General features: G+C 43.0%; 56 protein-coding genes and 4 tRNA genes (2 of these 60 cut by a window edge). 31 read left to right on the top strand and 29 right to left on the bottom strand.

Going from position 1 to position 57,671, the window contains the following annotated elements; genetic code table 11:
• From BFN00_RS11915 to BFN00_RS11950, 8 genes are all read right to left on the bottom strand, one after another.
• Positions 1 to 264: the 5' end (the start) of a diaminopimelate dehydrogenase gene (locus tag BFN00_RS11915; RefSeq protein ID WP_004279649.1), read on the bottom strand. 726 nt of this gene lie to the left of the window's left edge; the window shows 264 of its 990 coding nt (coding positions 1-264); its start codon is at positions 262 to 264; its stop codon lies off the left edge, out of view.
• A gap of 316 nt (positions 265 to 580) precedes the next feature.
• Positions 581 to 1,024 (bottom strand): DUF2726 domain-containing protein, encoded by a 444-nt coding sequence (locus BFN00_RS11920; RefSeq protein WP_004279650.1) that lies wholly within the window; start codon positions 1,022 to 1,024, stop codon positions 581 to 583.
• A 61-nt stretch (positions 1,025 to 1,085) separates the two neighbouring features.
• Positions 1,086 to 1,161, bottom strand: a tRNA-Asn gene (locus tag BFN00_RS11925).
• A gap of 6 nt (positions 1,162 to 1,167) precedes the next feature.
• Positions 1,168 to 1,243: transfer RNA gene (locus BFN00_RS11930), tRNA-Asn, on the bottom strand.
• Between the two features lie 290 nt (positions 1,244 to 1,533).
• Positions 1,534 to 1,609: transfer RNA gene (locus BFN00_RS11935), tRNA-Asn, on the bottom strand.
• A 5-nt stretch (positions 1,610 to 1,614) separates the two neighbouring features.
• Positions 1,615 to 1,690, bottom strand: a tRNA-Asn gene (locus tag BFN00_RS11940).
• A gap of 148 nt (positions 1,691 to 1,838) precedes the next feature.
• Positions 1,839 to 2,465: a superoxide dismutase SodB gene (gene sodB / locus BFN00_RS11945; RefSeq protein ID WP_004646486.1), complete on the bottom strand. Its 627-nt coding sequence runs from the start codon at positions 2,463 to 2,465 to the stop codon at positions 1,839 to 1,841.
• A 153-nt stretch (positions 2,466 to 2,618) separates the two neighbouring features.
• Positions 2,619 to 3,377, bottom strand: coding sequence for a Nif3-like dinuclear metal center hexameric protein (locus BFN00_RS11950; protein ID WP_071851875.1), 759 nt, complete (start codon positions 3,375 to 3,377; stop codon positions 2,619 to 2,621).
• Between the two features lie 170 nt (positions 3,378 to 3,547).
• Between BFN00_RS11950 and BFN00_RS11955 the strand changes: the two genes are divergently transcribed.
• From BFN00_RS11955 to BFN00_RS11995, 9 genes are all read left to right on the top strand, one after another.
• Positions 3,548 to 4,729: a S1C family serine protease gene (locus BFN00_RS11955; protein ID WP_071851877.1), complete on the top strand. Its 1,182-nt coding sequence runs from the start codon at positions 3,548 to 3,550 to the stop codon at positions 4,727 to 4,729.
• 135 nt (positions 4,730 to 4,864) lie between these two features.
• Complete coding sequence (locus BFN00_RS11960; protein WP_071851879.1) at positions 4,865 to 5,122, top strand: hypothetical protein; 258 nt, start codon at positions 4,865 to 4,867, stop codon at positions 5,120 to 5,122.
• 80 nt (positions 5,123 to 5,202) lie between these two features.
• Positions 5,203 to 5,994, top strand: coding sequence for a pyrimidine utilization protein D (gene rutD, locus BFN00_RS11965; RefSeq protein ID WP_071851881.1), 792 nt, complete (start codon positions 5,203 to 5,205; stop codon positions 5,992 to 5,994).
• Positions 5,995 to 6,330: 336 nt separating this feature from the next.
• The gene (gene rutA / locus BFN00_RS11970; protein ID WP_004646490.1) at positions 6,331 to 7,437 is read left to right on the top strand and encodes a pyrimidine utilization protein A; all 1,107 of its coding nucleotides are present in this window, start codon (positions 6,331 to 6,333) and stop codon (positions 7,435 to 7,437) included.
• Entirely contained in the window at positions 7,434 to 8,195 is a 762-nt protein-coding gene (gene rutB / locus BFN00_RS11975) for a pyrimidine utilization protein B (protein ID WP_004646492.1), read from the top strand. Before rutA ends, rutB begins: the two co-directional genes overlap by 4 nt.
• Before the next feature lie 33 nt (positions 8,196 to 8,228).
• A complete protein-coding gene (gene rutC / locus BFN00_RS11980; protein WP_004646493.1) occupies positions 8,229 to 8,609 on the top strand; it encodes a pyrimidine utilization protein C in 381 nt (126 codons plus the stop codon).
• Positions 8,610 to 8,754: 145 nt separating this feature from the next.
• Complete coding sequence (gene rutF, locus BFN00_RS11985) at positions 8,755 to 9,270, top strand: NADH-dependent FMN reductase RutF (protein WP_370940775.1); 516 nt, start codon at positions 8,755 to 8,757, stop codon at positions 9,268 to 9,270.
• A gap of 33 nt (positions 9,271 to 9,303) precedes the next feature.
• A complete protein-coding gene (gene rutG / locus BFN00_RS11990) occupies positions 9,304 to 10,665 on the top strand; it encodes a pyrimidine utilization transport protein G (protein ID WP_071851883.1) in 1,362 nt (453 codons plus the stop codon).
• Positions 10,666 to 10,716: 51 nt separating this feature from the next.
• Positions 10,717 to 11,556, top strand: coding sequence for an NAD(P)-dependent oxidoreductase (locus BFN00_RS11995; protein ID WP_249449799.1), 840 nt, complete (start codon positions 10,717 to 10,719; stop codon positions 11,554 to 11,556).
• 134 nt (positions 11,557 to 11,690) lie between these two features.
• Here the strand turns inward: BFN00_RS11995 and BFN00_RS12000 are convergent, their stop codons facing one another.
• The 3 genes from BFN00_RS12000 to lipA form a co-directional block, all read right to left on the bottom strand.
• A complete protein-coding gene (locus tag BFN00_RS12000) occupies positions 11,691 to 12,083 on the bottom strand; it encodes a carboxymuconolactone decarboxylase family protein (RefSeq protein ID WP_071851887.1) in 393 nt (130 codons plus the stop codon).
• A gap of 168 nt (positions 12,084 to 12,251) precedes the next feature.
• Complete coding sequence (locus tag BFN00_RS12005) at positions 12,252 to 14,756, bottom strand: acyl-CoA dehydrogenase (RefSeq protein ID WP_071851889.1); 2,505 nt, start codon at positions 14,754 to 14,756, stop codon at positions 12,252 to 12,254.
• Between the two features lie 354 nt (positions 14,757 to 15,110).
• Positions 15,111 to 16,124 carry a lipoyl synthase gene (gene lipA / locus BFN00_RS12010; protein WP_005246834.1) on the bottom strand — a complete coding sequence of 338 codons (1,014 nt, stop codon included), beginning with the start codon at positions 16,122 to 16,124 and terminating at the stop codon, positions 15,111 to 15,113.
• 213 nt (positions 16,125 to 16,337) lie between these two features.
• Here lipA and sthA point away from each other — a divergent pair, with 213 nt between their 5' ends.
• Entirely contained in the window at positions 16,338 to 17,753 is a 1,416-nt protein-coding gene (gene sthA, locus BFN00_RS12015) for a Si-specific NAD(P)(+) transhydrogenase (RefSeq protein WP_004646501.1), read from the top strand.
• 96 nt (positions 17,754 to 17,849) lie between these two features.
• Here the strand turns inward: sthA and BFN00_RS12020 are convergent, their stop codons facing one another.
• The 5 genes from BFN00_RS12020 to BFN00_RS12035 all read right to left on the bottom strand — a co-directional run bounded on the left by BFN00_RS12020 (position 17,850) and on the right by BFN00_RS12035 (position 22,186).
• Positions 17,850 to 18,179, bottom strand: a complete 330-nt coding sequence (locus BFN00_RS12020; RefSeq protein ID WP_071851891.1) for a four-helix bundle copper-binding protein — start codon at positions 18,177 to 18,179, stop codon at positions 17,850 to 17,852.
• Positions 18,180 to 18,457: 278 nt separating this feature from the next.
• Positions 18,458 to 19,423, bottom strand: a complete 966-nt coding sequence (locus BFN00_RS12025) for a TauD/TfdA dioxygenase family protein (RefSeq protein WP_071851893.1) — start codon at positions 19,421 to 19,423, stop codon at positions 18,458 to 18,460.
• Positions 19,424 to 19,601: 178 nt separating this feature from the next.
• Positions 19,602 to 19,730, bottom strand: coding sequence for a hypothetical protein (locus BFN00_RS16270; protein ID WP_278356921.1), 129 nt, complete (start codon positions 19,728 to 19,730; stop codon positions 19,602 to 19,604).
• The gene (locus BFN00_RS12030; protein ID WP_071851895.1) at positions 19,723 to 20,937 is read right to left on the bottom strand and encodes an MFS transporter; all 1,215 of its coding nucleotides are present in this window, start codon (positions 20,935 to 20,937) and stop codon (positions 19,723 to 19,725) included. The genes BFN00_RS16270 and BFN00_RS12030 overlap by 8 nt, the downstream gene beginning before the upstream one ends.
• A gap of 154 nt (positions 20,938 to 21,091) precedes the next feature.
• The gene (locus BFN00_RS12035) at positions 21,092 to 22,186 is read right to left on the bottom strand and encodes an OmpW/AlkL family protein (RefSeq protein ID WP_071851897.1); all 1,095 of its coding nucleotides are present in this window, start codon (positions 22,184 to 22,186) and stop codon (positions 21,092 to 21,094) included.
• Positions 22,187 to 22,636: 450 nt separating this feature from the next.
• Between BFN00_RS12035 and BFN00_RS12040 the strand changes: the two genes are divergently transcribed.
• The gene (locus BFN00_RS12040; protein WP_005246830.1) at positions 22,637 to 22,816 is read left to right on the top strand and encodes a hypothetical protein; all 180 of its coding nucleotides are present in this window, start codon (positions 22,637 to 22,639) and stop codon (positions 22,814 to 22,816) included.
• A gap of 287 nt (positions 22,817 to 23,103) precedes the next feature.
• Here the strand turns inward: BFN00_RS12040 and BFN00_RS12045 are convergent, their stop codons facing one another.
• The gene (locus tag BFN00_RS12045) at positions 23,104 to 23,892 is read right to left on the bottom strand and encodes an A1S_2505 family phage non-structural protein (protein ID WP_071851899.1); all 789 of its coding nucleotides are present in this window, start codon (positions 23,890 to 23,892) and stop codon (positions 23,104 to 23,106) included.
• A gap of 362 nt (positions 23,893 to 24,254) precedes the next feature.
• Between BFN00_RS12045 and uvrB the strand changes: the two genes are divergently transcribed.
• From uvrB to proB, 8 genes are all read left to right on the top strand, one after another.
• A complete protein-coding gene (gene uvrB, locus BFN00_RS12050; RefSeq protein WP_071851901.1) occupies positions 24,255 to 26,276 on the top strand; it encodes an excinuclease ABC subunit UvrB in 2,022 nt (673 codons plus the stop codon).
• Between the two features lie 143 nt (positions 26,277 to 26,419).
• Positions 26,420 to 27,007, top strand: a complete 588-nt coding sequence (locus tag BFN00_RS12055; RefSeq protein ID WP_044112882.1) for a lipocalin family protein — start codon at positions 26,420 to 26,422, stop codon at positions 27,005 to 27,007.
• A gap of 162 nt (positions 27,008 to 27,169) precedes the next feature.
• Positions 27,170 to 28,108 carry an EamA family transporter RarD gene (gene rarD, locus BFN00_RS12060; protein ID WP_071851903.1) on the top strand — a complete coding sequence of 313 codons (939 nt, stop codon included), beginning with the start codon at positions 27,170 to 27,172 and terminating at the stop codon, positions 28,106 to 28,108.
• Between the two features lie 109 nt (positions 28,109 to 28,217).
• Positions 28,218 to 29,984: a hypothetical protein gene (locus tag BFN00_RS12065; protein ID WP_071851905.1), complete on the top strand. Its 1,767-nt coding sequence runs from the start codon at positions 28,218 to 28,220 to the stop codon at positions 29,982 to 29,984.
• Between the two features lie 240 nt (positions 29,985 to 30,224).
• Complete coding sequence (locus BFN00_RS12070) at positions 30,225 to 31,682, top strand: glyceraldehyde-3-phosphate dehydrogenase (RefSeq protein ID WP_071851907.1); 1,458 nt, start codon at positions 30,225 to 30,227, stop codon at positions 31,680 to 31,682.
• Between the two features lie 183 nt (positions 31,683 to 31,865).
• Positions 31,866 to 32,240 carry a winged helix-turn-helix transcriptional regulator gene (locus BFN00_RS12075; protein WP_071851909.1) on the top strand — a complete coding sequence of 125 codons (375 nt, stop codon included), beginning with the start codon at positions 31,866 to 31,868 and terminating at the stop codon, positions 32,238 to 32,240.
• Between the two features lie 407 nt (positions 32,241 to 32,647).
• The gene (cgtA, locus tag BFN00_RS12080; protein ID WP_004646519.1) at positions 32,648 to 33,865 is read left to right on the top strand and encodes an Obg family GTPase CgtA; all 1,218 of its coding nucleotides are present in this window, start codon (positions 32,648 to 32,650) and stop codon (positions 33,863 to 33,865) included.
• Between the two features lie 27 nt (positions 33,866 to 33,892).
• On the top strand, positions 33,893 to 35,026 hold the full coding sequence (proB, locus tag BFN00_RS12085; RefSeq protein ID WP_004279682.1) for a glutamate 5-kinase: 1,134 nt from the start codon (positions 33,893 to 33,895) through the stop codon (positions 35,024 to 35,026).
• Between the two features lie 74 nt (positions 35,027 to 35,100).
• Here the strand turns inward: proB and BFN00_RS12090 are convergent, their stop codons facing one another.
• Together BFN00_RS12090 and BFN00_RS12095 are read right to left on the bottom strand one after the other, a co-directional pair.
• A complete protein-coding gene (locus tag BFN00_RS12090; protein WP_071851911.1) occupies positions 35,101 to 35,697 on the bottom strand; it encodes a phosphatase PAP2 family protein in 597 nt (198 codons plus the stop codon).
• Positions 35,698 to 35,861: 164 nt separating this feature from the next.
• Positions 35,862 to 36,566: an SIMPL domain-containing protein gene (locus tag BFN00_RS12095; RefSeq protein ID WP_004279706.1), complete on the bottom strand. Its 705-nt coding sequence runs from the start codon at positions 36,564 to 36,566 to the stop codon at positions 35,862 to 35,864.
• 475 nt (positions 36,567 to 37,041) lie between these two features.
• On the opposite strand from BFN00_RS12095, the gene BFN00_RS12100 reads away from it, so the two are divergent.
• The 9 genes from BFN00_RS12100 (at position 37,042) to BFN00_RS12140 (ending at position 47,172) form a co-directional block, all read left to right on the top strand.
• The gene (locus tag BFN00_RS12100; protein WP_004279708.1) at positions 37,042 to 38,415 is read left to right on the top strand and encodes a diaminobutyrate--2-oxoglutarate transaminase; all 1,374 of its coding nucleotides are present in this window, start codon (positions 37,042 to 37,044) and stop codon (positions 38,413 to 38,415) included.
• 3 nt (positions 38,416 to 38,418) lie between these two features.
• Positions 38,419 to 39,951 (top strand): pyridoxal phosphate-dependent decarboxylase family protein, encoded by a 1,533-nt coding sequence (locus tag BFN00_RS12105; RefSeq protein ID WP_004279709.1) that lies wholly within the window; start codon positions 38,419 to 38,421, stop codon positions 39,949 to 39,951.
• A gap of 434 nt (positions 39,952 to 40,385) precedes the next feature.
• Positions 40,386 to 41,417, top strand: a complete 1,032-nt coding sequence (locus BFN00_RS12110; protein ID WP_004279710.1) for a substrate-binding domain-containing protein — start codon at positions 40,386 to 40,388, stop codon at positions 41,415 to 41,417.
• A gap of 104 nt (positions 41,418 to 41,521) precedes the next feature.
• The gene (gene pstC / locus BFN00_RS12115) at positions 41,522 to 42,901 is read left to right on the top strand and encodes a phosphate ABC transporter permease subunit PstC (RefSeq protein ID WP_005107378.1); all 1,380 of its coding nucleotides are present in this window, start codon (positions 41,522 to 41,524) and stop codon (positions 42,899 to 42,901) included.
• Entirely contained in the window at positions 42,901 to 44,292 is a 1,392-nt protein-coding gene (pstA, locus tag BFN00_RS12120; RefSeq protein ID WP_004646526.1) for a phosphate ABC transporter permease PstA, read from the top strand. Before pstC ends, pstA begins: the two co-directional genes overlap by 1 nt.
• Before the next feature lie 13 nt (positions 44,293 to 44,305).
• Positions 44,306 to 45,220: a phosphate ABC transporter ATP-binding protein PstB gene (pstB, locus tag BFN00_RS12125; RefSeq protein ID WP_005262140.1), complete on the top strand. Its 915-nt coding sequence runs from the start codon at positions 44,306 to 44,308 to the stop codon at positions 45,218 to 45,220.
• A 151-nt stretch (positions 45,221 to 45,371) separates the two neighbouring features.
• A complete protein-coding gene (sohB, locus tag BFN00_RS12130; protein WP_071851913.1) occupies positions 45,372 to 46,334 on the top strand; it encodes a protease SohB in 963 nt (320 codons plus the stop codon).
• Positions 46,335 to 46,443: 109 nt separating this feature from the next.
• Positions 46,444 to 46,875, top strand: a complete 432-nt coding sequence (locus BFN00_RS12135; RefSeq protein WP_004279718.1) for a hypothetical protein — start codon at positions 46,444 to 46,446, stop codon at positions 46,873 to 46,875.
• Positions 46,876 to 46,932: 57 nt separating this feature from the next.
• The gene (locus BFN00_RS12140) at positions 46,933 to 47,172 is read left to right on the top strand and encodes a hypothetical protein (RefSeq protein WP_004646529.1); all 240 of its coding nucleotides are present in this window, start codon (positions 46,933 to 46,935) and stop codon (positions 47,170 to 47,172) included.
• 73 nt (positions 47,173 to 47,245) lie between these two features.
• Here the strand turns inward: BFN00_RS12140 and BFN00_RS12145 are convergent, their stop codons facing one another.
• The 10 genes from BFN00_RS12145 to BFN00_RS12190 form a co-directional block, all read right to left on the bottom strand.
• Positions 47,246 to 47,887 carry a DUF2238 domain-containing protein gene (locus tag BFN00_RS12145; protein ID WP_004646530.1) on the bottom strand — a complete coding sequence of 214 codons (642 nt, stop codon included), beginning with the start codon at positions 47,885 to 47,887 and terminating at the stop codon, positions 47,246 to 47,248.
• An 89-nt stretch (positions 47,888 to 47,976) separates the two neighbouring features.
• A complete protein-coding gene (gene purB, locus BFN00_RS12150; protein WP_044112892.1) occupies positions 47,977 to 49,365 on the bottom strand; it encodes an adenylosuccinate lyase in 1,389 nt (462 codons plus the stop codon).
• 54 nt (positions 49,366 to 49,419) lie between these two features.
• On the bottom strand, positions 49,420 to 50,151 hold the full coding sequence (gene hflD / locus BFN00_RS12155) for a high frequency lysogenization protein HflD (protein ID WP_005107369.1): 732 nt from the start codon (positions 50,149 to 50,151) through the stop codon (positions 49,420 to 49,422).
• 7 nt (positions 50,152 to 50,158) lie between these two features.
• Positions 50,159 to 51,298, bottom strand: coding sequence for a tRNA 2-thiouridine(34) synthase MnmA (mnmA, locus tag BFN00_RS12160; protein ID WP_071851917.1), 1,140 nt, complete (start codon positions 51,296 to 51,298; stop codon positions 50,159 to 50,161).
• Between the two features lie 4 nt (positions 51,299 to 51,302).
• The gene (locus tag BFN00_RS12165; protein ID WP_004646534.1) at positions 51,303 to 51,788 is read right to left on the bottom strand and encodes an NUDIX hydrolase; all 486 of its coding nucleotides are present in this window, start codon (positions 51,786 to 51,788) and stop codon (positions 51,303 to 51,305) included.
• A 41-nt stretch (positions 51,789 to 51,829) separates the two neighbouring features.
• A complete protein-coding gene (locus BFN00_RS12170) occupies positions 51,830 to 52,402 on the bottom strand; it encodes a hypothetical protein (protein WP_071851919.1) in 573 nt (190 codons plus the stop codon).
• 68 nt (positions 52,403 to 52,470) lie between these two features.
• Positions 52,471 to 53,001 (bottom strand): gamma carbonic anhydrase family protein, encoded by a 531-nt coding sequence (locus BFN00_RS12175; protein ID WP_071851921.1) that lies wholly within the window; start codon positions 52,999 to 53,001, stop codon positions 52,471 to 52,473.
• Between the two features lie 111 nt (positions 53,002 to 53,112).
• Positions 53,113 to 54,261 carry a D-alanyl-D-alanine carboxypeptidase PBP5/6 gene (dacC, locus tag BFN00_RS12180; protein WP_004646537.1) on the bottom strand — a complete coding sequence of 383 codons (1,149 nt, stop codon included), beginning with the start codon at positions 54,259 to 54,261 and terminating at the stop codon, positions 53,113 to 53,115.
• A 128-nt stretch (positions 54,262 to 54,389) separates the two neighbouring features.
• Complete coding sequence (locus BFN00_RS12185) at positions 54,390 to 54,770, bottom strand: MCR_0457 family protein (protein ID WP_005104587.1); 381 nt, start codon at positions 54,768 to 54,770, stop codon at positions 54,390 to 54,392.
• Positions 54,771 to 54,931: 161 nt separating this feature from the next.
• The gene (locus BFN00_RS12190; protein ID WP_005251317.1) at positions 54,932 to 55,303 is read right to left on the bottom strand and encodes an MCR_0457 family protein; all 372 of its coding nucleotides are present in this window, start codon (positions 55,301 to 55,303) and stop codon (positions 54,932 to 54,934) included.
• A 111-nt stretch (positions 55,304 to 55,414) separates the two neighbouring features.
• Here BFN00_RS12190 and surE point away from each other — a divergent pair, with 111 nt between their 5' ends.
• The 3 genes from surE to BFN00_RS12205 form a co-directional block, all read left to right on the top strand.
• A complete protein-coding gene (gene surE, locus BFN00_RS12195; protein WP_005251318.1) occupies positions 55,415 to 56,203 on the top strand; it encodes a 5'/3'-nucleotidase SurE in 789 nt (262 codons plus the stop codon).
• A 94-nt stretch (positions 56,204 to 56,297) separates the two neighbouring features.
• Positions 56,298 to 57,128 (top strand): peptidoglycan DD-metalloendopeptidase family protein, encoded by an 831-nt coding sequence (locus BFN00_RS12200; protein WP_071851923.1) that lies wholly within the window; start codon positions 56,298 to 56,300, stop codon positions 57,126 to 57,128.
• 91 nt (positions 57,129 to 57,219) lie between these two features.
• Positions 57,220 to 57,671, top strand: the start of a protein-coding gene (locus BFN00_RS12205) for a LysR family transcriptional regulator (RefSeq protein ID WP_004279736.1). The gene runs 478 nt beyond the window's last position; the window shows 452 of its 930 coding nt (coding positions 1-452); the start codon lies at positions 57,220 to 57,222; its stop codon lies beyond the right edge, outside the window.

Here is a 57,671-nt window from a genome sequence, read left to right on the forward strand (position 1 = left end):
ACTTGCAAAGATAGGCGCCTGTTGTGGCAAGTCATCTTTAGAGCCGCCACAAAGAATCAGCACATCAATTTTATCGCTAAACTCATTTAATAGTGCATCCATGCTATACACTTGAGTTTCTGCAAAGCAAGGAGAGACGCTGCTTGGTGAGCGGCGAGTAAAAATACCGACAAGCTGCATATCAGGATTTTTCTGGATGGCAGTTTCAACACCGCGGCCAAGATTACCGTAACCCGCGATACCAATACGAATAGAATTTTGCATAAATAAACGATCACTGAATAAAAAAACAACGCCAAAAATAAGCAAGGTGATGATGGCCAGAAATGGAACAGGCCAATCAGGTCATCTGACTTATATTTTGTTTTCGAAAGGATTATAGAGCGATAATTTAAACTTTATCACCCTAATCCTGCAGAAAGGCAGGTTTAACTGAGAATGCTTGTGATGAGACGCTAAACTGGACGAGGATAGGTTAGTTTTGAAGCATGAAAAGCTGCCGAGAAATTAAAAGCGGAGCAGGAGGCTTTGATTAATCCAATTCAAGCTGCAGCGAGAAATATCGAAATTGCAGCTTAATTTATTTTAAATCCCTTTGCAGTTGTCTGATAGTCGGAATCTGGGTGTATCGAATCACGGTATAGCCTGCTGCAATCAGCATGGCATCGCGTTCAGCATCTTCCTGCTCTTTGCCAATATGGCTCGGATCATCCAGTTCGACAATCGCCACTACATTATATTCACGATCAAGTACCACGAAGTCTGTGACTTTGCGATTAAATTGATTCCGCATTTTCATCTGATCGTGCGTGATCAAAGCGCTAAACGCGACTTGTGCCAGAATGTGATGATGAGGAAAGGCATCTTTCAGACGTGTAAACATCCTGCTTTCAAAAGCAGTAATGACGCGCTTCGGATAGAATTTCTTTTGACGGGTGAAGAGATGTGGGAAGAGCAGGCAAACTAATGCAAAAGTTGCCAGGCAGCCAATCACAAAAAATATAAACTGACTCAAATTAAACACAGATCACAAAAGGGGAGAATAAAAAAACCCACTTCGCAATGAGTGGGTTTCTTCAGAATCTTGGCTCTCCCACCTGGGCTCGAACCAGGGACCTGCGGATTAACAGTCCGTCGCTCTACCGACTGAGCTATGGGAGAATAGATTGGCTCTCCAACCTGGGCTCGAACCAGGGACCTGCGGATTAACAGTCCGTCGCTCTACCGACTGAGCTATTGGAGAATCTGACAGCGATTATAGAGAGATTTGAAAAGGGGTCAAGGCACTTTTAGAAAAAAGCTGAAGAAATTGAATCAAGTGTTTTAAAAATAGTCGAAAAGGTTTGTAGTTTAAACTGTTATGTTTATGTAAACCGGTCCTAACAGCAAAATCGCGATCAGCCTGAATTTTGATAAGTGATCTGGATCATAAGAAATGAGCGGTTGATCGCGCATATAAATCAATATGATCTCAATTTAAAAAATACAGCTATAAAAAAACCCACTTCGCAATGAGTGGGTTTTTTAGAATCTTGGCTCTTCCACCTGGGCTCGAACCAGGGACCTGCGGATTAACAGTCCGTCGCTCTACCGACTGAGCTATGGAAGAATATATGGCTCTCCAACCTGGGCTCGAACCAGGGACCTGCGGATTAACAGTCCGTCGCTCTACCGACTGAGCTATTGGAGAATCTGATCGGCATTTTAGGGATGAATAACCAGGTCGTCAATCAATTAATGTAAAGAAATGAATTGTTTGCTTCATAAATATTCATTTAGAGCCTAAAAATAAAAAAATCACCCGAAGTGGGTGATTTTTTTAGCAAAGAAATAAAAAATTATTTCTCAACACCTGCAGGCTGACCTGCATATTTCGCATTTGCATAATCCCAGTTTACTAGGCTTTCTAGGAAAGTAGAGATGTACTTAGGACGAGCATTACGGAAATCGATGTAGTAAGCGTGTTCCCAAACGTCAATCGTCAACACTGCAATTTTACCGTGCGCCATTGGCGTATCAGCATTTGAAGTTTTCATGATAGAAAGCTGACCGTTTACTTCGTCAGCCACTAACCAAGCCCAACCTGAACCAAACTGAGTAGTTGCAGCAGCAGCAAATTCTTCAGCAAATTTTTCATAAGAACCGAAAGCTTCGTCAATTTTTGCAGCCAAAGTACCAGTTGCTTTACCGCCACCGTTTTTAGCCATACAGTTCCAGTAGAACGTGTGGTTCCAAACTTGAGCTGCGTTATTGAAAACACCTGCTTTAGAAGCATCACCAGCAGTTGCTGTAATAATTTCTTCTAGAGTTTTGCCTTCAAGCTCAGTACCAGCGATCAGGTTATTCAGGTTAACCACATACGTATTGTGGTGTTTGTCGTGATGGTATTCTAAAGTTTCCTTGCTGATGTGTGGAGCAAGATCTTCGTAGCCGTAAGGTAATGCTGGTAAAGTAATGGTTGTCATGTTCTCAATTCCTTGCATTTTGCTGGGTTTTAACAATAAGTGGCTTTATTGTAATAGATAATCGGGCAGAAATGGGCATCGTGTATAAATAACAATACAGAATAAAGCCTGAAAATATATGAATAAAGCCACTGATCATAACCGTCAGTCGAATTAAATCGGATTGTTTAATTCGAAATAATCATACTCAATATTAAACTGTTCTGAAATAGCCTTGCCAAGGCGTTGCACACCGTATTTTTCAGTCGCATGATGGCCACAAGCATAATAATGCACATTCAGTTCCTGAGCTTCATAAAAGGTCCGTTCAGACACTTCGCCCGAAATATAGGCATCACAGTTCTGTAGTGCCGCTTTTTGAATATAATCCTGCGCACCACCGGTACAGAAACCGACTTTATGGATTTGAGTTTTTTCAGCAGGAAGATGAATCGCATCAAAGCCCAGCTTTTCTGAAACATAATTTTTAAAATCTTCCGGACTCATTGGCTGTTTTAAATAGCCAATATTGCCAATCGGACGTTTTTCACTCGGATCCAGCTGTTCGATATTTTCGAGTTCTAATAAATCCGCAATGGCAGCATTATTTCCCAGAGTTGGATGACTGTCTAAAGGTAGGTGATAGCCAACCAGTGAAATATCATTTTGAATCAGGGTTTTAATGCGTTTACCACGCATTCCCGTAATTGGGTAGGCTTCTCCTTTCCAGAAATAGCCATGATGAACCAGCAATAAATCTGCGCCTTGCTCAATTGCAGCTTCAATGGCACTCTGGGAAGCAGTCACAGCACAGAGGATTTTATTCACCTCGGATTTGCCTTCAATCTGCAAGCCATTCGGTGCATAGTCCTTAAATTCACGTGCTGCCAAAGTTTGGTCACACCATTGAATAATATCGTTCAAATTCGCCATAAAATTCCTGTAAGTTTAAAAACTTGCCCATATTTATCTATAGGTCTAATTGTAACTAAAGCTGCACAAATCTCTGTGGAATTTTTTGTGTTTAGTTATGTATTTCGCATTACAATAGGACACAAATTACTTAGTCATCAACGAATTAAAATATTTTAGAGGATAGCAACGTGCGCCGCACCTTTACATGGTTACCCTGGGTGTTACTGATTTTAGTCATTATCGGTTTTTTGGGGTGGCAACAACTACAAAAACCAAAGGCACCAGTTGCGCCAGATGGTGTCAAAATGCCTGCTGAAAAAGTAGAGCCGTTGATTGATACGTCGCGCTCAGGAGGCGTGGTCTCCTATAGTGCTGCTGTAAAAGTGGCAGCCCCGGCTGTCGTGAATATTTTTACTACCCAAAAAGTCAAGCAACAGGCGCATCCTTTACTGACCGATCCGGTATTTCGTGAATTCTTTGGCGATCAGTTGCCTGACCAGTATGGACAAAGCCCGAATGAAAACAGTTTAGGTTCGGGTGTAATTGTACGTCCTGATGGTTATATCCTGACCAATAACCACGTGATTGCACAAGCAGACCAGATTGTGGTGGCCTTGCATGATGGACGCCGTGCCGAAGCCAAGGTCGTGGGTACAGACCCAGATACGGATTTGGCTGTAATCAAGATCGAACTTGAACAATTGCCAGTTTTGCCATTCAAGCTGAGTGGCAATGAAGTCGGTGATGTTGTTCTGGCCATTGGTAACCCGTTTGGTGTCGGTCAAACCGTGACTCAGGGGATTATTTCTGCGACAGGCCGTTCTGATCTGGGCATCAATACCTATGAAGACTTTATTCAGACAGATGCTGCAATTAACCCGGGTAACTCGGGTGGTGCATTGATTGATGTTGCTGGTAACCTGATCGGGGTAAATACAGCAATCTTCTCCCAAACAGGTGGCTCACTGGGGATTGGTTTTGCGATTCCCGCTAAAATCTGTCAGCAAGTGATGAATGCAATCCTGAAAGATGGCCGTGTCGTTCGTGGCTGGCTGGGTATCAGTCTGTTGCCGACAGAACGTAATGATGTACTGCAACCTAAAGAATCAGGTGTAGTGGTCGCTGAAGTGCTGGAAAATGGACCTGCAGCAAAAGCTGGCATCCAGCGTGGTGATAAAATCATCAAGGTGAATAATGAAGTGATTACTTCTGCCTCACATCTGATTAATTTTGTCGCTTTACAGGCCCCAAACAGTACTGTTCAGATTGAAGTAGAACGCGCTGGAAAAACTATGACACTGGATGTGGTGATTAGTGAACGTAAAACGCAAAGCAGTTCTTCACAATATATTCCTTTACCAGGTCAGTAATTTTTTCTAAAAAATCCCTCCATGTGAGGGATTTTTTTATGCACGATTTATTTACTATAGATACAAAACAAAAATATTTTATGTGAATTAAATCATTTAACTTCATTGAATAAAAATCAAAAAGAGTGAAGAACAATGAGTTTTATGACTGCAGATCAGGCCAAAATTTTATCGAACGTGGCTAATTTAAATATTGAAATGTACAAGCCTCGCTTGGCTCAACTGATTGAAGATAATGCCCGACTAGGCAATACCGCTGTGCTGACAGTGTTTCCTAAACATCTGCCTCTAGAAGAAATCCGTGGCCTCTCAGCAGAGTTGACTGAGCTTGGTTATAACGTGCGTTTTGAAGTACAGGAATTTTATTTTAGCTTTAATGTCTACTGGCTATAATTTTATCAATTGTTCAAAAATACTTCTATTCAGGCATATATCTTGCTGCGTTCATCTCATAGTTAAAATATGAGAGTGATATGTCTTTATCTATTCATCTTGCAGCACAGGCAGATGCACCTTATATGGTGCTTTCGTCCGGATTGGGCGGACATGCCAGTTTCTGGAATCCTCAAATTAGAGTTTTACAGCAGCATTTTCATGTAGTCACTTATGATCAGGAAGGCTGTCATTCAGATTCTGAGCTATTGCCCACGTCTTATTCGATCGACCATATGGCCGGCCAGATTCTGGATTTATTGATCAATGATGGCATTCGAGAGTTTCATTTCATCGGGCATGCATTGGGCGGACATATCGGCATGCAACTGGCGACCTATCAGGCTGAAAGAAAGTTTAAGCTGCTCAGTCTGACCATGTTAAATGCTTGGGGAGAGCTGGATGCTCATACTCAGAAGTGTTTCGAAGCCCGGACTTCGTTATTGCTCAATAGCGGGGCAGAGGCATATGTGAGAGCACAGGCTTTGTTTCTTTATCCGCCACAGTGGATTTCAACCCATATTGATCAGTTAACCGAATCAGAAAATAAGCAGCTCCTTGACTTTCCACCGATCCAAAATGTTCTGGCACGCCTACAAGCCGTGCAGGCTTTTAAACTGAACGCAGAACATCGTCAGGCACTCAAGGATATTCCTGTGCATTTGCTTGCTAACCAAGATGATTTTCTGGTGCCTTATCAACGTTCACAGCAATTACAACAATGCCTGCCACATAGTCACCTCAGTTTGCTTGATACAGGTGCACATGCATCTACCGTGACCGAAACGGATCAGGTGAATCAATTGATCCTTTCATTCCTGATCTCCCCTTAGTTTGAAGATTTTTTAAAAGCCAGACCTAGTGTCTGGTTTTTTATTATTTCTAATTAATAATTTTTGTAGCATCAGCATGGTTTTTACTTCGAATTGATGCATGAACTGCAAATGCACAAATTGGTACGAGTGCACTTGAATGAAACAGCATGTTCAAAATTGACTCATGGTTAAAAATGGTTATTTTACTAAAGATTCAAAAAATAAAATATTAAGTATATGATAAATAATAAACAAAAATAGTTGGCATACGCTTTGCAATGTTTATCTTGTAAATAAAATTCCCGAAGTGGAATCAGAATTTTGAATAAGTGTTAAAAATAATGAGGTGTGAAAATGAAAATAGGTGTCTTCTGTCCAATCGGAAATAATGGCTGGTTACTCTCTGAAAATGCACCGCAGTACATGCCGACTTTTGAGTTAAATAAACAAATCGTACAGCGCGCTGAGCACTATGGTTTCGATTTCGCACTTTCCATGATCAAGCTGCGTGGCTTTGGCGGCAAGACTGAATTCTGGGAACATAACCTGGAAACGTTTACCCTGATGGCAGGTCTTGCGGCTGTCACCAGCAAAATTAAAATTTTCGCAACTGCCGCAACTCTGGTGATGCCACCTGCAATTGTCGCGCGCATGGCATCAACCATTGATTCGATTTCAAATGGCCGTTTTGGTCTGAATGTCGTAACTGGCTGGCAGCCACCTGAATATACCCAAATGGGTATGTGGCCAGGTAATGACTATTTTGGCAAACGCTATGAATATCTGTCTGAATATGTACAAATTCTGCGTGAACTTTGGGCGACTGGTAAATCAGACTTTAAAGGCGAACATTTCCAGATGGAAGATTGCCGTGTTAGCCCACGTCCACAAGCCGACATGAAGATTATCTGTGCAGGTCAATCTGATGCAGGTTTAGAGTTTTCTGCACAATATGCAGACTATAACTTCGTGTTTGGTAAAGGCCTGAATACTCCAACAGCTTATGCAGAAATTAATGACCGCCTCAAAGAAAAAACAGATGTGACTGGCCGTGATGTACAGACTTATGTGCTGTTTATGGTGATTGCTGCAGAAACTGATGAAGAAGCGCAAGCCAAATGGCAGCACTATAACGATGGTGCTGATATGGAAGCGATTAACTGGCTGATGAATCAAGGCGGTAAAGATACCACTTCCGGTGCAGACACCAATATCCGTCAAATGGCTTCTAGCGTATCTCCAGTGAATATCAATATGGGTACGCTGGTGGGTTCTTATGAAAATGTGGCACGAATGTTGGATGAAATTGGTGAGATCAAAGGTACGGAAGGCGTACTACTAACTTTTGATGATTTTATTCAAGGGGTTGAAGACTTTGGTCAAAAAATCCAGCCGCTAATGAAATGCCGTGATCATATTGTCATTGAAGATGAAGCGCCAGTTTTGGAGAAAAGCGCATGAGTGAATCAGTCGTAACAGCCGGTTTTACGGAAAAACTCGGCACAGGAAAAACGCTTAAAGCGGAACCCGAAGCGATTTGTCTTGCACCAGAACAGACAGCCTTGATTGTGATTGATATGCAAAATGCCTATACCTCTCAGGGTGGCTATCTGGATCTGGCGGGCTTTGATGTCTCGAAAACCAAGCCCGTGGTTGAAAATATTAAAAAGGCCGTTGATGCCGCACATGCAGCCGGTATTCAGGTGATTTATTTCAAAAATGGCTGGGATGCAGAATATAAGGAAGCGGGTGGTAAGGACTCTCCAAATTTCCATAAATCCAATGCCTTAAAGACCATGCGTAAACGTCCTGAATTACAGGGGCAATTGTTAGCAAAAGGTGGTTGGGATTTTGAGCTGATTGATGAGTTAAAACCACTGCCACAAGACCTGGTGATCGAAAAGCCACGTTATAGCGGTTTCTTTAATACCGCGCTGGACAGCATGTTGCGTGTAAGAGGAATTCGCAATCTGGTCTTTGTGGGGATTGCCACCAACGTGTGTGTGGAGTCGACACTACGTGATGGCTTCTTCTTAGAATATTTTGGTATCGCACTTGCTGATGCCTGCCATCAGGCCGGTCCAGTCGAAGCGCATGAAGCCAGTCTGTATAACATCAAGACTTTCTTTGGCTGGGTATCAGATACCAAAAATTTTGTAGAGACCTTTCAAAAAGAAAGTGAGTCACTAAAAGAAACTAAATTAGCTGTAAGCGCATAAAGAATTAAAGAACAGAATTAAGGAAAAAATAGTATGCCTAAAGAAATCATTATTCCAGCAGGAACATCGAAACCATTAGCACCGTATGTACCGGCAACCAAGGCAGACAATATCGTGTATGTATCCGGTACATTAGCTTTTGATGAAAATAATAATGTGGTGCATGTCGGTGATGCCGCAGCACAGACCCGTCATATTCTGGAAACTATCAAGCGTGTGATTGAGGAAGCAGGCGGCAGTATGGATGACGTGACCTTTAATCATGTCTTTGTCAAAGACTGGGCAGATTATGCTGCGATTAATGCAGTTTATGCAGAGTATTTCCCGGGAGATAAGCCGGCACGGTATTGCGTACAGACAGGTTTAGTCAAACCTGATGCGCTGGTCGAAATTGCTTCGATTGCCCATGTATAAGTCGATCTACCTGATTCAATCTCATTACTAGATGCCCCAGGTCTGAAACTGAATATTGACTTGGGGGCGGGAGAACAGCATGAATGCCAAACTATCTAAAATCATCACAGAAACAGTTGCAGAAAATAACGCATTAAATAAGGTTTTGGCGACTAACGCATCAGATGACATCTTTACCCAAGTTGATCAGCAGATTTTCCGTCAAGGCATGTCCAATCTCGGGGCTGCAGTCAATGTCATTACCACGCAAGGTGAGGCAGGACAGGCAGGATTTACTGCCTCAGCCGTATGTAGCGTGACGGATGCACCACCAACGTTGCTGGTGTGTCTGAACCGTTCTGCTTCAGTTTATGAAACCTTTAAAAAGAATCAGGTGTTGTGTGTGAATACCCTGGCATCACATCAACAACATCTTTCCAATCTGTTTGGTGGAAAAACACCAATGGCAGAGCGTTTCAGTCAGGGGAACTGGAAAACTTTGGTGACCCAGTCACCTGTACTTGAGGATGCCTTAGTCAGTTTTGACTGCGAGGTGGTCCAATGTTTATCCGTAGGCAGTCATGACGTGCTGTTCTGTGAGGTGAAAGCGATGTGCCAGAGTCAAGGCAATGCGCTGATGTACTTCAACCGTTCTTACTGTGAGCCACACAAAATGTGCTAATTCAATTCAATCCTAATCAAGGAGGGGAAGCCGATGCAAGAAAAAGAAACGTGGTTTCCAAAATTTAAGCCTTACCAAGGCAATCTCGATACCACACCCGTGCAAACAGATGAATATCTGCCTGCTGGAAAAAGTATTATTCTCGGGTTGCAGCATGTGTTTGCCATGTTTGGCGCAACCGTGCTGGCACCCTTATTAATGGGGTTTGATCCCAATCTCACGATTTTCATTACTGGGATTGGGACCATTTTATTTTTCCTGATCACGGGCGGTCGATTGCCTAGTTATCTGGGATCAAGCTTTGCCTTTATTGGTGCGGTCGTCGCAGTGACGGGTTATTCAGGGGTTGGAGCCAATCCAAATATAGGATTAGCCCTTGGCGGTACGATTGCTTGCGGTATTGTCTATGCCTTGATTGGGCTACTGGTGATGAAAACTGGTACCAACTGGATTGAAAAACTGATGCCACCTGTAGTGACAGGCGTGATCGTGATGATCATCGGTTTGAACCTGGCGCCCGTGGCGATTAAGAGTGTTTCAGCGAACCAGTTTGATTCGTGGATGGCTTTAATCACGATTATCTGTATCAGTGTGATTGCTGTGTTTACCCGAGGAATGGTACGCCGTCTATTATTGTTATTGGGCTTATTATCTTCCTACCTGATTTATTTCCTTTTCACCAATGTGATGGGCTTCGGACCTGCGATTGATTTTACCAAGGTCAGTGAAGCAGCATGGTTTGGTTTGCCAAATTTCCAGAGTCCGGTCTTTGAAATAAATGCCATGCTAATGATTGCACCAGTGGCAATTATCTTGGTTGCAGAAAATCTGGGACACTTTAAGGCAGTCTCTGCGATGACCGGTAAAAACCTGTCACCGTATATGGGACGCGGTTTCTTTGCTGATGGGGTGTGTACTTCATTGTCAGCTTCTGTCGGTGGTACAGGCATGACCACTTATGCCGAAAATATCGGTGTAATGGCAGTCACCAGAGTTTATGCAACCACTGTATTTGTCTTTGCTGGTATCTTCGCAATTTTACTCGGACTTTCGCCTAAATTTGGCGCAGTGATCAGTACCATTCCAGTGGCTTTATTGGGTGGTGCATCGATTGTCGTATTTGGTCTGATTACGGTGGCTGGTGCGAAAATTTGGGTAGATAACCGTGTTGATTTCACCAAGAACAGTACGCTGATTATTGGTGCCGTGTGTCTGATCATGGGTACAGGGAACTATAGCTTGCAGATCGGTGGTTTTGATCTGGGTGGTATTGGTACCGCAACCTTAGCCGCAATTCTATTGAATCTATTCCTGAACCGTGGTGAAGATAAAGAATTACCAGCATCTGAACCAGCTGAAACTGTAACCGAAGTTGAGGCTAAGCCAGTCGTTTAAAATGAGGAGCATTTTTTGAGTCATACAATTGCATTTTTAGGACTCGGGGCAATGGGCTGGCATATGGCCTCCCATTTGCCAAAACTCGGACATCAGGTGTGGGTCTGGAACCGTACTGAACAGAAAGCTGTAGCGCATGCCGAAACTTTTGTAACGCAGGCAGTTGGTATTGAGCAGGCGGTTCAGGCAGATTTTATCTTTTCCTGTTTACCGACCAGTCAGTATGTAGAAGCATTAATTGCAGCTCATCCACCCAAACAAGGTGCAATCTGGATTGACTGTACCAGTGGTGTACCGGAATCAGCACAGAAACTGGCGAAGCTCTTGGAGCAACAAAGCAGTTTTTATCTGGATGCACCGGTTTCTGGCCAAACCGTTGGCGCAGAAAAAGGCACTTTAACTGTGATGGTCGGAGGCAATGAACAAGCCTTTGAACAAGTCAAGCCGATCATTGATGCCTTTGCAGGTTTGATTGAATATGTGGGAGAAAGCGGTTCTGGTTTTGCGGTGAAAGCCGTGAATAATACCTTAATGGCGACTCACTTATGGGCATTGGCTGAAGGGCTGACTGTGCTGAAAGGGCAGGGCGTTGATTTAAGCAGTGCACTAAACTGTATTAATCATTCCAGTGGTAAAAGCAGCATGTCGGAAAATATCATGGCACAGCGTGTACTGAGCCGTGAGTTTCACAAGACCTTTGCGCTGGATTTATTGCAGAAAGATATTGGTATTGCCTTGGAACTGGTGCAGCAACAGCAACTGGATTTAACGGTGATGTCTTTGGTTCAGCAGGAGTTTCAGCAGATTTCCAACCCACAGGCCAGCCAGCTGGATTTCTCCGCTGCGGTGCAAGGCTTGGAGCAACGTACTCAAATTGAATTAAGAGGATAATCTTTTCAAACAATATTAAAGACAGTGTTAAAGAAGTTATAGCTATAGATATATCATTTTAAAATTTAAAAAGCCGGGAATTTTAATTCCCGGCTTTATTTATTCATTAAGCAGCTCAATAGCCTAAGTAAATCTTAATTCTGCTGATTTGCCTGATATTCCTGAATCACTTCAAGCGCTGCACGGAAGGCTTCCTGAGTAGCAGGGGCACCGCAGTAAGGCAGACTATGCAGTAGCACTTCCTGAATTTCTTCAACTGTTGCACCATTATTCAAAGCGCCACGAACATGGCCTTTCAATTCAGTTGGGCTTTTTTGCGCGGTAAGAAAAGCAATGGTAATTAAAGAACGGTATTTACGTGGTAAAATCCCTTCACGTTGCCAGGTTGAGCCCCAGGCATGTTCATTAATCCAGTCCTGCAAAGGCTGAGTAAAAGGAACCGTATTGTCCTGAGCACGTTTTACAAAGCTTTCACCCATCACTTCAGTACGGACTTTCAAGCCATTTTCATAATCTTGTTGTGACATCATTGACCCTCAATTTTATTATGGGTCTAGCTTAACGTTTAATATCTTAAATACCATCGTGCAATAGTCGTAAAAAAGTGGCTGAATAGCCACTTGTGATATTCCAAAGTGAAATCAGGAAATAACCTTACTTTGGAAAGCAAGATCCGATTTAGATAAGAGATCTATCTAAGGACTGGTTGAATGTGAAGGTGCACTTTGAACTGAAGTATCAGTACCTGTTGCATCTGCTTTCGAAATATGAGGATTTTCAAGTTCCAATACTTCCTGTAAATGCAGATCGAAGACATCAGTCAACATGCTATCATAGCGACGTGCATTATAGTGCAGCAACTTATTCGCTTCTTCTTCATTAATAAAGCCTTGTTCATGCGCATCAGCCACATGATCAGCAAAACTAAGTCCTTTAAATTGACCTTTGTTTTCGGCTTTCTTAAAGCGATCCCAAAGCTGCTCAATTTCCAATAACATGGTGAAGGTTGATTCCATACGACCATTCACATCATCTTCCGCTGTGCTATAGAAAACATGCTTTTTCAGTACTTTCCGGAAAGCGTTATCTTCCATCATGACATTTGCGACTTCCTGTTTAAGTCGGTCAGATGGCTTCGCGACAGGTCGGCCAAATGGGAAACAGATGAGCTTAACCATGCCAGCAGCAATACCCACCGGGAAGTTCGCAAACAGGTCATAAAAGGCTTCCTGCGCTGTATACAGAGACTTTTCTACCGCAAGCTGTGCATGTAAACGCTCATCTTCAGTCTTTTTGCTATGCTCAAAATATTTGAGAATTGAGGAAGCAATAAACAGATGTGCATGAATATCGGCCAGACGACCCGAAAGCATTTCCTTACGTTTGATATCCCCTGCGAGTAAACCTAGGCACATATCCGCAGTTAAAGCAAAGTTGGCACTCAGCCGATTAATGATCTTATAATAAGGCTGAGTGAAATCAACCGCACTTTGCGGCGCAGCACTTGAGCCACCTGTAAAGGCATAGGCAAAGGAGCGAGCAGTCCGGTTAAAGGTGTAACCCAAATGCTTAAACAGCAAGTTATCAAAAGGATTTAGAGCCGCTGCCGAGTCTTCTGCCTGTAAGAGCTGTAATTCTTCATATAGATAAGGATGGCAGCGCATTGAACCCTGTCCAAAAATCATCAAGGAACGACTGAGAATATTGGCGCCTTCGACGGTAATGGAGACTGGAATTGCCTGATAGTAAGGTGCCAGAAAGTTACGCGGCCCCATCTGAATGGCACGACCACCGACCACATCCATGCCGTGATTGACCACTTTACGCATGCCTTCAGTTGCATAGTATTTGGCAATCGCCGTCATTACGGCAGGCTTGCCACCCTGATTCAGACCACAGGTGACCAGATAACGGAAGGCTTCCAGCATATAGGTGTCACTGGCGATTTCACTATTGGCTTCCTGAACACCCTCAAACTTACCAACTGAAATCTTGAATTGCTGACGAATACGAGAGAAAGCACCCACATTTAAATAAGTCATTTCTGAAGTAGAAGTAGACAGCGCTGGTAGGGAAATACCACGACCAACCGCCAGACATTCCATTAGCATGCGCCATCCTTTACCGGCATTTTTGACGCCACCAATAATCCAGTCCAGAGGAATAAACACATCTTTACCTTCAACCGTACCATTCATAAATGGTGGTCCGGGGTTATGCCGTGGTCCCACTATTACGCCTTCATGACTGGCAGGGAGCAGGGCACAGGTAATGCCATATTCAGTCTGATCACCCAAAAGATGATCCGGATCATACATTTTAAAGGCCAAGCCTACGACTGTCGCAATTGGAGCTAACGTAATCCAGCGTTTGGAAAAATTCATTCTCAGGCCTAAGACTTCCTGACCTTCAAACTGGCCATAGCAGACCACGCCCGTATCAGGAATCGCACCAGCATCCGAACCGGCCTCCGGACTGGTCAAACCGAAACAGGGAATTTCTTCGCCTCGTGCAAGACCCGGCAGATAACGGTTTTTCTGTTCTTCGGTACCGTAATGCAGCAACAGCTCACCCGGTCCGAGCGAATTCGGCACCATACAACTCACGGCTGTGGTCAGAGAACGCGAAGCAATCTTGCTCATCACCCGACTTTGGGCAAAGGAGCTAAAGGCACGACCGCCGTATTCTTTGGGAATAATCAGGCCTAAGAAACCATGTTCTTTAATATATTGCCAGACATGATCAGGTAGCGCTTTTTGCTCATGAATTTCCCATTCATCCAGCATGCTGCACAAGGTTTCAACTTCATTGTCCAGAAAGGCCTGTTCTTCTAGCGACAGCTTTGGATAGGGATAACTGTTAAAGGTTTCCCAGTTCGGTGCACCCATAAACAGTTCTTTTTCCCACCAGCTGGTTCCGGAGTCCAATGCTTCACGTTCTGTCGGGCTGATACTCGGCATGGCATTGGCCAGTGCTTTATAGGCCGGTTTAGAAATGAACGACATACGTAAAGGGTCGATCATCACCACAAGGCTAATCAGGATCAGCGGAATGCCGAGAATAAGTGACCATGGGCTAATAAAGGCACAGACTACTGACATGACAATTAGTGCAATTGCACCCGCGCTACGGGAGAGCTGAAAATAGAAAACCGCCCATAAACTAAGTAATAGCAGTAGTACAGCAAATATAAATAGCATTGTTATAGTTCTCCAGATTTATACAACGCTGCCTGTGCCGAGATCTCATAGAATTTTTGTCACAGTTCATTCATTTTTTTTGTCGCTTGAGGATCGGACAGGTTCAGCATTGCACGTGTGAGAATGATCGTTTTCAAGTCTTGCAACGATATTTTTAAATCTTTCATCTATTTTTGAGATTGTTTGAAAAATGCTCAGTCTTCAAGTGAGAACGCGCAAAGAAATGTGAAGATAAGTAATGACTTAATCTTATCTAAAATAAAAAATGGGGTTTAAGGCTGAGTAAAATTTTAAATATGGATATTAAAAAGCCCTCTACTTGAGAGGGCTTTTATTTCATTGGTTTAAACAGGATTAAGCTTCAATGGCCTGAACTGCAATTTTTTTGGCAGGATCCACTTTACGGCGCACTGCTGGAACTGGTTCGCCGTAATATTGGCGGTCAGCAAAGTAGCTTGAACGAACCATTGGTGCTGCCCAGATATTGCGGAAGCCCAGTTTTTGGCCATGTTCGGTATAACGTTCGAATTCTTCAGGTGTCACAAAGCGATCAATCGCTGCATGTTCTTTTGAAGGCTGTAAATATTGACCAATCGTCACATAATCTACGCCATGTGCATGCAGATCATCAAGCAGGGCAAGCACTTCTTCTTCAGTTTCACCAATGCCGACCATCAGACCACATTTAGTTGGTACGTCCGGGCAGTATTCTTTAAACATTTTCAGCAGGTTTAAAGAGTGCTGATAGTCAGAACCTGGACGCATGGCTTTATACAGACGTGGCACTGTTTCGATATTGTGGTTAAACACATCTGGCGGGCATTCAGTCATGATGCGCAGCGCGATATCCATACGACCACGGAAATCTGGCACCAGAATTTCCAGCAGGGTATTCGGGCTTAGAGCACGCGCTTCTTTAATACAATCGACAAAATGCTGTGCACCGCCATCCAGTAAATCATCACGGTCTACCGAAGTGATCACTGCATATTTCAAACCCAGATTGGCAATAGTTTCTGCCATATGACGCGGTTCATCTGCATCGAGTGCATTTGGACGGCCATGAGCCACATCACAGAACGGACAACGACGGGTACAGATATCGCCCATAATCATGAAAGTCGCAGTACCGCCACCAAAACATTCAGGCAGGTTTGGACAGGCGGCTTCTTCGCACACCGTATGTAATTTTTGCTGACGTAGTGTGGTTTTAATACGTTGAACTTCTTCAGGTGCCGCCATTTTCACCCGGATCCAGTCCGGCTTACGTGGCGTTTCAACCGTAGGAACAACTTTTACAGGAATGCGGGCAACTTTTTCCGCACCGCGAAGTTTGACGCCCTGTTCAGGTTTACGGTTTTCAGACATATTCAACTTTTCCACTGTTTTTGAAGGGGGAGATACTCAAAGATAGCGCAGTTATTATAACGGACTTCGTTCTAAATAGGGCAAAAAGGGGTATTCATTTAAAAAATGTTCTTATCAAGCAATATATGTGAGTTAAATACACCAAATCAACAGGATTTACGTCATAATAAGAGTGTAGATTAAAGTGAATTTTTTAATTTTGAGGAGCGTTGAATGCCACGTAAAAAAGAGGTCGTTAGTGGGACTTTCGTTAAATATGATGCGGTAGTTCTAGGTTCGGGCCCTGCGGGCGAAGGCGCGGCAATGAAACTTGCCAAATCTGGTAAGCGTGTTGCAATCGTTGAGATGCGTGAACAGCTGGGTGGTAACTGTACCCATGTCGGTACGATTCCAAGTAAAGCATTGCGTCAAACAGTATCCAGTATTATCCGTTATCAACGTGATCCACTGTTTCAAAAAGTTGGGGACTGGAAGCAGTTCACCATGAAGCAAGTGTTGCGTCACGCACATAAAGTTATTCAACAACAAGTAGATACACATTCACGTTTCTACGACCGCAATAAAATTGATATTTATCATGGTCGTGCTTACATTCAGGATCAAAATACCATTTTTGTATTTAACCCAGATGGCATTAAAGAAACGCTGATGTTTAAGCAACTGGTCATTGCCAGCGGCTCGCGTCCATATCGTCCAGACATTCTTGATTTTAATCATCCGCGTGTATTTGATTCAGACAAAATTCTGGATCTGGACTATTCCATCCAGAAAATCATTATTTATGGCGCAGGTGTAATCGGTTGTGAATATGCCTCGATCTTTATTGGTCTGGGACATAAAGTTGACCTGATCAACACCCAGCACAAACTTTTAAGCTATCTGGATGATGAAATCTCTGATGCACTGTCTTATCACTTGCGTGAACAGGGTGTATTGATTCGTCATAATGAACAGATCGACTTTTTAGAAACATTTGATGACCATGTGGTGATGCACACGCAAAGCGGCAAGAAAATCAAAGCTGATGCAATTTTGTGGTGTAATGGCCGTTCAGGCAATACCGATGGTCTAGGTCTTGAAAATGTTGGCCTGAAACCGAACAGCCGTGGTCAATTGACTGTGAATGATCAATATCAGACTGAAGTTGAAAATATCTATGCTGCCGGTGATGTGATCGGCTGGCCTTCGCTAGCCTCTGCTGCCTATGACCAAGGTCGTTGCGCGGGTGCCAACATGAGCGGCGAGAAAGACGTTGCACCGGTGACTGATATTCCAACCGGGATTTATACCATTCCTGAGATTTCTTCGATTGGTAAGACTGAACAGCAGCTGACTGAAGAAAAGATTCCGTATGAAGTCGGTCAGGCATCATTCCGTCATTTGGCACGTGCACAGATTACCGGTGATACTATGGGCGAATTAAAGATTCTGTTCCATCGCGAAACGCTAGAAGTTTTGGGTGTACATTGCTTCGGTAACAATGCCTCTGAAATTATCCATATTGGTCAGGCGGTCATGAACAGCCCGAATAATACGATCAAGTACTTTGTAGAAACCACGTTTAACTATCCGACTATGGCGGAAGCGTATCGTGTAGCGACACTGAATGGTATGAACCGTTTATTCTAAGTGAGATATTTGACTTAGACAGAAAAACCGCAAGTCTTCACTTGCGGTTTTTTTATTGGAATTGATTAAGTCAGTCGAGTTGATCAAATTGAATTTTTAAGCAGCCATTTTTCGGCATTCTTCAACACAGCGGCGGCATGCTTCGGCACATTGCTGACAATGTTCATGTTGGTGCTTGCCACATTCTTCTGCACAGTAGTCACATGCTTTGGCGCAAAGTTCACATATCTCATGCATGAATGGAGACTGCTTTTGTTCCATACGGGCACACAGCTGACAGATATCTGCACAATCCAGACAGCGCTGGATACATTCCCGCATCATGTCTAAATCTTCTTCTTTAAGACAGGCACTGGCACAGTTAGCGCATGCCAGGGAACAGTTCATACAGGTTTGAACACAATCTGAAAATTGAAGCTGATTCATTGTCGTTTCCTCTTTCCATAGGTTTATTGCTGATTTTCTAATACGCTAAGCAGAAAAAGGAAAATACACTAGGCAGATTAGGTGAGGAAAAGTAAACAGGCACTTTGTTTTGTTAAAGGATTTACTTCCATATTTATATTCAGAACCAAGGATGTTGATTGTTTGAAAAAATAAAAAACCATTGAGGCGGTCAAAGTCTCAATGGTACAGGATTTAAATATGAGTCATTATTATCGAAGGTTGTAATGTCCTTTCTTATTATTCGGATTTTCTGGTTTTTAAAATGGGCGGCTACCGGCCAGACTGATGCGTTTCAATAAACGGCGCTGATCCGCCGGGAATGGACGGCGTGAGTGCAAAGTCACCTGATTGTCCCAGAACACGATATCGCCCACTTCCCAATGATGTTCATAAGCGAACTCAGGTTTTGAAATATGCTCACGTAATTTTTCGATCAGTTGACTGCCAGCCTGATCATCATAATTGACCAGCTCGACCTCGGTATGCGTGTTTAACCAAAGCGCTTTACGGCCAGATTCAGGATGGGTCCGCACCAGTGGGTGCGGATAGGCATGACTTAATATGGGCTGATCTTTAAAGCGATACAGCGGACTATTACCGTAACCTTGATCAACAGCCTGATCTTTAGTTTTTTGATGGCGCACAAAAGGGTTATAAGTAATCAGTTGCAGCTGATCGATCTCTACCTTGGTTGCTTCATCGAGTGCATCATAAGCTTTAATGGTATTGATCCAGCTGGTCTGTCCGCCGTCCTGAGGCAGTTCAATGGCATACAGAAGGGAACCAAAAGAAGGTAGGGGCGTCCATTGATGATCGGCATGTGGAGTCAGTTCACCATGCCCGGTGTAATCTCCCTGACCAACAGCATTGGAAACCGGCACGACATCGGGTGGAACACCGCTATCGGACTGCGCAGCCAGTACCGGTGTATCTGCACCGGGACGGAAAATGGAACCGAAATAAGTTGAAAACGCCAGATACTGTAAATCATCCAGACTTTGCTGCTTAAAGATCAAAATCAGATGCTCGGCCAGCGCCTGTTTTAACTTTAAAATGGTTTTGGATGATTGGACTTTACGGGCATCCAAGCCATAGACCACTGCACCTAAGGCCTGACCGGTTTGCGGTACAATCTTGATTTCATCCGGATGTTGAAATTGATCTTGCTGATGCCAGCGTGGAGCATCATGAATCGCTTGTGAAAGTTGGGTTAAGCTGGTCATTATCAAGTCTCAGAATTTTCTTATTGATCAAAATCTAAGAAAATTCCAGACTGAAATAAAATCAAAAGAAATGATAAGTTTATGAATAATCTGTTATTTTTACTATTCAGTTGATTTTGAAACATTTAACTTATTGTGCGATGGATTGCGCATTTTCTGCTGAGGATATTTCGACAGTTTAGTGTGCGCAAAAAGCCTGATTAAAATATTCAAACAGCTGAGGGGTTTGTAACCACAGGCCAATCGACAAAGCCAGTAAAAGCAGGATTGCCACCACAATCGAGAGTTTGAGTAGAGAATCAGTCATGGACGATTTGCTCCTCATTGACCCAGAAATGCACCAGTACGCCAAAAATGCTGAGGACAATTGATAGCATCCACACCGCATTATAATTGCCGCTTAAATCATGGTTGACTCCACCGAGCCAGCCACCGAAAAACGAGCCAACCTGATGAGTAAAGAACACAATGCCACTGAGCATGGTCAGATATTTCACCCCGAATATATTCGCTACAATGCCATTGGTTAGCGGAACGGTCGATAACCAGAGTAATCCCATAATGACACCAAAGCTATAGACTGTCCATGTGCTGAGAGGCAGCATGAGAAAGGCAATAATCGCAATTCCACGCAGGGCATATAATCCCATTAGCAGATGCGGTTTGGAATATTTTCCACCGAGCCAGCCGGCCGTATAGGTGCCTACCACATTAAACAGACCCACTAAGGCTAAGAAAATCGTACCGGTTGTGGCATTAAAGCCATGATCAATCAGATAGCCCGGCAGGTGGATACCAATAAAAACGACCTGAAAACCACAAACAAAAAAGCCCATGGCCAGAAACCAGAAGGGTTTATGATTTTTCACCACCACCAGAATCTGTTTAAAACTGAGTGAGACTTTATTGGGGGTAGAGGCTGCATTGGGATGAACATACATCGGTGCTTTCAGCATCCAGGCCAATGGCACAATCAGGGCAATCAGAATGGCACTGACTACTAACGCTGCTGACCAGCCAACATTCTGTAATAGCAACAGGGTCGAAGGCAGCATGATAAACTGACCAAAAGACCCGGCCGCACTGGCAATTCCCATCGCCAAACTGCGCTTTTCTGGTGGGGCAGCACGCCCGACCGCAGATAATAAGACCGGAAATGAGGTGGCAGACAGGGCTAGACCTAAAATTAAACCGACACTCAGATTAAGCAATAATCCGGTCGAGCTGACTGCCATCAAGAGTAGACCGATTGCATATAAGGCGCCGCCTACAGCCACCACAATCTTGCTGCCATATTTATCGGCAAATGCCCCGGTGATCGGCTGCACTGCACCCCAGATCAGGTTTTGCATGGCAATGGCCAGACTAAAAACATTATGACCCCAGCCAAACTCTTCGCTCATCGGTACCAGATACAGACCAAAGGCATGACGTACACCCAGTGACAGTGCCAAAATTATGGCGGAGCCAATCAGCATAAAAATAAGAGCTTTGGAAAATTGACTGTCAGCCATACGTCATTCATGCCTATAAAGTTGATATGTATAGTATTCGATTCAAGCAATAGAGGCGATTAAATAAATATTGATCAAAAGATAATTTTTTTTATCAATATTTTAAGCCTAAAAAAACGGCCGAAGCCGTTTAATCAAATATCGGGTTTTAAACTTAGAAACGCATCCCGATCCCAGCATAGGCCAGAATCGGATTGACTTCAATATCGGCTTTAGAGCGAATCAGTTCACCTAAATTTGCATCTGTCACTGTAATTGTCGTGTCATTTTTTAGATGTGCATAAGATACTGAACCGACTGCAAACCAGGTGTCATTAAAGTCATAGCTAAAGCCGACCGTGGCCACAGGCGCGAAAGCATCGGATGCTTCCAGATCAACTTTCGGGTTGGCTGAACTTGGCGTGCCATCCAGAGAAGCACCTGCTTTTCCTTCCTTGATATTGGCAATCATATGTCCTGCAGCAATTAGGTCTTGCTCGGTACGTGAGTTAATTTCCAGTTCATTGAAATAGGCATACATCACACCTAAGCCGACATAAGGCCGGAATTTATTCACTCCGGTTTTACCAAAGTGATACTGGAATTCAAAGGCAGGTGTCCAGGCGCGGGCAGAGGCGGCCGGCCCATAAGCTTCCAGATCAGTAATGAGAATATCATTTTTCAATTCAATGCCAGGTAAATCAATTCCACCTGGAATTTGTGGAATTAAATCAAGACTTGGAGTCGCAAGCGCAGAAAAAGGCGCGTAGATTTTACCACTGCCTTGCAAGTCTACTTTAGGTGGAATGCCGGCTTTCATTTCAAAAGAAATATTATCGGTAAAATAGTAATTGGTCATAATGCCTAAGGTGGTGACATCATCCGCTTCCAGGCCTGTACCAGGATTATTCCAGCTTTCCAGTCCATAGATTTCAGCTCGCCCACTGAGCGTTGCGGGCAGTGTTTCTGTACCAAGTCGATCGAGAATATTAACAAAAACAGAGGAAAGGTTTGGGTCCATGTCTGGATCAAGATTATTTTTCACAGAGTCAATTGAGATATCACCTACTTGAGATGTTTCACCTTCTTTGACAGCAGTATTCACTTTAAATGGTTGAGCCTTGCCTTGCGGCATCACATGCAATGCACCAACTGATACCGAAAAGCGCTTAAAGCCATCTCCATCTTGCAAGCTAAAATAAGGGGAATCTGCATGCGCGACCATAGGTAAAGTGGCTAGGCCTGCCATACATGCCAGCAATGTTTTCATTGATTTGGAACTCCATGTCCAGTTTGTTTATTCGTTTTTCTAGTTAACTAATTATGTGAATTGCCTTAAAAAAATCAGTTATAGAACAATAGATCAAAAGTTAAGCGAGGGTTGAGATTGGTAACTTCTGTATATTTTTTGTTGATATCTCTTGAGTTTTGAGAAATGCATAGTGTGTAAAAATCATTATTTTTACCTGACTAGCTTAAGTATAAAAGTGAAGAAAATTTATTCTTGAGAGCGTTAAAATTTCAATCCTATGAATTTTTATCATGGAAGATATAGAGAAGAGTTTAGGTAAATTTTAGGCTGCATTGATTCAAGCATTTACCATCACGGGATCATTTTTTATTTTTCAAAAACAAAAGCATATGAATTTATCCAAGATCCTGCTACCCAGTCGACTGAGTTTTTTTGTACAATAGCTGCATATATTATTGAGTGAATCACATGAGCACCCAAACTCCTCCCAAAAGAAAGCCCCTGGTTAATTTACCTTTCCCGATCAAACAGGCAGAGCAAAATGCTGCAGAAGAAGTTCTGGAAGATTTAAGACCAAGACCACAGCGTTATGCTGACCGTACCTGGATGCCACCACGTGGCACTCGCCGTTCAATGGGCAAACGCTAATTGATCAGACTCAAAAAGCTATGATAAATCATGGCTTTTTTTATGGAATTTTTTAGGGAGTTAGTGATCAATATTTGATTTAATTTTCGAACAAAAAGAAATTAAAACTCAGATTTATCCAAATTCTTTTCAATTTTATTCTTAATAAAGCAAACGAAATATTTAAGCTCTCTAAATGCCAATCAAAATTAAATCCAGACCTGATTGATTTCATATTGGACATTTTTAGCCGCTCAAAAAAAAGCCAATTCAAACATTGGCTTTTTTTGAAAGATATGTTGATAGCACTAACGAATGCTTTTACGCGCTTTATTTTCCGGTTTCGGTGGCGCGATTTCTCGCTCGCCTTGCCAGACATCAATAAAATCTTTCTCGTTAATATTATAAAGTTCCAGTAGCGCTAAAATCACGCCTCCAAATAACATGGTACCTTCTGAATGGCTCTGAAAATCGACCAGCTTGGTATTTAGGTTGTGCAGGATATCTTCAATTTCAAAGATACGTTCCCGCCCATTGCTGTCGGTCGGATAGATCTGGGTATTTAAAATAATTCTCGCCAGGCTTTTTTCATTTTCGGTCAAAGGCAGTTCTTCAATCAACTCATCACTGGCCGGAGTTAAAATGACCGAATCACGGAATATGGTGTGTAAAAAATTTGCGCTTAATTTTGGCAGCGGCTTTTCGACAAAAGGACGGAAAGATTGCGGGAAAATGACATTGCGTGAGATGCCTTTAAACATCGGTGCAATTTCCTCGACCTTATAACCTGCGATCCCACAGCCCAAGGAAGTAATAAAATATTTATTTTTAGGATGATTTTTGGTGTAAATCTTAAAGTCATCAATATAGTGCTGGATTTGTGAGAGCGGCATTTGTTGCAAATGCTCGTTCATGGTGGGAATGGCATAGCTCTGACCCGCCCAGCCACGACCCACGCCCATGACTGCACCAAAATGCTCAAGTGCCGTTCTGGCTGCTCCACCACCGTGTTGTCCAGCCAAGTTGCTGCCAAAAACAAAAACCGTATTTTCCGGAAGGGATTTAACAATACTTTCATCGTGATAGTGGTAAGTCATAATTGTCGATTCTAGGCCATCCTGATCTTCATGTTGCCTTTGAAATGAAAAGGGGTCAAGGCAAAATTGTGCCGGACTAGCCAAACAGATAGAGTATTTCACCCATAAGCCAAAACAGGATACCGAGTACGCCCAAATAAAGCTGCTGGCTGAAAATGATTAGTTTGTTCTGTATTTATTCCCTTTGTAACTGTATATTTTATTAATGATTTTTCAAAGCAGATAGCGATTAAAGCGCTAACAAATAATGAATAGTAATATTGTTTTATTTTACCAAACAGAAACCTAAGCAGGGATTGAGTAATTCCAATTTACCCTCATAATAAATCAAATCTATATCCGCAGCGAAGTCAGCGAAAGCTATGAGTGATAAAAAACCCTTTGAATTAGTGACCAGTTATCAACCAGCAGGTGATCAGCCCCAAGCCATTGCAAAGCTGGTTAAAGGCATTGAACAGGGTTTTCATGACCAGCTTTTACTGGGGGTTACCGGGTCTGGTAAAACCTATACCGTGGCCAACGTCATTGCACAGACTCAACGTCCGACCATTGTCATGGCGCATAACAAAACTTTGGCTGCGCAGCTTTACGGCGAATTTAAAGCGTTTTTCCCGAATAATGCTGTCGAATATTTTGTCAGTTATTATGATTATTATCAGCCAGAAGCCTATGTGCCATCTTCAGATACTTTTATCGAGAAAGATGCGGCAATTAATGACCATATTGACCAGATGCGTCTTTCTGCAACCCGTTCACTCTTAGAGCGACGTGATGCGATTATTGTCGCATCGGTGTCTGCCATTTATGGTTTGGGTGATCCGAATGCCTATATGAGCATGTTGCTGCATGTGGTGGAAGGTGACCGCATTGGCCGTGATGATATTATTCGCCGTCTGGTCGAGATGCAGTATTCACGTAACGAACTGGAATTCCTGCGCGGTACTTATCGTATTCGTGGTGAAATTATTGATATTTTTCCGGCTGAATCCGATCAGGATGCGATCCGGATTGAACTGTTTGATGATGAAGTTGACTCTATCCGCTGGTTTGATCCCCTGACAGGGAAAATGGTTCGTAAAGTACCTCGTGTGACCATTTATCCTAAAAGCCACTATGTTACGCCGAAAGACAATTTATCCCGTGCGATTGAAACCATCCGAGACGAACTCAAAGAGCGACTGGTGTTCTTCCGTGAAAATGACAAGCTGCTGGAAGCCCAGCGCATCGAGCAGCGCACACGCTATGATCTGGAAATGATGCAACAACTGGGTTATACCAACGGCATTGAAAACTATTCACGGCATTTGTCGGGCCGTCCTGCGGGTGAAGCACCACCAACCTTGTTCGATTATATTCCGGATGATGCCTTGCTGATTATTGATGAATCGCATGTGACGGTGCCGCAGATTGGTGCCATGTACAAGGGTGACCGTTCGCGTAAGGAAAATCTGGTCAATTACGGATTCCGTTTGCCAAGCGCGCTGGATAACCGGCCAATGAAATTTGAGGAGTGGGAACGGATTGTGCCGACGACCGTTTATGTCAGCGCAACGCCCGCACGTTACGAGCTGGAAAAGTCCCAGCAGATTGTCGAGCAGGTGGTACGTCCGACTGGTCTGATCGATCCGGAAATTGAAATTCGTCCAGTTCTGACGCAGGTCGATGATGTGCTTTCAGAAATTAATCTACGTAAAGACATTAATGAGCGGGTGCTGGTTACGACCTTAACTAAGCGTATGGCCGAAGATTTAACTTCTTATTTGAAAGAATACGGGATTAAGGTTGCTTATTTACATTCGGATATCGATACCGTCGAGCGGGTCAAAATCATTCATGAACTGCGTACCGGGGTGCATGATGTACTGGTCGGGATTAACCTGCTGCGTGAAGGGCTGGATATGCCGGAAGTGTCACTGGTTGCCATTCTGGATGCAGATAAAGAGGGATTTCTGCGTTCTGAGCGCTCTCTCATTCAGACCATTGGCCGCGCTGCGCGTAACCTGAAAGGTAAGGCGATTTTGTATGCTGATCGCATTACTGATTCGATGCAGAAAGCCATTGATGAGACGGATCGTCGTCGTGCCAAGCAGATTCAGTTTAATGAAGAACATGGCATTACCCCGCGGAGTGCAGTGCGTCAGGTGATCAAGGAAATTGATACTGGTGAAGTATTGGATGATGATTCAATTGAATTGAAAGTCTCGGATCAGGCACGTGCGATCAGTGCCGATGAGCGGCATATCATGGCAGATCCGAAAATGTTTGCGAAACACATTAACAAGCTTGAAAAGGAAATGCTGAAAGCTTCCAAAGAGCTTCAGTTTGAGCAGGCTGCGCGTATGCGTGATGAAATTGTGCGTTTAAAAGCCCAGATGTTTGATTGATTGTTGTTGCATTAAATCTTATTTAAATGACGTAAAATCAATCACAAACCAAACATAATGTAACAAATTTAAGAATTGGATAAAGCTATTGTATGAACAGAATTTTTAAATAAATATTTTGTGAACATGCAATAGGTATCTTTATGACAACTCAAAAATCTTCACGTACTGGATTAAAGCTGGCAAAAATTGCGGTGGGTAGCGCGGTTCTTCTCGGTTTGGGCGCCGCTACCATGGCCTATGCGAAAGACGAGCCATTACCGACCATTGAAAAAGTTGAACTGGACCGTTATTTGGGCACCTGGTACGAAGTAGCGCGCAAGCCTTTGTATTTTCAAAATAAGTGTGATCGTGATGTCACAGCGACTTATACTTTAAATGAAAATGGCAATATTGTGGTGGATAACCGCTGCATTAAAAAAGATGGTGGACAAACCCAGTCATTGGGCGAGGCGTTTGTGCAAAATCCACCGCAGAATACCAAGTTAAAAGTAAGTTTCCTGCCTGACTTTATTCGCTGGATTCCGGTTGCTCGTGGCGATTATTGGGTTTTGAAACTGGATGAAAACTATCAAACTGTTCTAGTCGGTGAGCCAAAACGTAAATATATGTGGATACTCTCACGTGATCCGCAATTGGATAAAAATGTGGTGAATGAATATTTACAATATGCACAGTCTGTCGGTTATGACCTGAGTGATGTAATTCATACCAAACAAACTCAAAGATAAAAAGATCGTCTTAATGGGAACCATGCTATGGCATGGTTTTTTATTTTATGAGTCGAAAGACAATCTAAAATCGAGAGATAACTACATTTTAAATAGATGAAGCATCAAGCTTTCTATTGTACTAATCGTTATAATGCCGGCGAATGAAAGTAGAGTTTAACTATGTATAAAGGCATCGCGTTATCTGTCTTGGCCTCTGTGGTTTTTGGAGTGCTCTATATATTTACGCCCTTTTTACAGCCTTTAGACAGTGAACAGACTTTTGCTTGGCGTATGCTGGCGACTTTACCATTCCTCACAGCCTTCATGTGGTGGTCGGGTGATCTGAAACATATCAGCAGTATTTTTAAGCGGGTATTACGACAGCCTTCATTTTTGATCTGGTTGCTGATTAGTTCGCTGTTATGTACTACACAATTGTGGTTGTTTTTATGGGGCCCTATCAATGGGCGTGGCCTCGAAGTCTCACTCGGTTATTTTCTCCTGCCTCTGGTGATGGTGCTGGTCGGCTGTGTGCTTTATAAAGAAAAATTATCATCCTTCCAGATGGTTGCTCTTGCTCTGGCAGTTTTGGGAGTAGGACATGAAATCTGGCGGATCGGTTCAATCGCATGGGAAACGGTCTATGTCGCTTTAGCTTATCCACTTTATTTTTTTATGCGGCGTAAATTCGCGACCGATCATCTTGGTGGATTCTGGTGGGATCTATTTCTGATTTTGCCGGTGGCATTTTATTTGGGCTTTATCTATAGCGATTCCATGCCGCTCATGTTGAATCATTCCCACTTGATCTTGGCAATTCTTGGATTAGGTTTTTTAAGTGCGCTCGGTTTAGGCAGCTATATTTTGGCCAGCCGATATTTGCCCTTTGTCATCTTTGGGCTGTTGAGTTATCTAGAGCCGGTACTGCTGGCTTTTGCTTCAATGGCACTCGGTGAGCGCGTGGAATCAGATGAATGGTTGACCTATATCCCAATCTGGTTGGCTGTTTTATTACTGGTTGTGGAAGGAATATTGCATTTAAAACAGCAGCAGCTGAAAAAATATGAGCTGGCAAATAAAGCCGCACAGCTAGAAAAAATCAGAAAAAATAATGAATAATGTGGTTTGCATAAGCATTATATTCGTCAGACAATATTGACCTGATTATTTTCAAAATCGTCTACCATTTTGTTTAAAAGAATGTTTTCTATATCTTAAGGGGATAAACATGTCACAGATCGCGATTCCATATCAGTTACGTGCGCGTTTATCACAACTGGAACCGAGCCTGGATTTAAATTGGGAGCGAGAGCTTCGTACTGTTCTGGCAGAAGTTTCACCAGAATTAAAAGAAAGTATTGATTTTCAGATTTTAAAGCCCAAGAAAATTCTTTGGGATCGGGAAATGGATCAATACCGCTATCAGGCTCAACATTCGGTAGAACGTCTTAGCCAAAAATTTCTCAATGACCGGATGCGTTACTATGCCAGTACCTTTGGCTTGTCACTGAAAAGTTTGCAGGGTTTGAATGATAGCTTGCAAATTGCGGACTACTTAGAAAACGTACTTGAACAAATCGATAAAATTGACGTCAATGAAAATTTTCAGATGCAGCGTGAAAAGCTGGAACTGCGTCGTACATTTTTATTAAATGCTGCTGAGATTATTCGTGGTCTTCGCTTACAGCCGGTTGAAGGGGTGCGTCAGCTTACCGAACAGCACATTAAATGCTTCATTATTGAAGTTTTTATCAAGCAGCAATTGCTGGGTTATTGGTATAAGCCGCTATTAAAAAAACAGACTGCAGAAATGACGCATCCACTTTTCCGTTATTTCCTGATTAAAGAGCAGCAGATTCGTCATTTTGATATTGTCCGTACCTCGCAATTTCTATTTATCGTTGCGCCGGTGATGGATGTGCAGCAAAACCCGTATTCTATTCGTCGTTTCCTGATTGAAGAAAAAGGTGTACTTGAAGATCAGGTTTATCTGAATATCCTGATTCTGGAGCTGCAGGATGACATGGATGAAGTGGTGGTAGAAACCCTGAAATCGCAAATGCAGCGAATGGTGACTTTACAGAGTCAGATTCATTTGGATGTAATCGACATTGTAAATACACTGGAACAGGTGTCTGAACAGAAGTTATTACCTTTACTGGTTGAGCCCATTCAAGTCGTAGAGAAAAATGCCGATGTGGTGGCACAACGTCACCTGAAGCAGTTTGAAGAAATTATGACGCGTGAATTGCTTTTGCCGATGCGGGATGCCATTCGTGATCATTTGTCGCATCTTGAAGAGTTTGATTATCTGTATCTGCATGTCCATAAAATATTTACAGAAATTCTGGCCTATTACCGCGATTTCAAGTCCCAGCCGGGTTTCATGTTTAATCAGTACATCCAGAATTTTGAATATAAACTGCTGGCTTTTATCCGTTTACTGGAAAAGCGTAAAGCGGAAACCTTTATTCCTACCCACCGTAATGAATGGCAAGTCATGCATCAGCGTTCACAGCAGGCTGTTCTGGATATTCAAAATACGATTTCTGAAAATGTACAGCAATACCGGGATCTGAAAAAATATATTAATACACTGCAGCGGCAAAAAGTGGATGAAGAGAAAAAATCCGTATTTAAAAAGTTGTGGCGTAAAAATAATTTCGATGAGGCGATTGATACCGCGCTCAATCAATTGCAGCAGTTAAAGCGTAGTATGTTTCTGGAAATTATTCAGGTGCCAAGAACACATGAAAACTGTAGCGTATTTCTGGAATTTGAAAGTTTGCAGCATTTACAGCAGGTTGATCGCCACTATGCTTTTCCCTCTGGGGACAATGGCCTGACCCGTTTACCTTTGCTCATTCATTTGCCCGAAACTTATGATGATTTTGATGTAGAAAACTTCAATGCCTCCATGAGTCTGGACATGAATTTTTCAGCAGGGAGTAGAATCCAGTCTGAACAGGGTGGGACGCTAAATTTTGAACTTTAGATTTGTTTGAATAAACAACATTTAACAAATTTGTGCCAGGTACTGAAAAATAGTGCTCTTTAGAGTTTTCGGATGCAAAATCATTCAGCTAATTACAACTATTTTTGAAATTTATAGTGAATATACGTTAAAAACTACCCGTCTTAACGAGCTTTTGATTCAAACTTGCGGCCAATTCCATTACAATTGTCGGGTTTAGAAATTTATGCTTAGATTTACAATTAATTAGAGGACGTATCTGTGAGCAAAGACACTATTGTTGCCCTCCATGCAGAACACCAAGGTCGCTGGAAAAACCGTGAAGAACTTGCGGAACGTATGATTGCCCTTGTTGGCCAGTTATATCGTGAAAAAAATATTGTAGCTACAGTTTATGGTCGCTCTTTAATTAACCGTTCTGTAATTCAGATTTTGAAAGCACACCGCCGTACTCGCGTACTGGATGTTGAACTTTCTGTAGTTGATACTTTCCCAATTCTTGAAGCATTGGTGAAAGTTGAAAACATCGGTTCTGCTGAAGTTGATCTGGGTAAACTTGCTGTTGAATTTAAAGAAAAAGGCGGCGACATCGATGCATTTGTTGCGGACGCTGTTAAATCGATCAAAGGCAATGCTGCTGCTGTAGAACATAAAGATGTGGTTCTTTATGGTTTCGGCCGTATTGGTCGTATCTTGGCGCGTTTGATGATTGGTCAATCAGGTCTGGGTCGTGGTCTTAGCCTAAAAGCAATCGTTGTTCGTAAATCATCGGATGGTGATTTGGAAAAACGTGCTTCTTTACTTCGTCGTGACTCTATTCACGGTCCATTTGCAGGCACAATTTCTGTAGATGAAGAAAACGAAGCAATCATTGCCAATGGTAACTTCATCAAAGTGATTTATGCTTCTAATCCTTCTGAAGTAGACTACACTGCATACGGTATCAACAATGCACTTGTGATCGACAACACAGGTAAATGGCGTGATGCTGAAGGTCTTGCTCAACACCTTAAATGCCCGGGCGCTGCTCGTGTGATTCTGACTGCACCTGGTAAAGGTGACATGAAGAACGTAGTTTACGGTGTAAACCAAGCGGATATCCTTGATGAAGATACCATCATCTCTGCTGCAAGCTGTACGACTAACGCTATTACACCTACACTGAAAGTATTACATGACAAATACACGGTGTTGAATGGTCATGTTGAAACAGTTCACTCGTTCACGAACGACCAGAACCTGATCGACAACTACCATAAAGCTGACCGTCGTGGTCGTGCTGCAACATTGAACATGGTTATTACTGAAACTGGTGCAGCGAAAGCAGTAGCGAAAGCGCTTCCAGCTCTTCAAGGTAAATTGACAGGTAACTCTGTACGTGTACCTACACCAAACGTATCTCTTGCGATTCTGAACCTGACTTTAGGTCAAGACGTTGATCGTGATGAAGTGAACGAATACATTCGTCAGATTTCAATCGGTTCTAGCCTGCAAGGTCAAATCGGTTATACCAACTCGACTGAAGTGGTATCTTCTGACTTTATTGGTTCACGCACTGCAGGTGTATTTGACGCGCAAGCAACGATCACTTCAGGCAACCGTTTAACTGCTTATGTTTGGTACGATAACGAAGTGGGTTATAGCTGCCAGGTATTGCGTATTGCTGAACAAATGGGTGGCGTAAGCTATCCAAAAGTTCCTGCTGAAACTAATGCATAATTAGTATTTAGCTAAAAAAAGAGCCTCATTTGAGGCTCTTTTTTTATGATTTTTTTATTTAAAGCAGACTTTTTAATCTAATAAGAATTAATAAATCTGCTTGCTGGCGAAATATGAATCTGATAACTTACAAAGAGTAAGTATATTAAAATGAGTAAGTAATAAAAATATGGTGAGAATAGTATGACAAATTATGCAATTAGCCCGTTATTGGGGCAGGTTTTATCAACTGAATGTCCATCACGTGAAATATTGGAACACCTTGCCAATAAATGGTCGGTCTTGGTTTTGCGTTGCTTAAGTGAAGGTGTGCATCGTTTCAGTGAACTGAAACAACGCATTGAGGGGGTAAGTGAAAAAATGCTCTCCCAGACTTTAAAAATGCTTGAACAGGATGGTTTTATTTTGAGAACGGTTTATCCGGTGGTGCCGCCAAAAGTGGAATATCAATTGACGATTACCGGTTCACAAGCGGCTGAAAAAATAATGTATTTAATTGGCTGGATTGAAAAAAGCCTGCCAGATATTTTAGAGCATAAACAAAGTGTTATTAAATAGTTATTATTAAATGGCAGGAATGCAGTGTTTATGAAAATAAAAAATTTGGACTTATCTTAGTTGATATAAAATATAGATTTTAAAAGGTATCCGCATAAGAATATTTTCTTGTGAATAGGGTTTTTGAAAATTTACTCCTCTATAAATTATTTTAAAAATCATCAAGAAATTCACAAAAAGAATTTCCAGAATAGGGAATGGTACTAGGGCAAAAACGCTTCATTTCCTATCACTTCTTTTCAATCTTTTAAGTATTCTTTTTCCAAATCTATGCCTTGAATAGATCAAATAAACTTGGTGAGAAAACGACTAACTAAGATTTATGGGATTGCTGCATAATTCTATTCGAGAAATTCTTTAAAATATGGCAGAATATGGGGTTTTAAAGTTTTTAGAGGATTGGCAATATGCGCTTTGTTGATGAAGCAGTCATTACCGTAGAGGCTGGCGACGGTGGCAATGGCGTAGCCAGTTTTCGCCGTGAAAAATTCGTGCCATTTGGTGGTCCAGATGGTGGTGATGGTGGTCGTGGCGGCAGCATTTATATTCAGGCTGACGACGACACCAGTACGCTAGTTGATTATCGTTATACACGTAAATATCGTGCAGAACGAGCAAAAAATGGCCGTGGGGCGAACTGTGCTGGTCGTGGCGGTGAAGATACCGTACTAAAAGTTCCGGTAGGAACAACAATTGTAGATGTTGAGTCTGGTGACATTATTGGCGACTTGATCGAAGACGGTCAACGCGTGAAAGTGGCAGCAGGCGGTGATGGTGGTTTAGGTAATACCCACTTTAAATCATCGACCAACCGTTCACCACGTAAGTGTACGCATGGTCAAAAAGGCGAATTCCGTGAAATCCGTCTAGAACTTAAAGTTCTGGCAGATGTCGGCTTGCTGGGTATGCCAAATGCGGGTAAATCAACCTTCATTCGTGCAGTATCGGCTGCAAAACCAAAAGTTGCAGATTATCCATTTACTACCATGGTGCCAAACCTGGGTGTGGTCGATGCTGACAGTCACCGTTCATTCGTGATGGCGGATATTCCCGGCCTGATCGAAGGTGCATCTGAAGGTGCAGGTCTTGGGATTCGCTTCCTGAAGCACTTGGCGCGTACCCGTATCTTGTTGCATATCGTTGACGTACAACCGATTGATGGCTCAGATCCGGCACATAATGCCAAAGCAATTATGAAAGAGTTAGAAAACTTCTCCCCAACGCTTTCAAAACTGCCGATCGTATTGGTACTGAACAAAGTCGATCAGTTGGCTGAAGAAACACGTGAAGAATGGTGTACCCATATTCTTGAAGAATTGCAGTGGGAAGGCCCGGTTTTTGAAACTTCTGGCTTAACTGCTGAAGGCACCAAAGACGTAGTTTACTACCTGATGGATCAGATCGAAGAGCAACGTGAACGCGAAGCTGAAGATCAAGAATATGCAGCAGAAATGAAAGCATTCCGTGATCAGCTTGAAGCTGAAACACGTGAACAAACCATCGCTGCAAAAGAAGCGTATCGTGAGATGCGTCGTCAGCAACGTCTTGCCGGTATTCTGGGTGATGACGAAGATGATGAAGATGGCGATGATGATAGTGATGTGGAAGTGTACTACGTACGCTAATCTCTGAGAGAAGAGTCTGAGGACAAGATGATAGAAGTGGTAGATGGGCAACGTCAGCTCAAGGGTTGTAAACGAATCGTTGTTAAAATCGGATCATCTTTACTCACAGCAAACGGACAAGGTTTAGATTTAGATGCTATCTCGCATTGGGCGGGACAAATCGCAGATCTACACAATGCAGGACACGAGATTATTCTGGTGTCTTCCGGTGCTGTGGCTGAAGGTATGGTTCGAATGAAACTTGAGAATCGACCCACCGATCTACCCAGTCTTCAGGCTTGTGCTGCCATCGGTCAGATGGGCCTGATTCATACTTGGTCAAGCGTACTTGAGAAGCATCAGATTCGAACTGCGCAAGTATTGTTAACCCATGATGATCTGGCAGATCGTCGTCGCTACCTCAACTCATGTGATGCCTTGCAGAACCTGATTGATTGGCGCGTGATTCCGGTGATCAATGAAAATGACACGGTTTCGACTGACGAAATTCGCTTTGGTGACAACGACACGCTTGCGGCCATGGTCGCAGGTCAGGTTCATGCAGACCTTCTGATTATCTTAACGGATCAGGAAGGGATGTTTGACTCAGACCCACGGTCTAATCCAGATGCCAAACTGTTCCATACCGTACGTGCGATGGATGAAAGTCTGTTTGATATGGCCGGTGGAGGCGGTAAATTTGGTCGTGGTGGCATGCTGACCAAAGTTCGTGCAGCCCGTCTGGCGGCAAAGTCGGGCTGTCCGACCTTAATTGCAAGTGGTGATAGTGATGGTGTTCTATCACGTCTAATGTCTGGCGAATTGTTAGGTACCTTGTTTGTCACTGACAAAGACCGGATGACAGCGCATCAGCAATGGTTGGCTGCTCACTTGCAAACCGCAGGTCGTTTAGTGATTGATGATGGTGCAGTAAAAGCCATTAAAGACAATCATCGCAGTTTATTGCCTGTAGGGGTGAAAGCGGTTGAGGGTCATTTCGAACGCGGTGATGTGGTGGAATGTGTCGATACACAAGGTCACCGTATTGCAGTTGGTCGTGTCAACTTTAGTTCTCGTTCAGCAGATATCGTTCGTGGTCTGGCATCGGATAAAGTTCATCAGGTTTTGGGTGAAGCACGTTCTTTAGAGATGATTCATCGCAATCATATGGCGATTTACTAAATTATTCAGATTCAAGTTTAGAGATTCAAAAGTCCCGCTCTCGAGCGGGATTTTTTATGGCATTTTAATTAGATTTATTTAATCCAGCCCATTCGAATTAAAGGCGAAAATAACCAATAATGAATACCCAAAATAAAGTTTATGATTTGATTCTCATATTTCCACCACAGCGGCAAGCCAGCTAAATTTACTATTATTGCCATCAGGAATGCGCCCAGCATATCAATTGGAAAATGCACACCGACATAAACACGCGACCACGCTACCAGCCAAGCTGTCCAGATTAGAATTCGTCCCAAGTCTCGCTGCGGTGAAAAATAATAGGCGAAGGCAATCCCACTAAAAATACTCATATGGTTGCTGGGAAAAGAACCAGTCGGTGCATGTTCAATCAGGGTGCGACCAACATCCATCACAAACGGGCGTGGGGTATTGAGTACCGCAGACAATACTTCACTCATCAATAATGTAATAGCTGTAAAGATGAAGGCTTTAATAATCCCTGTTTTTACTTGGTAACTACCACGGAACCAAGCAATAGCAAAAATCAGCAAAAAGAGATAAACCAGGTCATGCGCAATCAGGGAGGCATAGTTGATCATCCAGATTGAGGCTTGGTCGGGTACATTTAAGATATGAAACAGGTAAAGATTCAGTTGGTCAAGGGACATGAGCAGAGAGGACTGGAACAAATGTCCGTTACTCTAAACCGGTCAAACCTCAATTCCTACTTGAGTTTGTATGAATTTGTAGCCTCGCTTTTTAAAGAATATTCACATGATAAAAAACCACTCAAAAGAGTGGTTCTTAAAAGTCTGAATAATATAATGAGGTCTTATTTAAACTGAATCGCTCCATTCGCGCTGACGGCCATTTGCGATTCGCCTGCTGCAACTTCCTGCTCAGGAACCGCCATATCAGCCGATGCAGATTTCATCATGGCCATACGCGGTACTGGCTGTGGTGAATAATTGTTAGTATTCAGGTTTAAGTTCACCAGTTGATAACTCGGTTTGTTCCAGGTCTGGGTGAGTGCCTGTGCGCGTTGCTGGAAGTTTTTGGTGGCTTCAATCATCAGCTCGCTTTCAACTTTTTTACGCTTTTCGTCAGATACCTTGAAATTAATCGACTGGGTCTGGAAGTGCTGTTGTAATTCAGCAATCAATTGAGATGTCGCTTTAAAATCTTTTGATTCCAGACGAATCTGGGCACGACCACGCCATTCTTTTAATTTACGGTTGTCATTGTCATAAATAGGGTAAGTACTTTGTGCCCCAGTCTCGATTTTCACAGTTGGATATTTGCGTGCTGTGGCAATTGCTTGATTCATCAGCTGGTTAATTTGAGTGGCCAGTTCAGCTGGTTGTTTGTTGGATTTTTCAATATAAAGCACAGCATGCATTTCATCATTTGAGATTTCACGGCTAGCCTCTGCTGAAAGATTAACAACATTATAATTCAGAGATTCAGCAGGAGCTGCAAATGCGCCTGTGGCGAGGGTGCTGGCAAGGATCAAACTGGTAAGTGCTAAGAGACGCATGAAATTGTCCTGTTTTTCTTAAAATTGGCCATCTAGGCCGTTGTTAAAATATTAAATCTCAATTGTGATCTTTTTACGAAATATTTGTCGTAAGAGTGTTAAATTCTCTTTAATTTTATCTCATTATTTAATTTATATTTATTTTTAATAATTAAATACTTAATGAATAATTTTAAGATTGGTTACCTGAATGCCGCCTGCGCTACAAAAAACCATAAAAGAACACGCTTTTCTTTCTGCTGTCACACTGTAAGATGATGATTTAGGGGATGGATTAGCATGATGTTTTTTTTCGATAAAGATTAGGACAAAATGTGACTGAAAGTTGTTTATTTTCCTGAAAAATTCGGTATCATCCGCCTCCTAGTTATTCGAATACAAAACTGCTAGCTAGAACCTTTATAAAGCGCCGAGTCAAAGGACCAAACGTCACCAGACTTATTTCTTTCACCCATATCAGAGATGGTAATTCGATATGAGCGTTACTTCTGTAAACCCTGCCACCAATTCCACAAACGAATACTACTTGACTCGCCAAAGTCAGATGGAATCGAATGTGCGTAGTTATCCACGTAAATTACCGTTAGCGATAGCGAAAGCACAAGGTTGCTGGGTTACCGATGTTGAAGGTACTGAGTACCTTGATTGTTTAGCTGGGGCAGGGACGTTGGCTTTAGGCCATAATCATCCTGCAGTCATTCAAAGTATCCAGGATACAATTGCAAGCGGTTTACCATTGCATACCCTGGATCTTACTACTCCTTTAAAAGATGCTTTTACTGAAGCACTTCTTTCTTATCTTCCAGGTGGCCAAGAAGAGTACTGCTTGCAGTTCTGTGGTCCATCCGGTGCAGATGCAACTGAAGCCGCGATTAAACTGGCGAAAACCTTTACCGGTCGTAGCTCAGTGATCAGCTTTTCTGGCGGCTACCATGGTATGACTCACGGTGCATTGGCAATGACAGGTAACCTGTCTGCGAAAAATGCAGTGAACGGTTTGATGCCGGGTGTACAGTTCATGCCGTATCCGCATGAATACCGTTGCCCATTGGGTCTTGGTGGTGAAGCCGGTGTTGATGCCCTGACTTACTACTTTGAAAACTTCATTGAAGATGTAGAAAGCGGCGTGACCAAACCTGCAGCTGTGATTCTTGAAGCGATTCAAGGTGAAGGCGGTGTGGTGACTGCGCCAGTAAAATGGTTGCAAAAAATCCGCGAAGTGACTGAAAAACACAATATCGTGTTGATTCTTGATGAAGTTCAGGCTGGTTTTGCACGTTCAGGCAAAATGTTTGCATTCGAACACGCAGGTATCGAACCTGATGTTGTAGTGATGTCTAAAGCCGTAGGTGGTAGCTTACCGCTTGCCGTACTTGGTATTAAACGTAAGTTTGATGCTTGGCAGCCAGCAGGTCATACCGGTACTTTCCGTGGTAACCAATTGGCGATGGGTACAGGTCTTGCAACGATCAATACCATTAAAGAACAGAACCTGGCTCAAAATGCACAAGAGCGTGGTGATTTCCTGCAAGCTGAACTTAAAAAACTGGCTACTGAATTCCCGTGTATCGGTAACGTGCGTGGCCGTGGTCTGATGATCGGCGTTGAAATCGTAGATGAGCGCAAAGATGCGGATCATATGGGTTCTTTACCTGCTGATGGTCAGTTGGCTGCAGCGATCCAAACCGCTTGTTTCAACAATAAATTATTGCTTGAGAAAGGTGGTCGTAACGGTACAGTGATTCGTTTACTTTGCCCGTTGATCATTACTCAAGACGAATGTGTTGAAGTGATTGCTCGTTTCAAAAAATCGGTTGCTGAAGCACTAGTTGCAGTTCGAGGCGCATAATTCATGGTAGATTTCGCAGAACATCGTAAAGCGTTACTCTGCAATGATGCTGCATCCATTGCTGACTATCAGGCTGGCATGGACCAAGCGACCAAAGCGGTTGCGGCATGGTTGCAAAACGACAAAATGTACACTGGTGGCAGCATTAACGAGCTGCGCAGTGCGATTGCATTTAACCCTTCAAAAGAAGGCTTGGGTGTAGAAAAATCTCTTGAGCGTATGGTTGAGCTATTTCTCAACAAGAGCTTAAAAGTTCATCATCCGCACTCACTTGCGCATCTTCACTGTCCAACGATGGTAACTAGCCAGATCGCGGAAGTGCTGATTAACGCAACCAACCAGTCAATGGACTCATGGGATCAAAGCCCGGCCGGTTCGTTGATGGAAGTTCAGCTGATTGACTGGTTACGTCAAAAAGTGGGCTATGGTGCAGGTCAGGCCGGTGTATTCACTTCTGGTGGTACACAGTCTAACTTGATGGGCGTATTGCTGGCGCGTGATGCTTGCATCGCGAAAAACTGGAAAGACGAAAACGGTAATCCGTGGTCGGTTCAGCGCGATGGTATTCCTGCGGATGCGATGCGTAATGTCAAAGTCATCTGTTCTGAAAATGCACATTTCTCTGTGCAAAAGAACATGGCGATGATGGGCATGGGCTTCCAGTCTGTCGTGACTGTACCTGTGAATGAAAATGCACAGATGGACGTAGACGCGCTGGAAAAAACCATGGCGCATCTTCAGTCTGAAGGCAAGATCGTGGCATGTGTGGTGGCAACAGCGGGTACAACGGATGCTGGTGCGATTGATCCATTGAAAGCAATTCGTGAAATCACCAATAAATATGGCGCGTGGATGCACATCGATGCGGCATGGGGTGGTGCACTGATTCTATCCAATGACTATCGTTCTATGCTGGACGGGATTGAGCTGTCGGATTCGATCACGCTTGATTTCCATAAGCATTATTTCCAAACCATTTCTTGTGGCGCGTTCCTGCTGAAAGATGAAGCGAATTACCGTTTCATGCATTATGAAGCAGAGTATCTGAACTCCGCTTATGATGAAGAACACGGCGTTCCGAATCTGGTGTCTAAGTCGCTACAAACCACGCGTCGTTTTGATGCATTGAAATTGTGGATGACAGTTGAAGCACTGGGCGAAGAGCTTTATGGTTCGATGATCGATCATGGCGTGAAATTAACCCGTGATGTGGCAGACTACATTAAAGCGACTGATGGTCTGGAGCTTCTGCTTGAGCCTCAATTCGCGTCTGTCTTGTTCCGTGTGGTTCCAGCGGGATATCCGGTTGAATTACTCGATACGCTCAATCAAAACGTAGCAGACGAACTGTTTGCGCGTGGTGAAGCGAACATTGGTGTGACGAAAGTCGGTCAGGTTCAGTCTCTGAAAATGACTACTTTAAGCCCGGTTGCAACGCTTGATAACGTGAAGAACTTGCTGGCATTAGTGCTTGCAGAAGCGGATCGTATCAAAGATTCAATCGCTGACGGTACTTATACGCCACCCATTGCATAAGTGATGGTGGTGTGAAAAAAAGGAGATCGAAATGATCTCCTTTTTTGTGCGCTTAAAAATAAAAAAAGGTCCTTTCCCAGATCGAAATTCCTCACAAAAACACGGAAGGTCTGAATCCCGTTTGGCCTGTTATTTATTTGTCATAGGCTTATGTAAAACTGGGGAGCAGGATTTATCCTGAGTTCAGGTTTATAAAAATTGTTACATGTCATTGGTCTAAAATTTTTATTGAAGTGAATGACAAAAAGAACTTAATCATTGAAATCCATAAAAATTTAATCAAGAAAAAACCGCTAGATTAAAAATCACTAAATCGTAATAAAGCTGTAACTTATCTGTCATATTCTAAAATCAAAATGCAGGTATCGAAAGAAGTACAAAACTGAATAAAAAGTGGTGTACTCCAAATTTGCATAAATGAGAGAGATACTAGAATGCGCTTTACAAATATAGCTTTAGCATTAGCAGTAACCGGGGCAACTGCTGTAACGACTGCACACGCAGCTCGTGACACCATTCAAATTGCAGGTTCTTCAACTGTACTTCCTTATGCCAGTATCGTGGCGGAAGAATTCGGGAATACTTTTCCTCAGTTTAAAACACCAGTTGTCGGTTCTGGCGGTTCTTCAGGTGGTTTAAAGCAGTTCTGTAATGGCGTGGGTGATAACACCATTGATATCGCAAACTCTTCGCGTCAAATCAAAAGTACTGAACTGGCAGAATGTAAAAAGAATGGCGTTAACCAGGTACTAGAAATCAAAATTGGTTATGACGGTATTGTATTTGCATCGAATGCTAACAAAGCAGCTTATAAACTGCGTCCACAACATGTCTTCGCTGCACTTGCTGCACAACTTCCATCAAATGGCAAAATGGTCGCTAACCCGTACACGCGTTGGAACCAAATTGACAAAGCACTTCCAAATGAACCAATCACCCTGGTAATTCCTGCATCGAATCATGGTACGCGCGAAGTCTTCCAGGAGAAAATGGTGGATGCAGGTTGTGAAACATACGCTGCAATTAAGTCTTTAGACAAAGATGCCAAGAAAAAAGCTTGTACAACATTCCGTAAAGATGGCCGTGTGGTTGAGATTGCCGGTGACTATACCGAAACATTGGCACGTTTAAAAACTTCTCCAAGTGCGGTAGGTGTGTTTGGTTTAGGTTTCTATGATCAGAACCGTGACCGTCTACGTGTTGCCACAGTGAACAATGTAGCGCCTTCTGAAAAGACCATCTTGAATGGTGCTTATCCGGTATCACGTCCATTGTTCTTCTATGTGAAAGGCGAGCACTTGAAATCGATCAAAGGCTTACCGCAGTTCACAGAATACTTCCTGAACAAGAAAGTATCTGGCAAAGGCTCTAAGCTGGAAAAAGCAGGTCTGATTTCAATGTCTGATAAAGAACGTGCGGCAGTCCTGGCAAATTTCAAGGCTGGTAAAGCGGTTGTTGTGAAGTAATAAATGATTTTGAAAACGCTGGTGGTAGGGTCAACCTACCATCGGCTTTTTGCGATAAACAAGTTTTTTCAAACCATGAAAATTGAAAAAACAGTGGAGAATACATGAATCTGCTACTTATAGGTGTGTTATTGGCCATCATGGCCATAGCCTATCAAATCGGATTAAGTAAAAGCCGTAGCTTAGCAGGTAAGGGAAGCAATTCTGCAAACTTACACTCGCGTCCCGGATATTATGGTGCCCTGGTTGCACTATGGTGTGGTATCCCTGCGTTTTTAATTTTGATTGTTTGGAACATGGTGGAACCCACTTTTCTGGAGCAGGTGGTACTCAACCATTTGCCAGAAAATGTTTCTGCTAGTCTGGATCCGGCAAGTCTGAGTGTTGTGATTGATCGCGTTCAGGCACTTGCCTCAGGTTTCGGGGTTAGTGATACACCGGCAGCCTATGAAGTTGCAGCCGCGGAGCAGTTGGCTAAATTCTCGACCATTGGTACCTTTGCCAAATTGGCAGTCGTGATTTCGGCTGCACTGGCCGGTCTGGTCTGGGCCAAGAAACATATTAGCCAGGAATTCCGTGCGCGTAACCAAGTCGAAAAAATGATTAATATCGGCCTGGCATTGTGTTCTGGTGTGGCGATTCTGACCACCCTCGGGATTGTGATGTCGATGTTTGGCGAGGCGATGCGCTTCTTCAGCTTCGTCAGCCCACTGGATTTCTTCTTTGGTACCCAATGGAACCCGGGGTTTAGCACCTCTGGCAGTGCTGAAGGCAGTTATGGTTTATTGCCACTGTTATGGGGCACGCTCATGGTCAGCGGGATCGCACTCTTAGTTGCAGTTCCGGTTGGCCTGATGATTGCGATCTATCTGGCAGAATACGCTTCACCGCGGTTCCGCTCTTGGGCAAAACCCACGATTGAAGTGCTGGCGGGTATTCCTACGATTGTCTATGGTGTTTTTGCCTTGATGATCATCGGTCCATTCCTTAAAAGTATGGGTGCTCTGGTCGGACTCGAAATTAATGCCACCAGCGCGCTGACCGCCGGTCTGGTCATGGGCATCATGATTATTCCGTTCGTATCTTCTCTGTCAGATGACATCATTACTCAGGTGCCGCGTGCCTTACGTGATGGTTCTTTGGGATTGGGTGCGACTAAATCTGAAACGATCCGTCAGGTGGTTTTACCGGCAGCCTTGCCGGGTATTATCGGTGCATTCCTCTTGGCTGCGTCGCGTGCAATTGGTGAAACCATGATCGTGGTTCTTGCAGCCGGGAACAGCCCGCAGTTGCATGCCAATCCGCTTGAAGCCGTATCTACGGTCACGATTACCATCGTGAATCAGTTAACTGGCGATACTGATTTTGCTAGTCCGCAAGCATTGGTGGCTTTTGCACTAGGATTGACGCTATTCGTCATTACCTTAGGTTTGAACATTGTTGCACTGATCATCGTGCGTAAATATCGTGAGCAATACGACTAATGAGTACTTCAAATACAACGCCTGTGGATCAGCGTATTGATCCATCCATCGCCGCCGAGCTGCGTAAAAAGCGTAAGAAGACCATTCAAAGCTCTTTGGCACGACGTCATCGTAAAGAAAAAACCTTCCGTTTATTTGGTTTCTCTGCGGTACTGGCAGGTCTGTTCTTTGTGGTATTGCTGTTCGGGAGTATTTTATCCAAAGGTTTGCCTGCATTCTGGCAAAGCAGCATGAGTTTGCCGATTCATTTCGATCCAGCCATTGTGGATATTGGTCCAAAACCGAAGCCAGCAGCAGGAGAATCTCCAGCACAGTTTGAAGATCGCTTTATCGCGTGGCAGACCGAAGTCGGAATGGTGGATTGGGATGCCCTGATTATCAATGGCATGATCGCCAAAGACAGCAAGCTGGAAAGCCAGCGTGATGAACTGGGTTCTTTATATACCAGTTCTGAGGCGTACCGCTTGCGAGACATGGTCATGAATGATCCGAGTCTGGTCGGTCAAAGCAAGGAAGTGAAAATTCTGGCTGATGCCAATGTCGATGTCTGGCTGGCAGGAAATATTGACCGTGATCTTCCAGATGAACAGCAGCAGCTCAGTCCTGAAGTACGTCAGGTGGCGGACGAGATGAAAGCCTCTGGTGTGATTGAAAATAGTTTCAATACCAATATTTTCACCAGTCCTGACTCGCGCAGCTCACCAGCAACTTCAGGCTTGGCAGGTGCCTTCATGGGCTCGCTGTTCATGATGATGATTGTGATCTTTATCTCGATTCCAATCGGGGTGGCCTCTGCGATCTATCTGGAAGAGTTTGCACCGAAAAACTGGATTACCGATGTGGTCGAAGTCAATATCAACAACCTGGCAGCCGTTCCCTCAATTGTCTTCGGTCTATTGGGTGCAGCGATCTTCATTGGCTGGATGCATTTGCCACTGTCAGCACCATTGGTGGGTGGTCTGGTGCTGAGTCTGATGACCTTACCGACTGTGATCATCACCACACGCGCATCACTTAAAGCGGTTCCACCTTCGATTCGTCAGGCAGCTTTAGGACTCGGTGCTTCCCGCATCCAGACAGTATTTCATCACGTCTTGCCTTTGGCTTTACCGGGTATTTTGACAGGCGCAATTATCGGGGTTGCACAAGCTTTAGGTGAAACCGCACCATTGTTATTAATCGGGATGAGTGCTTTTGTTGCCAGCGTTCCAGCCACACCATTTGATCAGTCAACGGCTTTACCTGTACAGATTTTCTTATGGCAAGGCAATGAGTTGCGTAACTTCTTTGAAGGGCGTACCGCAGCAGCAATTATTGTACTTCTGGCCATGATGATCAGCTTGAACAGTCTGGCCATCTGGTTACGTAAGAAATTTGAAGTCCGTTGGTAATAGGGGCAGAATCATGAACACAACTGTTATTCAAAATTCCTTAAAAAAGGATCAAATCGTGAATCCACAACAGACACAATTCACCTCGGATGAGGCGACTCAAAAGCCGGCAACTCCGTTTGTTTCCCAGTTCGATACGCAAAGCAGCAGCAAAAAAGATGCGAAGTCGACGAATGTGAAACTTAGTACTTCTAATGTGCATGTGTACTATGGTGAAGCGGAAGCGATTAAAGGCATTGACCTGAACATTTATGAAAATGAAGTGATTGCTTTTATTGGGCCATCAGGCTGTGGTAAATCAACCTTTTTGCGTACCTTAAACCGCATGAACGATACCATTGATAGCTGCCGTGTAACCGGTAAAGTGATGTTGGATAACCAAGATATTTATGATCCAAATCTTGATGTGGTCTTGCTACGTGCACAGGTTGGTATGGTGTTCCAGAAGCCGAACCCATTTCCAAAATCAATCTTCGATAATGTCTCCTATGGCCCAAAACTGCATGGTTTGGCGCGTGACAAGTACGATCTTGAAGAAATTGTCGAAGGCAGCTTGCGCAAAGCCGGTCTGTGGGAAGAAGTGAAAGATCGTTTGAACCAGCCGGGAACAGGTTTGTCAGGTGGTCAGCAGCAACGTCTGTGTATCGCGCGTACGATTGCAGTCAGTCCAGAAGTCATTTTGATGGATGAACCGTGTTCGGCACTTGATCCCATTGCAACCGCCAAAGTGGAAGAGCTGATTTCTGAGCTATCTACGCAATATACCATCGCGATCGTAACGCACTCTATGCAACAGGCAGCACGTGTATCGGATCGTACTGCGTATTTCCATTTGGGGGATCTGATTGAAGTCAACTCGACCGAAAAAGTCTTTACCCAGCCAGATCATCAGTTGACTGAAGCCTATATTACCGGGCGTTTCGGTTAATCCCATATCTAGAATAAGAGCCGCAAGGCTCTTTTTTTATAGGTGAAATAGATGGTGATAATCGTAATAATTCTCGAAATAAAGTTGAAAAAAACCGAAATTGACCTAATCTAAAGGAATAAATCCGAATTAAATAGAGAATAGATTTTTTATGTTATTTCATACTCCGAAACTGTCCGCTGAAATCCGTATTAGTCATCTCAATGCGCGTATCAATGAACAACGAAAAAAAATAGCGCAAACTACTGGCTCTAAACTGGAACTTTTACAGGTATCACAACAACTGTCAAAAGAAGCGCGTGCGCGTAAGAAAACCAATCAAAAAATCTATGTACTCGATTTTAAAGGCGATATGGCGGCTTCTGCGGTAGAAGGCTTGCGTGAAGAAATTACCTTGATTCTGGCCACAGCCAAAGCCGGTCGTGACCGTGTGGTAGTGCGTCTGGAAAGTCCGGGCGGCATGGTTCATGGTTATGGACTTGCAGCAGCTCAACTGGTACGTTTACGCGAGGCAGGTTTTCATCTGACCATCTGTGTCGATAAAGTGGCGGCCAGTGGCGGTTATATGATGGCGTGTATCGCCAATGAAATTATTTCTGCACCATTCGCGATTGTCGGTTCAATTGGTGTGGTTGCTCAAGTCCCCAACTTTAACCGCCTGCTGAAAGACAATAAAATCGACTTTGAACTCTATACCGCAGGACAGTACAAACGTACCGTGACTATGTTTGGTGAAAATACCGAAGAGGGTAAGGCCAAGTTTGAAGAAGAATTACAGCAAACACATGCTTTATTCAAACATTTCGTTGAAAAGTATCGCCCACAGCTGAATATTGAAAAAGTGGCCACTGGTGAGCATTGGTATGGTCGGGATGCGCTAGATCTAAATCTGGTGGATAAACTGCAAACCTCAGATGAATACCTGCTCAACTTGTTGCCCCAACATGATATCTATTCCATCCAGACCCGCAAGAAACCAACTTTGGGTGAAAAGCTGGGCCTGCAAGCAGCGCAAATTGCTGATTCACTGGTACCCACTGTCATGAATAAAGTCATGGAAAGCTTAAGCAAAGCCAATGCAAACTTGGTACAAATGCGTGATCCAAAACTTTAATTCAGTTGATCTTGAATGAATTTTAAAGCTCACTTCGGTGAGCTTTTTTATTTTTTGAAATCATATTGTTATGATATAAGTGGAGTACTCTGATTGAGTCTAGGCTCATATGCTCACGTTTATTTTGTTGCTTGGTTTTTTTAGTATCGTATTTATTCCGATGTTATGTATGCTTTATTCTGAAGCAAAATTAACTCAGGATAATTCTAAGAAGGTTTTGTTTTGGCTGAGTTTTCTACCCGGCGTTTGTATCTTTCTGCTGTATAGCTTTCTAAAGCCCAATGATCCACCTGTTATTCCATCGAAGGAATGTGGTGTTGTGCAGTTTTATCAGATGCATAAAGTTCGAGGTGGTAATGAATTTGAACGTGTGAGTATTCGCTTTGATGGCGCTCAATATAGTCGGCATTTATTTTTCGATAAGCATCTGGATAAAATTCCTCAAGGCCAAAAGGCCTGTTTTGAATATCTAGATAAGTTCAAATATCCACATTTGTCAGAATCTAAGTTTGTTCAATGGATTGAACCGAATGAAATGTAAACCATCATTGAAACTAATCAGATAATATAAAGCATATTTCATTGTTAGAGCAGAAACATGGCTATAGCTGAAGCATTTCTTGCGACGCAAAATTGTTATTTTAATTATGAATTTGAAGAACTTTATTTAGAGGATGATTTTCCTGAGGAGTTATCTGTGTCACTGCGTGGCATGATGTTCCGTCATGAGATTCAATATCCTGATGCAACCTATTTCATTTATTACAGTGAGATGTTGACGGGGAATGAACTGCAAAAAATGAAAGATGATTGGATGCGATATTGCCCACATTCATAATTGAAAAATATGAATGTAATTAAATGCGTGATCCAAAACTTTAATTCAGCTATTAGATTGTGATTTTAAAAGCTCACTTCGATGAGCTTTTTTGATTTTTCGGTATCAATTGCAGCCCGCCTGTTATCGCCGCGCCAATCGTAGCAAGCAAGATGTCTTTGTGTGCATCCCACATATCACCTTGTTGTCCATTATAGTTTTCCGCTTCCTCAGGAGATAAACCAATGGCAATCAGCCATTCCAGCCATTCATAGAGCATGCTGCTGGCCACCACAAACTGAATCACCAGTAGGAAAATGACCACGGGTTTTTGCTGCGGCAACCAGACCTGAAACAGGCGATGGAAAACTGGATAAAGTAATAATCCGTAGGCCAGATGGACAAATCGGTCGAACATATTGCGTGACCAGTGCATGGCTTCATTCAGATTAAAGCCAAAAATCTGTTCGATCCACTGGTTATAGGGCACATAAGAATACAGATAGTGCGCAGCAATCACATGAACAATCAGAAAAAGAATATATAAATTAAAATTTAAAAAATTCAGCCCGATTTTATACAGGCAGATGAGCAGCATGATGATCATGAAAACTGTGCCTGCTTGATGCAAGAGATAAGCTTCCAGTTCTAAAGGACGAATACTGGCAAGCAAACTCGCCAGAATTAAAATGCCCAGGCTCGCGTAATGTTTGGCAGAAAGTCGATGTTCAATCATGTCGTTATTATGAAATATCTTTTTTAAAATAAAATACATTATAAATAAAAAGGCGAAGCCTGAGCTTCGCCTTTTCGTCTTATTGCAAATTAGATTTTTGCAATCAGCTCAGCTACCTGTTTAGCTTGATCAGCAGCATTACCTGTATATGATGCAGGTGTCATTTCCGCTAAACGCGCACGGTCAGCAGCAGGAACAGCTTCTAACTCGTTACCGTTTACGAAATCTACCATCATGTCGCGAGTCATGGCTTGACCACGAGTCAGGGCTTTTAGTTTTTCGTATGGTTTTTCAACGTTGTAACGACGCATTACAGTTTGAATTGGTTCAGCCAATACTTCTTGGGCATTATCCAAATCTTCATTGATACGCGCAGCATTCAATTCCAGTTTACCAATACCTTTAGAGCAAGCTTCAAAAGCAATTAAGCTTTGCGCAAAACCAACACCCATGTTACGAAGCACCGTAGAGTCAGTCAGGTCACGCTGCCAGCGAGAAATAGGCAGTTTTTCGCCAAGGTGTGCAAGTACAGCATTGGCAATACCCAAGTTACCTTCAGAGTTTTCAAAGTCAATTGGGTTAACTTTGTGTGGCATGGTTGAAGAACCAACTTCGCCTTCTTTTAGTTTTTGCTTGAAGAAACCAAGAGAGATATAGCCCCAAATATCACGGTTAAAATCGATCAGAATAGTGTTGAAACGACGTAGCGCATCAAACAGTTCAGCCATATAGTCATGTGGCTCGATTTGAGTGGTGTACGGGTTGAAGTCTAGACCCAAAGACTCTACAAATGCTTGTGAATGCGCAGGCCAGTTGATGTCTGGGTAAGCAGAGTAGTGCGCATTGTAGTTACCTACTGCACCATTGATTTTGCCCAGTAGCTCAACATTTTTGAACTGTTTGATTTGGCGTGCAAGGCGGTAAGCCACGTTCGCCATTTCTTTACCCAAAGTTGTCGGGCTTGCAGTTTGACCATGAGTACGAGACAACATTGGCTGGTCTGCATGCTTTTCAGAAAGCGCAACGATTGAATCGATGATTTGCTGCATAGATGCAACCAGTACATCACGACCGCTTTTCAGCATCAAGGCATGTGACAGGTTGTTAATATCTTCAGACGTACATGCAAAGTGAATGAATTCACCGGCATTTTTAAGTTCTTCGATACCAGCGATTTTTTCTTTCAGGAAATACTCAACCGCTTTAACGTCGTGGTTAGTGGTGCGTTCGATCTCTTTGATGCGATTGGCGCCATCTTCAGAAAAATCGCTCACAATCGCATCAAGCGCTGCATTAGTTTCACCTGAAAACGCCGGTACTTCAGTAATTTCCGGGTGGTTTGCAAGCGCTTGTAACCAACGCACTTCAACAGTCACACGAGCATGGATTAAACCAAACTCAGAAAGAAAAGGACGTAGAGCATCACATTTGCTCGCGTAACGTCCATCTAATGGAGAAAGTGCAGTTAAAGCGTTCATATCGATTCCTTAGATTTTGGAATTAAACGTAAAACGAAACACGTGCAGCATCAGTTAAACCACCTGAAACTGTAAACGCGCTAGATTCTGAATATCTTGTAGCAACTTGCGCTTGCCAAATACCATGCCCCAAGAGCTGCCACCGAGCTGACGCCACAAGTGCGCCATTTGCAAACCGGTAAATAAGGACGCACGAATACGGTTGGTGTGTCCGGCATCTTTAAAGGCTTCGGCATTGCCACGTACCATAATACGCGGATTAATCTGTCCGGCCGTATCGACATAGGTTTGAGCGAGATTGGCAATGATGCTGGGGTGCAGGTAATTATTATCAAAGAAAGAAAGCTGTCTGAGAATTTTCTGTTGGGACTGTTCAATAATTTCAACAAATTTGGGGTTGCTATAGACCTTCTTTTCTAATTGAAGAAGTGCCATTGCATAGCTCATGGGAAGTTTGGTGCTGGAAAGTTTTGGAATTCTGGATTTTGGAGAAGTATTGAAGGGTTGAATAATGCTGCTTTCTAATGTTTTTAAACCTAAGGAAATATCGGCCAGTTGATTAAAAAAGTCCAGGGTCTGGGCATTCTGATTGCTGCCGGGACGGATATTAAGACTGGCTCTAATTAACTGTTCAAAATAAAAGTTACCACTTTCACCAATGCTTTGCTGCCCCGTCAATGCTGTCATATGGGTTAGCTGGGTGGCCTGAAACACACCCGCTAATGCCAAAGCACGATTTTGACGAGTATTCAACGTTGTGGCTGGTTGAAATGGTAACTCCGTCATGCCGAATTCATCCTTTTATAAAATCAGGTTTAGGTGCATTGGTATGATGAATCACACCACCCCCTAAACAAACTTCACCTGAATAGAACACCACGCTTTGACCCGGGGTCACTGCACGTTGAGGTTCATCAAACTCAACACGAACACCATTCGGTGATTCTGAATCCTGGTATACCGTACACGCTTGATCAGTCTGACGGTAACGGGTTTTGGCTGTACAGCGGAAACCTGTTTCAGGAATATCTTGCTCACCTGCCACCCAGTCAATCGCCTCACTCCAAAGTATGGTGCTTTGCATCAGTGGGTGTTCATGGCCTTGGCCGACCACCAGACGATTGCCTTCGATATCTTTATGCAATACGAACCAGGCGCCTTCAGCGACGCCTTTCATACCGCCAATACCAATACCACCGCGTTGACCGAGCGTATAGTACATTAAGCCGTGATGATCACCAACCTCTTTACCGTCTTCCAGTACGATTTTTCCGGGTTGAGCAGGTAAATATTGCTTCAAGAAGTCATTAAATCGACGTTCACCAATGAAACAGATGCCAGTCGAGTCTTTTTTCTTGGCCGTGACCAGATCTAATTCTTCTGCAATTTTACGGACTTGTGGCTTTTCAATTTCACCAACAGGGAACAGGGTCTTATTAATTTCACGACCATGGACAGCATGCAGGAAATAAGTCTGGTCTTTGTTATTGTCCACACCACGCAATAAAGGTGCATATTCTTCACCACGTGAGTTGGTCATGGTTTCACCACGACGGCAGTAATGGCCTGTGGCAATAAAGTCTGCACCCAAGTTAATCGCGTGATCTAAGAAGGCACGGAATTTAATTTCTTTATTACATAAAATGTCTGGGTTTGGCGTACGGCCAGCCGCATATTCCGCCAGGAAATGCTCGAATACGCGATCCCAATATTCCATGGCAAAGTTTGCGGTATGCAGTTTAATCCCGATTTTGTCGCAAACGGCTTGTGCATCGGCAAGGTCATCCATCGCCGTGCAATATTCTGTGCCGTCATCTTCTTCCCAGTTTTTCATGAAAAGACCTTCAACCTGATAACCTTGTTGAAGTAAAAGGGCAGCAGAAACAGATGAATCTACACCACCTGACATACCGACGATGACACGTTGTTGCATAGGATTAGGCATCCAAATTTGAAATTAAGGGAGAATTTTGGTGCTCGTAAATGAGCGATAAAGGATATTTTTGACCTGAAAGCGCATCTTGCACGGCTTTAATCACCAATGGACTACGCGCGCGAGCAGATTCAATCAGTTCATCAAGCGTCATCCAGACTGCGCCGATAATATCTGTATCTAAAGTGGCATTTGGGTCATAGTCAATGGATTTGGCCAAGAAACAGAAACGGTAATAAGTACGATCCGGGAACATCGGTGGAGTATAGGTATATATACCTAATAAGTGTTTTACTTCCACCCTATGACCTGTTTCTTCCATGGTTTCACGAATTGCGGCTTCAATAATGGTTTCACCGCATTCAACATGACCTGCTGGCTGATTAAATACCGTGTGTGTCACACCTTCTGTATGTTCTTCTACAAACAGGAATTTTCCGTCTTTTTCAACGACAGTTGCGACAGTGACATGAGCAGTCCAAGCGGTCATAAAGCAGCACCATGGAAAAGGATGCACTATTGTATAAAATTTTAGGGTGTGTGGCTATGATGAAATTTTCCGAAAACTATAGTTTTAAACTTTCCTTCAAATTCATTGTTATGATTATATAGAAAGTCAATTTGACTTTCAGGAATTGGATGTTGGCATATTTCTAGACATGAGTAATATTTGATTGTATTCAGGGAAAGTTCACGTCTTTTTTGTCTAATTTCAACTTTATTTTCATCATAATGTGAAATAAGTGTTTCGAAGTTTTTTACGGGTACTTCTTGTATTTGTAAATATAAGTTATTTAAATGTACTTCAAAATAATTTATATTTTCCTTGAGTATGACGGCAGCCTCTAAAGCATTTCTGAGATCATTTTTTTCGAGTTGAATGTTATATTGTACCTTCCAAGAAATAAAACCAATGATGGCAACTATAGGTGTTATTACATAAGTAGTGGTTGTAATAATTGTGTTAATTCCAGTCATACTGAAGCTACAAGATAAAGATTGTCCTTGACACACTGCTATGTACTGAAAAAATCCACATATGAATAAAATTATTATGTAGGTGAGTAGATAAAATCCCACATATTTTTCAATTTCTTTAAACATAAATATTCATATAGAGATAGATTTAATTTATTGTATCTAACGATCAAAAAATTTGGCAATTAAAACAGTTATTTATAATTCTCAGAAACTTTTACATAATTATGTGCAGAATACGGCAAGAACGCCATTTCTTTTTCAGTGAGCGGACGTGCTTTTTTTGCCGGGCTACCAACATAGAGCCAGCCACTTTCCAAAACTTTACCCGGTGGAACTAGCGTACCTGCACCAATCATCACATCATTCGGAATGATGACATCATCCAGAATAATGCTGTTAATCCCAATTAGTACACGATTACCAATCGTACAACCATGCAATGTCACATGATGGCCAATCGTGACATCTTCACCAATGATCAAAGGCGAACCATTCGGTTTATCGGCTTTTTTATGACTGACATGCAACATGGCATGATCCTGAACATTCGAATTTTTACCAATCCGGATTGAATTAACATCACCACGAATCACGGCAAAAGGCCAGACAGAAACATTTTCAGCCAAGACCACATCGCCGACCACGATTCCCATCGGATCGATATAACACGATTCATCAATTTGTGGAGTTGTGTCTAAATAAGAACGAATGTTTTGGCTCATGGTGATCTGCTCATTAAAAGTTTAAGGATCATGTGCATAGTATAAAATAAAAAGCACCCATCTGAATGAGTGCTTTGGTCTTAGTGCTAGACTAAAACAGTCTATTTAAACTTAGAACAAGTTTGAGAAGAATTGTTTAATGTGGTCGAGCATACGTGCGAAGAAACCAGCTTCTTCAACCGCGTTTAAAGCCACCAACGGTTTTTCTGAAATTACTTTACCATCCAGAGTCGCTACGTATTTACCTACGACCTGACCAGGCTGTAAAGGTGCAGTCAGTTTAGGCTGAACCACCAGCTGGGTTTTAATCGCGTTGGCCTGACCTTTCGGCATAGTCACATTAAAGTTTTCAGCAAGACCGATCTGAACTTCATCTTCCTTACCAAACCAGACTTTGGCTTTAGCAAGTACCTGTTTAGCCGGTTGAACATTTTTGGTTTCGAAGTTTGCATAACCCCAAGCCAACAATTCACGTGTTTGTGTCGCACGTTCCTGCATGGTTGGTGCACCAAAAATCACTGAAATCAAACGCGTAGGACCGCGTTTTGATGAGGTAGTCAAACAATAACCAGCTTCATCAGTGTGGCCAGTTTTTAAACCATCTACACTCGGATCAGTATATAGCAGGGCATTACGGTTACCTTGCTTGATGCCATTAAAGGTAAATTCTTTTTCCGCATAAATCGGATAATACTTAGAACTGTCTTTAATGATGTGTTGTGCCAGCGTTGCCATATCTTTGGCAGTTGAATAATGACCTTCAGCCGGCATACCGGTTGAATTGATAAAGCTGGTATTGGTCATGCCAATACGTTTAGCTTCCTGGTTCATCATATGTGCAAAGGTACCCTCGTTCCCTGCAATATGTTCAGCCATGGCTTTCGATGCATCATTCCCTGATTGAATAATAATCCCGCGAAGCATTTCAAGTGCAGTTGCCGTACCATTTAAAGGTACATACATACATGATTCCGCGCTACTGCCGCGACACCATGCTGACTCGTTCATGCGCACTTGTTCATCTTCAGTGAGTTCACCGCTCAATAGTTTTTGTTCGATGATGTAGCTGGTCATCATCTTGGTCATTGAAGCAGGGGCTAATTTTTCATTTTCATTTTTTGAAGCGAGAAGTTGCCCTGTCTCGTAGTCCATTAGCACGTAGGATTTATTATTCAATTCTGGTGGTGCAGATAGGACAGTTGCTGCAAAGCTAAAACTAGGAACTAATAATAATGCAGCAAGGGCAGTTTTTTGGGTCATTTCTAGTGGGTTCCTATATCTTGATGTAAGCACGAAGAGCCTAGCATTTTAGGACAAAGCTAGGCTGACTTCTATGGGAAACCCGGTCTTATTTCAAAAGTATTGTAAGTTATCGGCAGAAAAGCAGCTTAATTGTTATAGGTGGTTAATTCATTACAAATCACCTGATTTTTTTTCTTGCCGGCTTTCTTGGCATCCGATTGTGCTTCGGCCAGAATATTGCGGAAATCGTTCTGTTTAGCCATCTGGTTTAAGCTTTCAACCGGATTACGCTGGCCCGGCATATACTCAGTCACCAGCTTGGTATAACCCTGATTAAACTGTGACTTGTCTTTGACCATGCTTGGACAGATTTCTGAAAGAACATAAATGGCTGCCAGTTCCTGTTTGGTCACTTGCTGAGTTGGGGTAACATTAATGTTTTCATCGGCTGCAAATGCAGAAGTTCCCAAAAGAGTGGCGGCAGAAATTGCGCAGAATGTTAAAGCTTGGAATATTGGATTTTTCATTGAAAACTCAAAAAATGGATTTAGAACAATAATTTGCCTAGCTTAAACTTATTTTTGAAATTGAAAAGTGGGAAAATGTAGCGAAGCTGTAGAATTATGAATAAATCTGTAAGAGAAAATAAGACGATGTTTACACCGTCTTATTTGAAAATTTAGCTGGCTTAGCCTTGGTAGTTCAGCATTTCTTCACAGACAGTTTTCTGCTCGTCTGAGCTGGTTTGCTTTGCACCCTGACGTGCTTCTTCAAGTAAAGATTTATATTCACTGTCTGCCTGTAGCTTTTGATAGCTCATGCCTTTATCTGAGTAGTCTGCAAGATAAGACTGGATCAATTGTTCAACGGTGCTGTTAAATTTTGGATTTTGACCAATGATTGCCGGGCAAACTTCAGCCATAACCTGTGCTGATGCAATATCTTCTTTTACAATGGTATTGTTTTCTTCAACAGTCAGATCGTTTGCCATGACTGAAGGGGAAATAAATGCTGCCAAGCTTAAAGTGAGAGCGCTAAGTAAAGAGAATTTTTTAATCATCTTGAGCCACATATTATAAAGATGGATGTCGAGCAATAAATATATATAATTCCTGCACTAATACAATGAAATGTCCTAGTCAGTCATTTTTTAGCGTAACGAGATTTTTTAGTGAATATTTTAGTTTCAAATGATGATGGGGTGTTTGCACCCGGTATTCAGGCTTTGGCGCAAGCGCTAAAGCCTTTGGGGCGAGTGGTGATTGTGGCACCGGAAAGTGAACGCAGTGGCTTTTCTAGTGCCTTAACTTTGGACCGCCCTTTACGCCCAATCCAGATTTCTCCTGATGTCTGGGCGGTTAATGGGACGCCGGCAGATTGCGTTTACTTGGCTATGAACGGGCTATTTGATTTTGAATTTGACCTAGTGGTTAGCGGGATAAATAGCGGCGCAAATCTGGGAGATGATATCTTGTATTCCGGTACAGTCGGGGCGGCCTTTGAAGGTCGTTTAACTAAACATCCTGCGATTGCCGTATCACTGAGTGGGCCGAATGTACGTGGCTATCAGCAGCCTCAGGATTATCAGTTGGCCGCCGAATGGGTGCATGATTTTATTGCTCGTGGTTTGCCTGTTCTGCCTGAGCGACATATTTTTAATATCAATATTCCAGATGTAACTGAATTGCAGGGTGAAAAAGTGACATATCAAAGTCGCCGCCGTCAGTCTAAACCGGTGACGAGTCATGTAGATCCGCGTGGTCGTCAGGTATTTTGGATTGGACTCTCGGGAGAAGCAGTCGCAGAACCTAAGCCGGGATTTAGCGAGATTGATTCAGACTTCTCTGCGGTCGCCAATGGCTATGTCAGTATTACCCCGATTCAGATGGATGCCACCAATTATGAGAGTTTGCGGAATTTGCAAACACAATTGGAAGAAAATGCGTCCTTAGTGTTATAACTTTGTGAAAAACTCGCGATTGCAAGTATATTGCCGTAAAACTTTGCTAATCTTAACGAAATTTTGCAACCGTATAGCATTAGAGAGGAAGATAATGTTCTTGGTGTTACCGAAATGTGTCGTAGCTTCGCCTGCAACCCTGATTAAAACCCTTGTTTTATCGACCGTTGTTATTTCTACAGGAGTAATTACCGGTTGTGCCACCAAACCCCAGGTGAATAATGCAACGCATTATGCAACAGCTCCTGATTTCTATACGGTGCGTTCAGGAGATACATTGAGCGGGATTGCAGCACGTTATGGGCTGAACTATATCAGTGTCGCGGAGATGAATGATATCAGTGCGCCTTACCGGATTTATGTCGGACAATCAATCCGCCTGAAAAGCAATACTGCGCGCCGTAGCACCAGTACTCAGGCTATGACTCAGGCAGCGCCAATCCAGCGTCAAACAATTGCAGTGCCTACACCGGCACCGGTGACACCAGCAACCACAGTACAAACCACACCACGCGTCAATACATCTGCACCGGTTACGCCAGTATCTACGGCTGCAGGTTTACGTTGGGTAAAACCATCGAATGGTGCGATTCTTCAGCAATACAATTTAGCTTCTAATATCAAGGGCACCCGCTATAGTGGCAATGTCGGCGATCCGGTATTTGCAGCAGCAGACGGGCAGGTGGTGTATGCCGCTGATGGCCTGAAAGAATATGGCAATCTGGTGTTGGTGAAGCATATCAATGGCTATATCACCGCTTATGCACATAACAGTAAATTGAATGTGAAAAGTGGCCAAAATGTAACGGCTGGTCAAAAAATTGCAGAAATGGGATCGACTGGTACAAACCGTACCATGCTTGAGTTTCAGGTGCGCTTAGACGGCAAACCTATTAATCCTACTGCAGTTTTACCAAACAATTAAATAAATAATGCAAAGTGTAAATTTCGCCGTATAATACAATAAGTTGCTTTTATCAAATGATGAAGCACCTCATAAGTTTAGAGGGAAATTTATGTTAGATCAACTTCGAGCAATGGGTGTCTTTGCTTGCGTTGTGGAGAAGAACTCGTTTAGCGGTGCTGCCCGTGAATTAGGGATTACGACCAGCGCCGTCAGTCAACAAATTCGCTCATTAGAACACGATATGGAAGTCGTACTTCTAAATCGTTCGACGAGAAAATTAAGTCTGACCGAAGCGGGACAAGCTTTTTTCCATAGCTGTCAAGAAATGTTATCTGCTGCTGAGCGCGGTAAAGTCCGGATCAATGAGTTACGTGATGATCTCGTGGGTGAGCTGCGTATCGTTTCTTTGCCAGAATTATGCGCGAATCATGTGATTCCTGCACTTTCTCATTGGATAGCTGCACATCGCGGCTTGGCAGTACATTTAGAAACAAACAATCATGAGGTTGATTTGTTGGATGGGCGAGTTGATATCGCCCTAAGATTTGAACAGAAAAATGA

Source organism: Acinetobacter sp. AR2-3 (assembly GCF_001878775.1).
In the GTDB taxonomy this organism is placed as follows: Bacteria; Pseudomonadota; Gammaproteobacteria; order Pseudomonadales; family Moraxellaceae; genus Acinetobacter; species Acinetobacter lwoffii_D.

Excerpts from the sequence above, each read along its gene's own strand:
- sodB (WP_004646486.1), bottom strand. The coding sequence starts at position 2,465 with ATGACAACCATTACTTTACCAGCATTACCTTACGGCTACGAAGATCTT.
- BFN00_RS11950 (WP_071851875.1), bottom strand. The coding sequence starts at position 3,377 with ATGGCGAATTTGAACGATATTATTCAATGGTGTGACCAAACTTTGGCA.
- BFN00_RS11960 (WP_071851879.1), top strand. The coding sequence starts at position 4,865 with ATGAGTTTTATGACTGCAGATCAGGCCAAAATTTTATCGAACGTGGCT.
- rutD (WP_071851881.1), top strand. The coding sequence starts at position 5,203 with ATGTCTTTATCTATTCATCTTGCAGCACAGGCAGATGCACCTTATATG.
- rutA (WP_004646490.1), top strand. The coding sequence starts at position 6,331 with ATGAAAATAGGTGTCTTCTGTCCAATCGGAAATAATGGCTGGTTACTC.
- rutB (WP_004646492.1), top strand. The coding sequence starts at position 7,434 with ATGAGTGAATCAGTCGTAACAGCCGGTTTTACGGAAAAACTCGGCACA.
- rutC (WP_004646493.1), top strand. The coding sequence starts at position 8,229 with ATGCCTAAAGAAATCATTATTCCAGCAGGAACATCGAAACCATTAGCA.
- rutG (WP_071851883.1), top strand. The coding sequence starts at position 9,304 with ATGCAAGAAAAAGAAACGTGGTTTCCAAAATTTAAGCCTTACCAAGGC.
- BFN00_RS11995 (WP_249449799.1), top strand. The coding sequence starts at position 10,717 with ATGGGCTGGCATATGGCCTCCCATTTGCCAAAACTCGGACATCAGGTG.
- BFN00_RS12000 (WP_071851887.1), bottom strand. The coding sequence starts at position 12,083 with ATGTCACAACAAGATTATGAAAATGGCTTGAAAGTCCGTACTGAAGTG.
- BFN00_RS12005 (WP_071851889.1), bottom strand. The coding sequence starts at position 14,756 with ATGCTATTTATATTTGCTGTACTACTGCTATTACTTAGTTTATGGGCG.
- lipA (WP_005246834.1), bottom strand. The coding sequence starts at position 16,124 with ATGTCTGAAAACCGTAAACCTGAACAGGGCGTCAAACTTCGCGGTGCG.
- sthA (WP_004646501.1), top strand. The coding sequence starts at position 16,338 with ATGCCACGTAAAAAAGAGGTCGTTAGTGGGACTTTCGTTAAATATGAT.
- BFN00_RS12020 (WP_071851891.1), bottom strand. The coding sequence starts at position 18,179 with ATGAATCAGCTTCAATTTTCAGATTGTGTTCAAACCTGTATGAACTGT.
- BFN00_RS12025 (WP_071851893.1), bottom strand. The coding sequence starts at position 19,423 with ATGACCAGCTTAACCCAACTTTCACAAGCGATTCATGATGCTCCACGC.
- BFN00_RS16270 (WP_278356921.1), bottom strand. The coding sequence starts at position 19,730 with ATGACTGATTCTCTACTCAAACTCTCGATTGTGGTGGCAATCCTGCTT.
- BFN00_RS12030 (WP_071851895.1), bottom strand. The coding sequence starts at position 20,937 with ATGGCTGACAGTCAATTTTCCAAAGCTCTTATTTTTATGCTGATTGGC.
- BFN00_RS12035 (WP_071851897.1), bottom strand. The coding sequence starts at position 22,186 with ATGAAAACATTGCTGGCATGTATGGCAGGCCTAGCCACTTTACCTATG.
- BFN00_RS12040 (WP_005246830.1), top strand. The coding sequence starts at position 22,637 with ATGAGCACCCAAACTCCTCCCAAAAGAAAGCCCCTGGTTAATTTACCT.
- BFN00_RS12045 (WP_071851899.1), bottom strand. The coding sequence starts at position 23,892 with ATGACTTACCACTATCACGATGAAAGTATTGTTAAATCCCTTCCGGAA.
- uvrB (WP_071851901.1), top strand. The coding sequence starts at position 24,255 with ATGAGTGATAAAAAACCCTTTGAATTAGTGACCAGTTATCAACCAGCA.
- BFN00_RS12055 (WP_044112882.1), top strand. The coding sequence starts at position 26,420 with ATGACAACTCAAAAATCTTCACGTACTGGATTAAAGCTGGCAAAAATT.
- rarD (WP_071851903.1), top strand. The coding sequence starts at position 27,170 with ATGTATAAAGGCATCGCGTTATCTGTCTTGGCCTCTGTGGTTTTTGGA.
- BFN00_RS12065 (WP_071851905.1), top strand. The coding sequence starts at position 28,218 with ATGTCACAGATCGCGATTCCATATCAGTTACGTGCGCGTTTATCACAA.
- BFN00_RS12075 (WP_071851909.1), top strand. The coding sequence starts at position 31,866 with ATGACAAATTATGCAATTAGCCCGTTATTGGGGCAGGTTTTATCAACT.
- cgtA (WP_004646519.1), top strand. The coding sequence starts at position 32,648 with ATGCGCTTTGTTGATGAAGCAGTCATTACCGTAGAGGCTGGCGACGGT.
- proB (WP_004279682.1), top strand. The coding sequence starts at position 33,893 with ATGATAGAAGTGGTAGATGGGCAACGTCAGCTCAAGGGTTGTAAACGA.
- BFN00_RS12090 (WP_071851911.1), bottom strand. The coding sequence starts at position 35,697 with ATGTCCCTTGACCAACTGAATCTTTACCTGTTTCATATCTTAAATGTA.
- BFN00_RS12095 (WP_004279706.1), bottom strand. The coding sequence starts at position 36,566 with ATGCGTCTCTTAGCACTTACCAGTTTGATCCTTGCCAGCACCCTCGCC.
- BFN00_RS12100 (WP_004279708.1), top strand. The coding sequence starts at position 37,042 with ATGAGCGTTACTTCTGTAAACCCTGCCACCAATTCCACAAACGAATAC.
- BFN00_RS12105 (WP_004279709.1), top strand. The coding sequence starts at position 38,419 with ATGGTAGATTTCGCAGAACATCGTAAAGCGTTACTCTGCAATGATGCT.
- BFN00_RS12110 (WP_004279710.1), top strand. The coding sequence starts at position 40,386 with ATGCGCTTTACAAATATAGCTTTAGCATTAGCAGTAACCGGGGCAACT.
- pstC (WP_005107378.1), top strand. The coding sequence starts at position 41,522 with ATGAATCTGCTACTTATAGGTGTGTTATTGGCCATCATGGCCATAGCC.
- pstA (WP_004646526.1), top strand. The coding sequence starts at position 42,901 with ATGAGTACTTCAAATACAACGCCTGTGGATCAGCGTATTGATCCATCC.
- pstB (WP_005262140.1), top strand. The coding sequence starts at position 44,306 with ATGAACACAACTGTTATTCAAAATTCCTTAAAAAAGGATCAAATCGTG.
- sohB (WP_071851913.1), top strand. The coding sequence starts at position 45,372 with ATGTTATTTCATACTCCGAAACTGTCCGCTGAAATCCGTATTAGTCAT.
- BFN00_RS12135 (WP_004279718.1), top strand. The coding sequence starts at position 46,444 with ATGCTCACGTTTATTTTGTTGCTTGGTTTTTTTAGTATCGTATTTATT.
- BFN00_RS12140 (WP_004646529.1), top strand. The coding sequence starts at position 46,933 with ATGGCTATAGCTGAAGCATTTCTTGCGACGCAAAATTGTTATTTTAAT.
- BFN00_RS12145 (WP_004646530.1), bottom strand. The coding sequence starts at position 47,887 with ATGATTGAACATCGACTTTCTGCCAAACATTACGCGAGCCTGGGCATT.
- purB (WP_044112892.1), bottom strand. The coding sequence starts at position 49,365 with ATGAACGCTTTAACTGCACTTTCTCCATTAGATGGACGTTACGCGAGC.
- hflD (WP_005107369.1), bottom strand. The coding sequence starts at position 50,151 with ATGACGGAGTTACCATTTCAACCAGCCACAACGTTGAATACTCGTCAA.
- mnmA (WP_071851917.1), bottom strand. The coding sequence starts at position 51,298 with ATGCAACAACGTGTCATCGTCGGTATGTCAGGTGGTGTAGATTCATCT.
- BFN00_RS12165 (WP_004646534.1), bottom strand. The coding sequence starts at position 51,788 with ATGACCGCTTGGACTGCTCATGTCACTGTCGCAACTGTCGTTGAAAAA.
- BFN00_RS12170 (WP_071851919.1), bottom strand. The coding sequence starts at position 52,402 with ATGTTTAAAGAAATTGAAAAATATGTGGGATTTTATCTACTCACCTAC.
- BFN00_RS12175 (WP_071851921.1), bottom strand. The coding sequence starts at position 53,001 with ATGAGCCAAAACATTCGTTCTTATTTAGACACAACTCCACAAATTGAT.
- dacC (WP_004646537.1), bottom strand. The coding sequence starts at position 54,261 with ATGACCCAAAAAACTGCCCTTGCTGCATTATTATTAGTTCCTAGTTTT.
- BFN00_RS12185 (WP_005104587.1), bottom strand. The coding sequence starts at position 54,770 with ATGAAAAATCCAATATTCCAAGCTTTAACATTCTGCGCAATTTCTGCC.
- BFN00_RS12190 (WP_005251317.1), bottom strand. The coding sequence starts at position 55,303 with ATGATTAAAAAATTCTCTTTACTTAGCGCTCTCACTTTAAGCTTGGCA.
- BFN00_RS12200 (WP_071851923.1), top strand. The coding sequence starts at position 56,298 with ATGTTCTTGGTGTTACCGAAATGTGTCGTAGCTTCGCCTGCAACCCTG.